Consider the following 56,825-nt stretch of genomic DNA (forward strand, 5'->3'; position numbering starts at 1 on the left):
AATCTATTAAAAATTTTAATTTTTTCTCTTTTTAGAAATTTTTGGTAGTGTCAAGAATTTTGTGTAATTCCGTGCTGGATATCCATCAGAATTTCCTGTATTATTTTTTTGCTTTAAATAGATTGAATATTCAGACAAGAATAGTTTAGTGTTAATAAAAATTGCTCATGTATTTTTAAAAAAAGTATTTGGGGGAGTTAGCCCTCATATCGTTGTTTAAACATAGTTTGTAATCAGCATTTAAATTTTGGATCGTTAGATAAACAATTTTCTCTACTGCTTTTATATCTGGAAGACTGTTCATTGGTCTTAGACGCTTACGAATATCTTTGTTTGTTCGCTCAATCCAATTTGTCGTATAAATTACACTTCGAATAGAGGTTGGGTAGTTTAGAAATGTGAGTAATACAGATAAATCGTTATCCCACGATTGAACTTCTTTTGGATATCTTTTATTCCATTTCTCTCGAAATTGCTCAAATTGGTTGAGTGCTTCTTGCATCGTGTTCGAACGATATACTGTTTTAAGATCCTCAGCAATCTCTGCTTGGTCTTTTTTACGTGCATGGTTTAGGGTATTTCTCACCTTATGAACAACGCATCTTTGCACGTCCGCTTTAGGATATACGGATTTGAAGGCTTCTTCTAAACCAGCAAGTCCATCAAATACGCCAAGAAGAATTTCTTTTAATCCGCGCTTATATAGGTCCTGGAGGATTTCTTGCCAGCCCAAAGAACTTTCGTTACCACCGACATAGAAACCAAGAACTTCCCGAAATCCGTCTTCGTTAACTCCAACAACTAGATAAATAACTTCTTTCGCAACTACGTCGCGGCGAACTTTAGTGTAAATACCATCTAGATATAAAACTGAGTACCTTTTATTCAGTGTTCGTTTTTGCCACTGTTCAATGTCTTCGAGAACGATATTCGTAATATTACTAACGGTCGTTGGTGAGTAAGAAGAACCTAGGATTTTCTCGATAAACTTACCAATTTCACGTGTGCTCATGCCACTTTGATACATCTTAATAATGGCATCTTCAAGCCATCCATCTCGGCGTTGATAGGGTTCGAAGACTTGAGTTTGAAATTCACCCATACGATCACGTGGAACTGTAAGGTTCTCAATACGACCATATCGAGTATCTAGTGATCGATGATAGTACCCATTTTTACTATCTTCAAGATCAGGTCTTTCGACCTTAAGAAAGTTGTTTATTTCTTCTTTCATGATGAGTTCAATTTTTTCTTTAATGAAGTCGCTTATAATATTTTCTAGTTGAATAGAGAGCTCGGAATTCGTTATACTAGATGACATAGTAGGGTATCTCCTCACGTTATGGAATCTCGTCAATTCCGAGGATATCCTACTTTATTTATTTCGCCAAGAGCTTACACAAAATATTTTATATCATCGCTGGAAGCACTCATTAAAGAAAATAAAAAATATAATTTTAAAGAAGATAATTATTTATTCGTAAATGTAAAAACCGGTGAAAAATATCAATTGGACGCTTTTAGGAAAGCCCTTAAAAAATATTCAGAAATAGCTGGATTAGAATCAACATTATCACCGCATATGTTTAGGCATTATTTTGCCACTTCTTACATAAAAAATGGCGGAGATATTTTTGAACTCAAGGAACTATTGAACCATAAAAATGTTCAAACAACAATCAGATATGTTACCAGTAACAAAGAGCATATAAAAAATTCCCATCTAAAATATTCACCAATAAACCAAATCACATGAGGAGCAGTCTACAGGAGATTGCTCTTTTTTGTTATTATCTTTTGATTTTATTTTAATAAAATACACCCTTTATAATTAGACCGTAAGAGGATATAATAATAAATGGGACAAATTATTACGTTAAACCGTTGGAGTACAAGGATTTTTCATTTTCTTAATAACACTAACAGTTTCCTAAACTGCAGGTCGGAGGTTCGAATCCTCTCGGGCACACCATTTGAAAATATAACTACAACAAGGGTTAAGGGTTTTCTCCTTATCCTTGTTTTTTTGTTGGTAAATGACAATTTTTTTCTTTTATCTGTTTTAACCTTTCTTCAATTAAGTCTATTTTCATCCATAATTCTAATCTTTGTTCTGAATGACAATATTCACTATTTAAAATGCGAAAAATGATCTTTATTTCTTCTTCTAATACTTTAATTTGATTTGTTGTAGCAATCCTTTTTTTAAATTCATTACTAATTTCCATCTAGCTCACACTTTCTGAAATAAATAAATACTATTGTTTTATCTTTTGAAATAGGACAATATATTTATCTAATTTAGCGCTTAGTTTATAAACTTTTGGGTGTGTGAAGCTTTTTTCCTGATCAAAGTATTTTTCCACCTTCATACCTAGATAATTTATTCTTATTAATAAGATTCTTTTAAATAGGGTTAGCAAAAAAATCTTTTTTCTCATTTGTTAAAACTCCTAAATAATTTCAAATTTTGTATAAATAATCTTTGTGGATGTCGTACAATGTAAGTTGTTCGACAAAAACAAGGAGGAAAAACAAGTAATGCTGCCTCAAAAAATCATGACACCTAAGATCAATTACATTGATCGCATCCAGGAATATTCAGATGAACAAATCATCAGCATGTTCTTAACCACAACATGCCATCGTTCTCAGTACACACGTCGGAACTACAGCCGAGCTATTGACCAGTTCCGTCAATTTATTACTTTCAAACCATTGCGTCAAGTGACATGGCGGGAAATTGAAATGTATAAGATTGCCTTAGAGCAAGGGTTTTTGAGCAAGAGTTGCAAACCTCTAGCTCCTGCCGCCGTAGCCAGTCTCATCGCTCCGTTGCGATCCCTATATAAATGGGGAAGTGATTCCAATATCGGCGTTTTTTCTCATAATCCGACCACCTCTGTACATACACCTAAAGTGCCGATTAATAGCAAAAATCACTATCTGACCAAAAGAGAGGTTACTTACCTGTTGCACCAACTAAAAAAACAAGGAGAACGTGATTATCTAATTGGTATCAGCCTTATCTTATTGGGACTGCGAGTGTCTGAACTAGTTTCTATTCAATGGGGACATTTTCATTCCGATCCGACGGAAACATCTATGTGGCTTACAGTGTTGGAGGGGAAGGGAGGAAAACAGCGTGAAGTTAAAGTGCCGCAAACATTGTGGAACATGTTGTCTCTTCACTTTCAACTACAAGGAAAATCTCAAGACCCGGATCAACGAATTTTCCCTCTCACGGTTAGACAAGTTGAGCGTATTATTCAAAAAGCTCGTGAACAAAGCAACATACAGAAAAAAGTATCTCCTCATTGGTTACGGCATACTAATGCTACGCTAGCTCTACTTCATGGAGCTTCATTGCAACAAGTTCAGGAGACCCTTGGACATGCCCAGATCACTACCACCCAACGTTATCTACATACCGTAGAACAAATGAAAAAAGCAGCGCCTGATTTCGTGGAAGACTACTTAAAAGACATCCTTTAGTTGCTAGATACAATTAAGTTATATATTTTCGTAGCCAATATTATTTTTATGGGGTATAATATGAAAAAATTATCTAATCGAGTCGTATTTTAATAAATAATGTCGAACAACTTACATTGTACGACATCATGCATATGAGTAAAATAATATATTAAGTATTTCCAAAAATTAAAAATTATTTCCCAATCAATTAAGAAAAGGTTTGTATATTCCATCACACTCCGTCATCCGTGCCCTTCTATGAATAAAGTTTAAGGAGAGAAGATCATTTCTGAAGGTCTTAGCTTATGGAATATTCAAAAAAAACGCCGAAAAAATTCGGCGTTTTGGTATAAAAAGTAACAGGATTTTTATTTTTTAAAAAAAGATTTACAATATGGAGTGAATAGAGTTTAGAAACAAAAAAAATTGGGAAAAAGCTGGTCTAGGAGCTTTCTCCCAAAAGGATGGAGTAAGTATATGTGAAGGTAAGGCGGCCTTAGTTAAGGCAAGCTAAGCAAGTTAGCTTTTAGAAGAATTATTTTCTTCTTGATCTAAGAATAAAACGAAACGAAGAAGAATACAACAATTTTGTTCATTAGTTCACAAAGTGTTCAAAAGATATTGACGAATTTTTGGCAAAGTGTATACGATTATAAAATATTATGGTTAGCCACATATAGAAAGTTAGGTGTCTATTCTATGCTTGATTCTGATATTGGATATATGAAAGAAGCTTTACTTGAAGCAAAAAAGGCTGAAGTCTTGGGAGAAGTTCCAATAGGAGCGGTGATTGTTAAAGATGGCACAATCATTGCGAAGGGACATAATTTAAGGGAAACGTTAAAAGATCCTACTGCTCATGCAGAAATCATTGCGATAAGAGAAGCAAGTAAAAGACTTGGCGGTTGGCGTTTACATGGTTGTACCTTATATGTAACGCTAGAACCTTGTCAGATGTGTGCAGGAGCATTGATTCAGTCTAGGGTTGATCGAGTCGTTTATGGAGCAAAGGATCTTAAAGCAGGGGCAGCCGGATCATTATTAAATTTGTTAAATGATGAACGATTTAACCATCAAGTTTCTATTGAATCAGGTGTTTTAGAAGAAGAATCTGCCCATCTTTTAAAAATCTTTTTCAAAAACTTAAGAAAAGGAAAAGAAGATTCTAAATCATAACCTCTTGTCCCTTATATATAAGATAAGGTATGATGAAAAAGTATTATTTGTTGGCTTGGAGGGGAATTATGGAGGAGCTTATTAGGGCGATCATACTTGGGATTATTCAGGGATTAACAGAGTTTTTACCTGTTAGTTCTACAGGCCATTTGTTACTGGCAAGGAATCTGTTTGGCTTATCTGAAGCAGGTTTATTTTTAGATACAATGTTACATTTTGGAACATTAGTTGCCGTTTTTGTTGTTTTTTGGGATGATATCATTCAATTACTAAGAAAACCATTTAGTAAATTAGCACTTTTAATTATAGTAGGGACGATTCCAACCGCAATCATAGGCTTAACCTTTGAAGATTTTTTTGAGGAAATTTCAAAAACTGGGGTTACAGTTGGCTGGGAATTTTTATTTACTGGTTTTATTTTATGGCTTGCTGAGACTGCGAAGAAAAGAGGACATAAGAAGATAGACCATATCCAATATAAAGATGCCCTTATTATCGGGACCTTGCAAGGTGCAGCGATTTTACCAGCGATTTCAAGGTCAGGATTAACCATTGCTGGAGCTTTATACCGTGGTATCGAAAAAGAAACAGCAGCTCGGTTTTCCTTTTTAATTTCTATTCCTGCTATTTTAGGTGCTGTGGTGTTACAAGGTTTAAAATTATTCAGTGGTAAAGAGATAGAGTCTCTCCATGCAATTGGGGTGATTCCCCTTATAGTTGCAACTTTATCAGCTGCTTTGTCCGGTTATTATGCCATAAAGTGGATGTTGAGGGTTATTCAAAAAGGTTCTTTAAAGGTTTTCTCTATTTACGTGTGGATTTTAGGTATAGGGATTCTAATTGCACAATTTTTTGGGAAATGGTAAATTGTTCTACCTATTGAAATTAATTTATGAAGATGCTAAAATATCAAAGTTAGTGGAGAGGTGTCCGAGTGGCTTAAGGTGACGGTCTCGAAAACCGTTGTACGGTATTAGCCGTACCGTGGGTTCAAATCCCACCCTCTCCGCCATAGTTACATATGATAACCGAAACCTCCAATTAATGAGAGGTTTTATTTGTCTCCTAAGTCATTGATTTCCACTTGAATAAAGCAGAAGGAATCGTTATAATAAAATATGCACCTTTTAAAGGTCACTAAATTTTAATAACAAGTTTGTCGTGCTAGATGGGGAGGTAGCGGTGCCCTGTAACCCGCAATCCGCTATAGCGGGGTTGAATTCCTATTAGCGGGCATCTCCATGTAAGGTCTGACTTATGCAAGTGGTGTTGACAGTTGGGTCCTACGCAACGGAAACCCATGAACCCCGTCAGGTCCGGAAGGAAGCAGCGGTAAGTGGAATTTTTCGTGTGTTGTGGGGTTGCCTAGCTTGAGCTAACTACATGAGTTCGCTTGGATGGGATGTTCAATAATAGGTGCACGGCTTTAATATATAATCAATCAATTACACCTTTTGATAGGTGTTTTTTTGTCCCCTTATATCAGAAAAGTATCACTTTGGAAAAAGAAGGATTTTAAATAGGTGAGGTCGAATTAGTAAATAAAAAGGGGGGATTGAATGAAGGATGTAAATTTCAAATTACATATGAATGGGGAGAATTTCCTCCAATATATACACGAATCTCCAATTGGCTATTTAATTATTGATGGAAATGGATTAATTAAGGCGATCAACCCAATTTTACTTCATGCTACTTACTATAGTGAAGAAGAACTTCTAAATCAACCCTTTTCTAAACTTCTTTATTTTGAAGGAACAGCAGAGGAATTCATTAAGAAGCTTTCTAAGTTCCGATCTGAAAATTCTTTAAGATTATCATGGAAGGATGTCAATGGAAAACCATGTTATAGTAAAGTTTTGGTTTGGGAAAACAAGCAGGGAACAAAAATGTATGCAATCGCCTTTTTGGATATTCACAAAGAAAGATATCCCAGCTTAGTATCCCGTTTTGCAGAAAACTTTGTATCAGATATTAATATTGGCCTTATTGTGATTGACCAATCTTTTCATATCGTAGAGATTAGTTCTTTAGCTTGTAAGTTATTAAATGTTTCAAAGAATGAAGTGGTCAATAAATCGATTGACGAGGTATTTTTTGATGTTCCTGATGAACATCGAATTGTACAACGTACATTATTAAATGGAATTACTGTAAAAAATCAGGCAATCGCTTGGTCAAGTAACCAGCAAAAGTTTGACCTTTTAGTCGATTCAAATATTATTAGGGATGAAACGGGGCATATTGTCGGAGCCTATGTTATTTTTAAAGATGTTACTAATTTAAGGTCTTTGGAACAACAGGTTAGGCAAAGTGACCGGTTGGCAACAATCGGACAAATCGCTGCCGGAACTGCGCATGAAATAAGAAATCCCCTAACGTCCATCAAAGGCTTTTTACAAATATTAAAAACAGTTTTGGTAAAAAATCAGCTTAATAATGAAATAGAATATACTGATATCATGTTATCAGAGATTGAACGAATCAATAAATTGGTAAATGAAATCCTATTATTAAGTAAGCCTAAAGATGTGATTTATCAAGCGCTTGATATCAATACAGTATTAAAACAACTTTATCCTATTATTCAAAATGAGGGTTTATTACATGGTATTGAAGTAAACTATGATTTAACGGAATCCTTACCTCTGGTTATTGCGGATTCTGAATTATTAAAACAAGTCTTTCTAAACGTCTCTAAAAATGGAATCGAGGCAATGTCAGAGGGAGGAATATTGAATATTTCTACAAAAATAGATGAGGAAAATAAAAGGGTTGAGATTGCGATTCATGATAACGGTCCAGGAATTCCCAATTATATAGCAGATAAAATATTTGAGCCATTTTTTACAACGAAGCCTACAGGTACGGGATTAGGTCTCTCTATTTGCCAAAAAATCATACATGATCTAGGTGGATCTATTCGTGTCTCAACAAAAGGGTTCGGTACAACCTTCCAAATTTCCCTTCCTTTTCATTAAAAGTATTTCCCTTGCTTAAAGCGAGGGTTTTTCTTTTGAAAAGATCGATATTTACTTGTATAATGAATGAGATAATAAAAAATTGAGGTGTAGAAGATGGCCTATTTAGCGTTATATCGTGCTTGGCGTCCTCAAACATTTGAAGACGTTATAGGTCAAGAACATATAACCCAAACCCTTCAAAATGCACTAAGAGAAAACCGATTTTCCCATGCTTACCTTTTTAGTGGCCCAAGAGGAACGGGAAAGACAAGTACAGCAAAAATTTTTGCTAAGGCAGTAAACTGTGAATTAGGGCCTAGAGAAGAACCTTGTAATCAATGTAAAACATGTATAGGTATCACAAAGGGCTTTAATATGGATGTAGTGGAGATTGATGCTGCTTCTAACCGTGGTGTTGAGGAAATCAGAGACCTTCGGGAAAAAGTAAAGTTTGCACCTACTGAGGCAAGGTACAAGGTTTATATTATTGATGAAGTTCATATGTTAACTACAGAAGCATTTAATGCTTTATTAAAAACATTGGAGGAGCCCCCTAGCCACGTTATCTTTATTTTGGCAACAACTGAACCCCATAAATTGCCTCTAACCATCATTTCAAGATGTCAACGATTCGATTTTAGAAGAGTTTCTGTCGAGGCGATGGTTAGAAGACTAAGTTATATTTCTGACGATAAAGGATATCAGATTACAAAAGAAGCCTTATCGTTGATAGCCTTGCAATCTGAGGGTGGAATGCGTGATGCTTTAAGTCTTCTTGATCAGGTTTTAGCATTTAGTGGGGATGAAATTACAGTTGAAGATGTGTTAAGGGTAACTGGCAGAGTTTCATATCAGGAATTTTCACGGTTAGCCGCAAGTATTCTTAAAAGGGAAACAACAAATGTATTACAACAAGTTTCTCAATTACTACAAGAGGGAAAAGATCCAGAAAAATTACTTGAAGATTTATTATTTTATTATCGTGACTTATTACTCTATAAATCAGCACCATCACTTGAACAAATCAAAGAAAAGCCATTGATTGATGATCAATTTCCCCAAGTGGCAAACAGTTATAGCAATGAACAGTTATTCCAAACGATTGAAACGCTAAATCAATATTTAAATGAAATGAAATGGACGAATCAATCACAAATCATTTTAGAACTAGCTTTAGTTAAGGTATCTACCTCTCATCAAAATCAAGACGGACAGTTAAATAGTAAAGAACTAGATGAATTAAAAAGCAAAATAAAAGAATTGGAAAGTAAGCTAGAGCATATTCACCAAGCAGAGGCTATTGAAACAGTAAAGGTTGATCATAGACCTATAACACCTTCGCTACATCATCCAACAAATGGGCAAGTTGTTAAACGTCTATTGCAATGGAAATCTTCTTTTTCAGAAGAACGATATCAAAAGCTATTACAAGTGTGGCCCAAAATTTTACAGACTGTAAAACAGAGGAAAATTACGGTACATGCTTGGCTCGTAGATGGGGAGCCAGTTGCGATCTCTTCTGACACTATTGTTATTTCTTTTAAAAACATGATGCATCGCGATACAACAGATAAGCCTTCACATCGTCAATTAATTGAGCAGATCATTCTAGATGTTTTAGGTCAGCCTTTTCATATTTATAATATCATGCAAAAAGATTGGCAACGTTTCCTGGAAGAAAACCAAGATGAAGGTACTCAATCCCTACAGGAAGAACAGGGAGATTCTGATGAAGATGATGAAATCGTAAAGAAAGCGATTGAGCTTTTTGGAGAGGATTTAATTGTAATCAAAGATTAGGAGGACGAAAGAAATGAAAAATATGAATCAAATGATGAAACAAGTTAAAAAAATGCAACAGCAAATGGAGAAAGCGCAAGAGGAATTGAAAAATAAAACGGTGCAATCCAGTGCTGGTGGAGGAATGGTGACAGTTGTGGCTAATGGTCACAAAGAGATTGTTAGTATTGAAATCAAACAAGAGGTAGTTGACCCTGATGATATCGAAATGCTTCAAGATTTGGTGATGACTGCGATTAATGATGCATTAAAGCAAGCTGATCAATTAATCGCACAGGATTTAGGGAAATATACCAGCGGTTTAAATATTCCAGGAATTTTCTAGGAAAAAGGAGTACTTATGCAATATTACTATCCAGAGCCTATAGCAAAATTGATTGATGGGTTTTCAAAGCTTCCAGGTATAGGCCCAAAGACAGCACAACGTTTAGCATTTTATGCGATAACCATGCAAGAACAAGATGTATTAGATTTAGCAAAAGCTTTAGTACATGTTAAAAAAGACTTACATTATTGTTCTGTTTGCCAGAATATTACAGATGTAGATCCTTGTCATATCTGCCAAGATAAAACAAGAGATCGGTCTGTCATTTGCGTTGTTCAAGATCCTAAAGATGTTATCGCGATGGAGAGGACGAGAGAATTCAATGGAATGTACCATGTTCTCAATGGGGTTATTTCTCCAATGGAAGGCATTGGGCCTGAAGAATTAAAAGTAAAAGAATTATTGGTTCGATTAGGGGATGAACAAGTAAAAGAATTAATTTTGGCTACTAACCCTAACATAGAAGGGGAGGCAACAGCAATGTATCTATCTAAGCTAGTTAAACCATTTGGCTTAAAGGTTACTCGAATTGCCCATGGATTACCTGTAGGTGGCGATCTGGAATATGCAGATGAGGTTACCTTAACAAAGGCGCTTGAGGGAAGAAGAGAGTTGTGAATCTTTTAAGTCAAAATTAAAATATAAAAAGGCAGGTTTTTCCTGTCTTTTCTTTTGTATGTAAAATAATCAGGAGGTGAGCGAGTGACAGAATTATCTATAAATCCTATGATTGACCATCGTAAAGGAAAATTAGACAAAATAGAAAACTTTTTGGCCATTTTATTGCTTTTGGGTTTTATTTTAGGGATTATTTTGCAATATTCCACTTTAGAGTTTATCCCAACTAATGATGATAACTGGCGTATAGAGATTTTAGCAGAGCAATATTACCAATCATTTCATCATATCCTATTATTGTTGTCTCTGATATTAACTATTTTACCTTCATTTTTCTTTATTCCTACCTCTCTCCGTATGCAATCCCAGTTCATGGGAAGCAGAATCTATAGAGGTAGGGATTTTTTAAGGTTTATTGGTTGGTCGCAATCCCTTCTGGGTATCTTTTATTTCGTTTCATTTTTTATACCGAGCTACATGTTAGAAAATCAAATATATTTATTATTTGAGCCTTTTATTGCCCATATATTTATGTTATTCGCATTTCTTTTGACTGTATTTCATAAAAGACAAGGGATTGGGTTGCAAACAGGCTTTTCTTGGTTTAAGGCACTTATTTTTATTATTGTTATCTATCTTTCTATTGGATTATTTATTGATCTTTTAGTTACAGAACCGATAGCTAAACTATTTGATTTGGAATTGGTATCATGGCGGGAAGAGCAAATTTCTCAAGAAATTTTAGGCGCTAGTCAAAATGGTTGGTTAGGTTCTATTTTTGAAATTTTAATGATTGGTTTATTGGTGCCGATTGCAGAAGAAATTATGTTCAGAGGTCTTATACAAACCATTATTCATCGAAAGCTGGGAAAATGGGTTGGGATGATCCTAACCGCATTATTGTTTGCTCTCATTCATGTTGATCTTTCATTATTAGCACCTTTATTTGTGATTGGGATGGTATTAAGTTGGCTAAAAGTTTATTTTAATAGTTTATGGCCTCCTATTATGTTTCATATTTTAATGAATAGCATTTCTACATTTATCTATTTAATTCAATAGCATATTCATCCTCTTTCTCATCTATATATGTAATAGGAGAAGGAGGGGCCGATATGGACATAGCTAAAAAAAACAAGGAACTGTTGGATGAAATACAAGAAGCAAAAGATGAATGGAAACGAGCACTCATGCAATTTGAATACGCAGAACATCCAGATGCAATTGATTTTTCAGCATTTTATATCCAAGCAGCCGAAAGAAGATATATGTACCTTTTAAACAAATATAAACAATGGATGAGTGAAAATGGTTTATAGGTTAGAAAAAGGGAAGCAGAGGAGGGGTCAAATATGGTTGGCTTAGGTTTAGGCTGGTGGTTTTTAATCCTAATTGTTGGCCTTACGATTGTCGTATTTTTTGGACAAACTTTGTTAAGATTACTCAAATGGGGATGGTTTGCCCTTATTCGGGTTGCGATTGGCGCTTTATTAATCTTTCTTTTTAATTTAATCGGACAACTTATAGCTTTTCAAATCCCATTAAATCCAATCACGGCGGTCATAAGTGGGGTGTTAGGAATACCAGGCGTATTAGCTTTGGCAATCATCAAATGGCTTATCATTCTCTGATAAACAAACTTAAGGAGCTAACCCTTTGGTTAGCTCCTCACTGCTCTTACTTCTTTTATTTCTGATTCAATTTTTTTTTTTGTTCAATTATGAGATAATTCCTTTCATTCGGCTTTATTGTATTCAATCTGTTTTATATACGGAGATCCCAAAAGGCTCATACTTGATAAGGATATTACTATTTTTAAGTAGAGTTACTTTAATGAAAAGAAATAAGCGAAATATAAATAAGGATAATACAAAAATAATTGAAAATAATATAGAAAAACTAGGAAACCAAAGAATAAACCATATGGAAGAAAAGCAACCTATAAAAAGATAACTTAATTCAAATTGATAGTATTCATGTAACGTTAACATCTTAGCAGGGGTTAAGCCAAACCAAGGAAGATAAGGGAACCTTAATTTGATCCCTTTTTTAAAAAAATGTAGATACCATATACCCCAAAAAAGGTAGAGAAGATAGTAGATCATCAGCAAAAGAAACATCTCTGCCCATGCGATGTAGGTTACCATCAGAATTGTTGTCAGTAATCCTTCAAATAACATGGTTAAGTATAAGGTTAACCATATGGGTTTTCTACGAAAACGAAAGAGGAGCTGATAATTGAAAACAATTCGATCGTCCATTAACAATCTCCTTATCCTTTTTACTCTTTTTTATATTTTATCTTAAATTGAGTGGTTCGTTCACTCATTTTTTTTAAAGACACGATACAATATTTTCTTGACATCATAGAAAGGAGAAAAGAAGTTTCACCATGAATCAAGTCAAAGTGCCAATCGCAAACATGAAAAACGGTAAGGAAAAGCTATCGATAGGTATATTAGTTAAAGATGAAGACCATATCAATTTAGATGAAATGCTAAAGAATGATATTTTATCTCATTTGCAAATCAACCTGTTTAATATGAAGTATCAAAATACAGAAATAGTCAATCAAGAACTCCTTACACTTTTTTTAAAAGAATCTTCCATTTTAATGCTACATCTAACGGAGAAACAACAGCTTCTTTCCTATATAAAGAAATGGAGTGATCATCATACAAATGGTTTGCTTATTTTAAGTTCTCCTATAGAGATTGGGATGGCAAACCATATTTATCATTGGTTACAGAGGAAGGGGAAAAAAATTGAAGTGGCTGTATTGCCAATGCTCTCTTTTTTTTTCCAAAGCAATCAGAAACAACCCAATTTTTTCCTATTAGGGGGAAAATCCAATGGTTCGATGACGAGAAAATTTAGAAGGGAAATAGCTAAATTAAACATCCCCTTTTTGTTTACAAGTTGCAAGGAGACGGAGCTTATTTCTATTGCTTTAGATTTTTATTATGCATTCAGAAAAGCGTTTATCTTAGATTTAGAGCAGATAGCCGTAGAGCAAAAGGTAGATGTTGAAGTACTTAAAAAAGGTTTAAAAATGATCCCTGAATATGATTACTTTCCACCTTATCATGAAGAACAGACAAAAAAGTTGATCCAAACTTTAATCTTATTACAAAGAATAGAAAAAAAACCAAACTTGTTTGTACGTTTAATATATAAAAAGATAAAAGAGGATTTCATGTGGCCTATTCAACAAATTGTAGAATTAAAAAGAGTACATTCTATCAATAGGGTTACTGTATATGGATACAATGAGGATATATTAGTTAGGTTAACTCACTTGCCTTTTCAGCAGATTATGGTCTTTACTCCCATCTCTCATAAAATTCATAAGAGAATTGTATCTCCTAAAATTGAATACATCAGTGACCTTTATCAAGCTGCTCAACAAACAGATTTGATCTTATTTTTAAGTAGCTTAAATGTAATCTCCACCATTTCATTGCAACGTTTGGGAAACTATGTTTCTAAAAAAATAATCATTGACCCTTTGAACCTTTTCGAGATCGATGAAATGAAGGCGTTAAAATGGACGTATATTTCAAAAGGAAGGGTGAAATATGTATAATCTAAGATTTCATGGAAATAATTGTGCAAAAGAGAGTAGAGGAGGCATGCACTATTGGATACAAAAGTTAAAACAAGTACTTATATATGTATCATGTGTGGGCGAAGAAAAAAGAAAGGAATTAAGATTCATAGTGGATTTATTTGTAGTCATTGTGAAGAAGAGATTGTTCATACAGATGTAAGTGATGAGAAATATCCCTTTTTTATCCAACAAATGAAAAAAGTCTGGATAAATAATGGGTGATAGGCGGAGACTTGGTAATCAGTTTCTGCCTTTTTTATGATAAAATAATGACAAGAATAGATATTCACATTGATATCAAAGGAGTTAATATGAGCAAAGTAAAGGCTCCATTATTTGAAAAGTTGTTATCTCACTATCAGAGTAATCCGGTATCTTTTCATGTACCAGGTCATAAAACGGGGCAAGGATTTCCTTCTTTTGGGAAAAAAGTTTTCCAAGACCTGTTAAAAATCGATATGACTGAAATTTCAGGGTTAGACGATCTGCACCAACCTAATGGGGTCATTTTAGAAGCAGAGAAAAAAGCAGCCTCATTATTTAAAGCAGATCAAACGTTTTTTCTCGTCAACGGAAGTACAGCTGGAAATCTAGCCATGATCCTTGCGACTTGCCAGCCGGGGGACAAAATCATTGTTCAAAGAAATGTTCATAAATCTGTTATTCATGGAATGATATTAGCAAGAGCAGTACCTGTTTATATTGACAGCGAAATGATTCCCTCATTAGGTATACCAGGAAGCATCTCACTTCATACTTTGAAAGAAGTTCTTAAGAACCATTCAGATGCAAAAGCGATCTTTTTAATGAATCCAAATTATTATGGGATTGGTATTGATTTGACAGAAATTATTAATCTAGCTCATCTTTATCAGATACCTGTTTTAGTTGATGAAGCTCATGGGGCACATTTTGGTTTTCATCCTGATTTCCCCAAGTCTGCTATACAAATGGGGGCAGATGTTGTTGTACAATCGACACATAAAATGTTGTCTGCGATGACAATGGGTTCTATGCTCCATGTTAAAGGGACATTGATAGAGATTGACCGTTTAAAATTTTTCCTTTCCATGGTTCAAAGTTCTAGTCCATCTTATCCAATTATGGCCTCTTTAGATTTGGCAAGACAAGGGATAGAAGAACATGGAGAAACATTATGGAAAGAAATTTTACAAGGATTAGATTGGTTTTTAGAACAGACTCATTCCTTTCAATCTATTAGGTTACATCATCGAATCGCTAGTTACTACTATCAGGATCCATTGAAATTGATTATCCATGGCATAATAGGGAATATATCAGGCTTTGTTATTCAAGAATTGCTAGAGGAAAAGGGGATTTATCCAGAACTATCTGACTTATTCAATACATTGTTAATTACTAGTTATGGAACAACAATAGATGATTTAAAACGTTTATTGATCGTATTAAAAGAGATTGAACAACAACTCCCATTATTATCCAAAAAAAGCAACGAGAAGGATTTTACAAAGACTTTCACTGATTATCCCAAAAATAAGTTTAATGAAAGTAAGGTTTCTTTAGAACAAATATTATATGGTAGATCTACCACTGTACCTTTAGAACAAGCTGCTGGGAAAATTGCTGCGGAAATGGTTATCCCTTACCCTCCTGGAATTCCAGTGGTACAATTAGGTGAAGAAATGACTCAAGAAATGATAAATTACCTGATTGCATTAAAAAATCAAGGGGCAAAATTTCAAGGTGTTTTAGACCATCAATTGAAAAATATCAAAGTATTAGAAGGAAAATGATTTGGAGGAAACCAATTTGAAAGGTATTTTCGTAAGCTTTGAAGGTCCTGATGGAGCAGGAAAAACGACCCAACTTCATCTTTTAGCTGATTATCTAATAAGTAAGGGTTATGATGTGGTGACAACGAGAGAGCCTGGTGGGACTTTTATCAGTGATCAGATTAGACATATTATTCTTCATCCTGAACATAAAGAATTAAAAGATCAGACAGAAGTATTACTGTATGCTGCGTCAAGAGCGCAATTAGTACAAGAAAAGATCATTCCAGCTTTGAACGAGGGGAAGATCGTTCTATGTGATCGGTATATCGATGCTAGTATTGCATATCAAGCATATGGCTTAGGAATTGAGCGTCAAACCGTTCAACTTATCAATCTTTTTGCTACCTCACATTTGTGGCCTGACCGGACTTATCTTTTAGATATTAAACCAGAGGTTTCAAAAAGTAGGTTAATGAACAGAGGAGTAGGGGAATTTGGAAATGGCTTAGATCGAATTGAACAGAAGCAACTTGAATATCATAGGCGTGTCTATCATGGGTTTTTAACATTGGCAGATGAAGATCCAAAACGTATATTAAAAGTAGAAGCAGATCAAGCAAAAGAAGGAATATTTCAGGTGATTAAAGAAGATTTTATAAAAATACTTAAAAAGAAGGAGGAATAGAAATGAAATTGGTTATTGCGATTGTGCAGGATAAGGATAGCCACCGATTATCTAATGCGTTAGTAAAAGAAAATTTTAGAGCGACCAAATTAGCCAGTACAGGAGGGTTTTTAAAGGCAGGTAATACTACTTTTTTTATCGGTGTAGAAAATGAAAAGGTTGACCATGTATTAAAAATTATCAAAGAAAATTGTAAATCAAGGGAACAATTGGTTTCTCCGGTATCTCCATTAGGAGGGAATGCTGATTCCTATGTACCTTATCCTGTAGAAGTGCAAGTAGGTGGAGCTACAGTATTCGTCTTACCAATTGAAACATTCCATCAGTTTTAAAGGGAAAAGTCTATGAAAATCGATAAGGGGATACAAAAATCGACCACCTATAGAGCGAGTAACCGTCTAAATGTAGATGCGCAAGCCATGCAACAGAGTTTTTCTGATTTGATGCACTCACAAAATAAGCAATATTCTAAAGAAATGTTAACCAAATTGCTAGTGGAAATTGATGAAACAGGGAAAAAGATTGCCTTATCAAGAAATTTAAAAGATATAAAAGCATACAAACAATTAATTAAACGGTTTATGGATGAAATCATACATTCAGCTATTCATTTAGATGAACAATTAAGTTATGATTACCACGGGAGAAGTAGAAGATATAAAATCATTAGAGAGATCGACAAAAAATTATTAGAACTTACCAAAATAGCATTAGATAAAGAGGAAAAACAAATTGATATCTTAGATAAAATTGGTGATATTAAAGGATTATTAATTAACTTGTATTATTAAGGTGAAAGATTAAAAAGTTAGGATGAAGGAAATGTCCTTGTATGATGTATTAGGTCAAAACAGGATTGCTGAATTACTAAGCAATAGTATTAAAAAACAACGAGTTTCTCATGCTTATATTTTTACAGGGATAAAAGGTGTAGGGAAAAAAAAGATGGCCATAGAATTTGCCAAAGCATTGAATTGTACAGTTAATTCTTCAGATGCTTGCGGCCATTGTTCAAATTGTATTCGTATCGAACATGATAATCATCCTGATGTTGTAAGGATTAGTCCAGAAGGCCAATCAATCAAAATAGAGCAAATTCGTCAATTACAAAAAGAATATCATTATAAATCAATGGAATCAAAAGTTAAAGTTTACATGATCGAACAAGCAGAACAAATGACACCTCAGGCTGCGAATCGTTTATTGAAATTCTTAGAAGAACCTAATTCACCAACAGTAGCGATACTCATAACGGAAAATATCCACCAACTGCTATCAACGATTCGTTCAAGATGCCAGATCGTTCAGTTTGCACAACTTGATCCAAATAGCATTGTCAAAATTCTAGAGCAAGAGGGATTTAGAAAAAGTGAAATCATACTTTCTACCCACCTTACTCAAAATTTAGATGAGGTAAGAACTCTTTTAAGCACAGAAGAGTTTGCGCAAATGAGAAATCTAGTGATACAATGGAGCGAGGATATGACTTCTAGGAAATATCAAGTATTACTATCAATCAATGACAAAATCATGCAAAGTGACTATATAAAAGAACATTTACCACAATTTCTTGATTTACTAATACTATGGTATCGCGATATCTTAAATATAAGACTTAAACGCAAGGATTTAATTATATACAGAGATTATTATGACCAGCTTAGGATGCAGGCATTACATGGTTCAGAAGATCAAATCATAGAGCACATTGAATTGATCTTAGCAACAAAAAGAACTCTGTCTTCACATGTAAACCCGCAACTTGCTTTAGAAAAGATGGTCTTGTCTTTATAGGAGGGATTTATTTTTGTATTCTGTAGTAGGTGTTCGATTTAAAAAGGCGGGAAAAATCTATTACTTTGATCCTGAGGATTTGTCAGTAGAAAAAGACCAGTTTGTGATTGTAGAAACTGCGCGGGGAATTGAATATGGTCAGGTTGTAATAGGAAGAAAAACCGTTGGAGACGAGGATGTTGTTCTACCCCTTAAGAAAGTGATGCGAATTGCTAATACCGAGGACGCACTACAAGTAGAGCAAAATAAAATAGATGCCAAAGAGGCTTTTCAAGTCTGTTATGATAAAATTGTAAAACATGAACTAGAGATGAAATTAGTCGATGTAGAATATACATTTGATCGGAATAAAATCATTTTTTATTTTACAGCTGACGGAAGAATAGATTTCCGAGAATTGGTCAAAGATTTAGCCGCTGTTTTCAGAACCCGAATTGAGTTAAGACAAATTGGAGTTAGGGATGAGGCTAAAATGCTAGGGGGAATTGGTCCATGTGGTCGAATTCTCTGTTGCTCATCTTTTTTGGGAGACTTTGAACCAGTATCTATAAAAATGGCCAAGGATCAAAACCTATCATTAAATCCGACTAAAATATCTGGATTATGTGGCCGATTGATGTGTTGTCTTAAGTATGAGAATGATAACTATGAGAGTGGCAAAGAAGAACTTCCTGATATAGGAAGTAAAGTAATGACCCCGCTAGGGCTAGGTCGAGTAGTTGGGCTTAATATTTTAGAACGCAAAGTACAAGTAGAGATTAGTGCAACACAGAATGTAGAAGTAATGGCTTTAGACGATGTTGTAGTGGGGGAATTTGAATTTTAAATTATTTGGGGTTGATATTGTGGAAAAAAAAGAGATTTTTTCACAGGTAGCTGAGATTGAAGAAAAAGTCGGGGAATTATACCAAGAATTGGGACTTTTAAAACAAAAAATTGTCACCCTTTTAGAAGAAAATCATCATTTACACATCGAGAATGAGCAATTACGTCAGAGGCTGGAGGAAAAATATCCATCATCTGATCCATCAGAAAAGACTGTGAAAGAAAAGACTAGGATTGGCGAGGGATATGACAATTTAGCTCGTTTATATCATGAGGGGTTTCATGTCTGTAACCTTCATTATGGAAGCCTGAGAACTGAAGGAGATTGCCTCTTTTGCTTATCATTTTTAAGTAAATCTTAACGACTCTCATCATTAGAGAGTCTTTTTTGTAGGTGAAGGAAATGGAAAGGCTAGATGATTTGTTAAATAATGATTTAAAGATTATCCAAAGTAAAGATATATTTGCTTTCTCAATGGATGCAGTCCTATTAGCTCATTTTACAACGATCCCAAAGAAAGGGAAGATCATTGATCTTTGCACTGGGACAGGTGTTATTCCTTTATTGATGTCTACAAAAACCAAAACAGAGATATATGGAGTGGAAATTCAAGAAAAGTTAGTCGATATGGCCAATAGGAGCGTGCAAATCAATCATTTAGAGGGACAGATAAGAATACACCATGGAGATTTAAAAGAAGCTCCTAGGTATTTTGGAAAAGAAACCTTTGATTTAGTAACAGTCAATCCTCCTTATATGCCTATAAATGGACAGGATCATAATATAAATGAACATTTTGCGATCGCACGTCATGAAATTACTACGAATTTAAAAGCAGTGATAAATACAAGTGCTCAGTTATTAAAAACAGGGGGAAGGCTTGCGATGGTTCATCGACCATCAAGATTAGGAGATATTATCACAACATTGCGAGAAGAAAAATTAGAACCAAAAAGGATACGATTTGTTCACCCTTCTTTGCAGAAAGAGGCTAATATGGTATTAGTTGAAGCAACAAAGTTCGGGGGAAAAGAATTGCACATTTTACCACCACTGATTGTTTATGCTGAAGATGGAAAATATGAAAAAGAAATTCAGCAGATTTATTTCGGTGATGGGAAATGAATGTGAAAAAGGATCATTATGTTTATATTCTTCAGTGTGGCGATCATAGTTTTTATACTGGCTATACGACTGACATTAAACGGAGATTAGCGAAGCATCAAGAAGGAAAAGCATCAAAATATACAAGGAGTCGGCTTCCTGTGCGTTTGATATACTATGAAAAAGGAGATAGTAAATCTTGGGGTTTAAAACGCGAATTAGAAATAAAAAAATTAAATCGAAAGCAAAAAGAAATGTTAATTAAAGAAGGGTTAATCAATGAATATCCAGAAAAGCTATAAGGTTGAACCTCAAAAGGGATGTCTCTATTTAGTAGGAACACCGATAGGTAATCTGCAAGATATGACCTATCGTGCTATTCAGATCTTATCCGAGGTAGACTTAATCGCTGCAGAAGATACAAGGCAAACGATAAAACTATTAAATCACTTTCAGATTCAAAAAAAGCTGTATAGTTATCATGAACATAATAAGGAATCCAGTGGTGCTGAACTTCTTCAATTATTGGAAAAGGGAAGAAATATTGCTTTAGTTAGTGATGCAGGTATGCCAGCTATTTCAGATCCAGGCTATGAGTTAGTTAGATCTAGTGTAGAAAGAGGGATACCGGTGATCCCGATTCCAGGGGCTAATGCAGCATTAACGGGGCTAATCGCCTCTGGGTTACCTACGCAGCGATTTGTTTTTTTAGGTTTCCTATCTAAAGAAAAAAAGGTTTTATCCCAGCAGCTTGAACAAATAAAATCTTACCAGGAAACTTTGATTATCTATGAAGCACCACACCGAATTGAGAAGACCTTAAAAATGATTCTTGCGGGTTTAGGTGATCGAAATCTAGTACTTATTCGAGAATTAACAAAAAAGCACGAAGAATTTATAAGAGGAACTGTTTTCGAAGTGATGCAATATGTAGAAGAACATCCTCCAAAAGGAGAATTGACCCTTATTATTCAAGGTTCTAGTGGAAAGGAAATAGAGAGGGAAACTAATCAATGGTGGCAATCCTTATCCATTCTTGAGCATGTGGAACATTACATAAAACAAGATAAACAACCAAAGGAGGCGATCAAATTAACCGCAAAAGATCGTAATCTTAACAAGAGGGAAGTATACCAACAATACCATAAACTATAAAACATAAGCTAAAAAAAACAAAAGCTTCTTTTATGGTCGAAGCTTTTGTTTTCGCCTTCATTTAATTTTGTGCGTTTGGCATTTCGCTTAAGCATTCACTACATACAATTTTGTTTTTAAAATGGAATACATTCTCTGCATTTCCACAGAAGATGCAAGCTGGTTCGTATTTTTTTAGAATAATGCGTTCGCCATCTACGTAGATTTCTAAAGCGTCCTTTTCACTAATTCCTAATGTTCTACGTAATTCAATTGGAATAACTACACGACCTAACTCGTCTACCTTGCGGACAATACCTGTAGATTTTAACATTTTGTTACCCTCCTTTATCAATTTTTTAAATTAAGGATAATATCGTCATATTTCGACAAAATTTCTATAAACATAGAATACCAAGGATTGCCAAAACAGTCAATACATTTTTGCATTTTTTGTAAAATTTTTTGTTATTTTCTTAATCATGAATAAAGAGGTGATGGATTTGAGGATGGATGAAGAAAAAGTATTTAAAGATCCAGTCCACCAGTACATCTATGTTCAAGATCGTTTAATATGGAATTTAATTGATACAAAGGAATTTCAAAGATTACGTCGGATTCGCCAACTAGGGACTACTTACTTTACTTTTCATGGAGCTGAACATAGCCGGTTTTCGCATTCGTTAGGTGTCTACGAAATCACTCGGAAAATTATTTCTCGTTTTGAACGAAACCAATATATAGAGTGGCCAAAAGAGGAGAGACTTATTTCTTTAGTAGCGGCACTACTCCATGATGTAGGCCACGGTCCTTTTTCCCATTCAATAGAAAAGGTATTAAACACGAATCATGAGGAATGGTCCAAAAGTTTAATTTTAGGTGAAACTGAAATTAATTCTTTTCTTCGCCAAATTGATTCAACATTTCCCTTTCGTGTAGTTGATGTCATTAACAAAAAATACGAGAAACCTATTGTGATGGATTTAATCTCGAGTCAATTGGATGCGGATCGAATGGATTATTTATTAAGGGATGCCTATTATACAGGAGTTAATTACGGGTTTTATGATTTGGAGAGAATCTTAAGGGTACTTAGGCCATATCAAGGAAGACTTGTAGTAAAAGAAAGCGGAATGCATAGTGTTGAAGATTATTTGATGTCTAGATATCAGATGTACTGGCAAGTTTATTTTCATCCGGTAACGAGAAGCGGGGAAATTCTACTAAGAAAAATTTTCCTTAGGGCAAAAAACCTTTTTGAAGAGGGATATACCTTTTCAACTCTCTTTCCTCCCATCGTACGATTATTCCAAGGACAGCTTCATGTTGATGATTATCTTATTCTAGATGAACCTATGTTTTTTACTCTGTTTTATTTTTGGAGTCAAGAAAAGGATCAGATTCTAGCGGACTTGACAGAACGGTTTTTACATCGAAGATTATTTCAATACATAGATTTTAACCCTAATGATCAATCTAAACTAGAAGCTATCCTTGAATTTTTTCATAAAAATAACATTGATCCTACCTACTATTTAGAACTTGATTCACCATCTGACTTATCATATGACATTTATCGACCTGGCGATAAAAAAGAAATGTCGCCAATATATCTTTTAAATCGACAAGGAGAGACCATTGAGATTTCGACAAAATCAGATATTATTGCCGTCATTACAGGGAAAAGGAAAACAGAACATAAAATTTTTTTCCCGGAAGATTTGTTAAAAGAGAAGTCGATTTTATCCCAATTTCAACTATTGACACGATGAATGGAATTATGTATATTTTGGGAAAGAAAATGATATAATGAGCGATAATAACAAAAAAATAAGGAAAATCAATGAAGGGATGAGTAATTCATCACCACTTTCACAGAGAGCTGGGAAGGCTGAGAACCAGTATGTTGGGATGAATGAAGATGGTCCTGGAGAAATGATACTATGTCGAATGACACTTAAAAGAGCCTATGCTTAATGCATAGGAATTTGGGTGGTACCGCGTGAGTATAAACTCCCGTCCCAAGCTGGATAGGAGTTTTTTTATTTAAAGCAGTTTTTTCAAAAAAGGGGTTGAAGGACTTTGAGTAAAAAAACATTTTATATTACGACACCGATTTATTATCCAAGTAATAAATTACACATCGGTAATGCTTATACAACGATTGCTGCTGATGCGATGGCTAGATATAAAAGGCTCCGTGGCTATGATGTGTATTATTTAACTGGAACAGATGAACATGGGCAAAAATTACAAAAAAGAGCCGAGGAAGAAGGCTTAAAGCCAATTGAGTTTATCAATCCAATTGTAGAATGGATTCAAGATTTATGGCAAAAACTTGATATCTCATATGATGATTTTATTAGGACAACGGAAGAACGTCATGAAAAAGTGGTACAAAGGATTTTCAAAAAGCTTTTAGAAAATGGAGACATCTATCTTGGAGAATATGAAGGATATTATTGTGTACCTGATGAGGCATATTGGACTGAAAGGCAACTAGTTAAAACAGACGAAGGCTATTTATGCCCTGATTGTCATCGACCTGTGCAACTAGTGAAGGAGAAAAGTTATTTCTTTAAAATGTCAAAATATCAAGATCGGCTATTGCAATATATTGAAGAGCATCCAGAGTTTATTCAACCGGAATCACGGAAAAACGAAATGATTAACAATTTCCTAAAACCGGGTTTAGAGGACTTGTCGATATCTAGGACAACGTTTGATTGGGGAATAAAGGTACCGGACAATCCGGAACATGTGATCTATGTTTGGATTGATGCCTTAACCAACTATATTACTGCTATCGGCTATTTATCCGATGATCCGGAAGAACGAAAGACATTTGAACGCTACTGGCCAGCAGATGTTCATTTAATTGGGAAAGACATTCTACGATTCCACACCATTTATTGGCCAATTATTTTAATGGCATTAGACTTACCATTACCTAAAAAAGTATTTGGACATGGATGGATTTTAATGCCAGATGGGAAAATGTCAAAGTCAAAAGGGAATGTGATCGATCCAAAATTCCTAATTGACCGTTATGGTTCAGATAGTATTCGTTATTTTCTTTTACGAGAAATTGCTTTCGGTAGTGATGGAGTATTTACGCCAGAAATTTTCATTCAGCGTTTAAATGTGGATTTAGCTAATGATTTAGGTAACTTAGTCAGTAGGACAGTAGCGATGATAGAGAAATACTTTGATGGGTTTGTCCCAACTCCAGAAGCATTAACCTCTCTGGATGAAGATCTAAAACAAGCTGCGATGGAAACCTCACAAAAGGTAGAGGAATCATTAGATCAGATGCTCTTTAGCCAGGCTTTACAGCAGATATGGCAACTCATCAATCGGACGAACAAATATATAGATGAAACTTTGCCTTGGTCACTTGCAAAGGATGAGGCTAATAAAGGGCGGCTAGGGACGGTTTTATATCAACTGGTAGAAAGTATTCGTATTACTTCTATCTTGATTCAGCCTTTTATGACGAAAACGCCTCAAAAAATATGGGAGCAACTAGGTTTGGATGTTGTGTCAACCAATTGGGATTTAACTAAATCTTGGGGTATCGTTCATCCAGGAGCAAAAGTAGAGAAAAAAGAAGCGTTATTTCCACGCCTTGATATGGAAGAAGAAATCAAAGCAATTGATGAAACAACGGCTGCTGCACGAAAGCAAGCAGAAGAGAATGCAAAAAAATTAAACCAATCAGCGAACACAAATGGAGAAGATACCAAGATGGAAAATACGACAATAGATCAAATTACAATTGATGATTTCTCTAAAGTTGAATTACGAGTAGCAGAAGTGATTGAAGCAGAAAAAATACCAAATGCAGATAAATTGCTTAAAATTCAATTAGATCTTGGTTATGAAAAACGTCAAGTGGTGTCTGGTATCGCTAAGTATTACCAACCTGAAGATTTGGTTGGAAAGAAAGTTATCTGTGTAACCAACTTAAAGCCAGTAAAATTAAGAGGTGAAGAATCCAAAGGAATGATTTTGGCAGCATCGCAAGGGGATCAGTTGGTGCTTGCTACTGTTTCCGATGATATTCCAAATGGAGCCAAAGTCAAATAACGGTTAGGTGATTCTTATGTTAGTGGATACACATGCACATTTAAATGATGAAAAATTTAATGAAGATCGAGCTGAAGTGATCAAACGGGCGAAAGAAGTAGGTGTTGAAACGATTATTAACATCGGTTATAACCGAGAAACGATTCTTTCAACGATTGAATTAGTTGAACAATATGATTTTATTTTTGGAGCTGTTGGTTGGCATCCTAACGATGCACATGAAATGAAAGAAGAAGATTTTGACTGGTTAAAGGAAATCACCCAACATCCAAAAATATTAGCGATTGGTGAAATTGGTCTAGATTATTATTGGGATTTTGCTCCTAAAGAAGTGCAACAAGAAATTTTTCGAAAACAGATTCAATTAGCAAAACAAGTGAACTTACCGATTATTATTCATGACCGTGATGCTCATCAAGACATTTGTTCAATCCTTAGAGAAGAAGGTGCTAAGGATGTGGGAGGGATCATACATTCTTTCTCTGGTAGTATGGAAATGGCAAAGGAATGCATTGATTTAGGCTTTTATATTTCCTTTAGCGGACCAGTCACTTTTAAAAACGCAAAAAAACCTAAGGAAGTAGCAACCCATATACCTATTGACCGGATACTGCTTGAAACCGATTCTCCCTATTTAACCCCTGAACCATATCGTGGGAAAAGAAATGAGTCGGCATATGTCAAATTTGTTGCAACAAAAATCGCCGAATTACGAGGAATGGATGTCGAAGAAATTGCACAAATTACGACAAGAAATGCTAAACAGATTTTGAAATTCTAATGGATTTAAGGGATGGAAAATATTGGTTTGACATTTTAGCTATCATTGAATAAAATGTTGAACTGCTAAAGGGGGAGATGTAATGGGAAAACTGTCTTTAAAAGCAGGCAACCATTCTTCTTCTGTCATTCCTTCTTTTCCTAATACAAAATATAAAAAGACACTCTTTATCATTGTTTTTTTGGCTATTTTAGCATTCAGTTTCGTAACTTTTTACCAGTTGATGCAAAAAGAAGTTATTCTCGTTGTAAATGGAAAAGAAAAAGAAGTTTCTACTTTCAAAGGAACAGTGAAAGAATTGTTAGATCAGCAGCAAATAAAAATAGGCGCTCATGATCAACTTTCTGTTCCTCTTCAGTCACCGTTAAAGGATGGGCAGAAGGTAATTGTAAATACTGCTAAATTAGTAATTGTACAGGTAGATGGTAAACAAATTGATCATTGGACTACTGCAAAAACGATTGATCAGGTGATAAATCAACTAGGCATTCAACTTGGTCCATTAGATAAAGTTTACCCAAGCCTTAACACAATAGTTCAATCAGAAATGGATATTAAAATTTCAAGAATCACAAAGAAAATCGTAACACAAGAAGAGAATATTAAATATGGATTAGTTAAAAAGGCTGACCTGTCTTTAGAAAAGAACCAAGAGAAAGTATTGGTTAAAGGCCAAGATGGAAAAATTGCTAAGGTTTATGAAATTACCTATGAAGATGGAAAAGAAGTAAAGAGAGAACTGCTAAAACAGGATATTGTCAAAGAAAAGAAAGATCAAATCATTGCTTATGGAACAGCTTCTGCTACTGTTTCTAGAGGTGGTTATATTCTCAGGCCAATTAAAGTTCTTAAAAACATAAAAATGACCCATTATGGTTCCGGAGTTTATACCTATACAGGAACAACAGCAACTGTTGGGAGAACGATTGCTGTTGATCCAAAGATTATTCCACTAGGTTGGTGGGTTTGGATTGATGGAGTTGGATTAAGAAAAGCAGAAGATATAGGCAGTGCGATTAAAGGAAATAAAATTGACCTTTATGTAGGTAATGATCAAAAAGCAAGTCAGCTTGGGGTAAAAACTGGTGTAACCGTGTATGTTTTAGGACCGGAAAAGCCAACAAAATAGTGAACAACTAACAGGGGGAGTTTTCCCCTGTTTGTTTGTATGAGGAGCTATAGGAGGGAACAATGAAGATTAAGGAAGTAATCGTAGTTGAAGGAAGAGACGATACGGTAGCGATACAAAGAGCGGTTCAGGCCGATACCATTGAAACAGGAGGATCTGCAATATCTCCTCAAATCATTGACCAAATCAAAAAAGCCCATCAGAAGAGGGGAGTTATTGTTCTGACAGATCCAGACTATCCTGGAGAAAGAATAAGGAAAATCATCAGTCGGCAAGTTCCGGGAGTAAAACATGCATTTATAATAAGGGAAGAGGCCACTAAAAAAGGAGATATTGGGGTCGAGAATGCCTCTCCAAATGTGATTCGCAAAGCATTAAATGATGTAAAATCTGAATGGATAGATGCAAAAGAAACAATCCCATGGAATCGATTAGTTGCAGAAGGATTAGTGGGTAATGACCTAGCAAAACAGAAAAGAATCGAACTAGGAAAAGTATTAGGAATTGGTTATGCAAATGCAAAACAGCTTCACAAACGACTAAATATGTTTCAAATCTCAGAAATTGAGTTCTCTAACGCATTAAAAATGATAAAAATGAAGGAATGAATCAATGATGGCGGTCAATATATCTAACCCAGCAGAAACGATGAATATTTTAAAAAAGTATGGTTTTACCTTAAAAAAAAGTTTAGGGCAAAACTTCCTCATTGAACCTAACATCTTAACAAAAATTGTTGAAAAGGCAGAAATTGACCTAAACACCGGAGTGATCGAAATTGGCCCGGGAATCGGAGCTTTAACGCAAAAAATTGCAGAGAAGGCTGGAAAGGTAGTTGCAATTGAAATTGACCAACGATTAATTCCGATTTTAAAGGAGACTTTATCTCTCTATGATCATATAAAGCTCATTCATGCTGATGTATTAAAAACTAATTTAAATCAACTTATTATAGAGGAATTGAAAGAATACTCTTCAAAAAAAATAGTGGCCAATTTACCCTATTATGTCACAACACCCATTTTAATTAAATTGTTAGAGGATAGATTAGGAATCGATTCGATTACGGTAATGGTACAAAAGGAGGTTGCAGAAAGAATCAATGCAAAACCTGGGGGTAAAGAGTATGGTAGTTTAACATTATTAATTGAATACTATGCTCAAGCAAGTATTGCCTTTTATGTTCCAAGCTCAGTCTTTATTCCTAAACCCAACGTTGATTCAGCCATTTTACATTTAAAAATGAGAAAAGAACCGCCAATTAAAGTAAAGGACGAAGATTTTCTCTTTAAATTGATACGAGCTAGCTTTTCCCAAAGAAGGAAGACACTATTTAACAATCTAATCCATAATCTTTTTGGGAAAGAAAGGAAAGCAGAAGTAGAGGAAATCTTAAATTCAGTAGGGATCGACCCAGTAAGAAGGGCAGAAACGTTAACTTTATCCGAGTTTGCTAAATTAAGCGATGAAATATATTTTCGAGAAATATATTGACAACATATTTGTCCCACTGCTATAATAATTTGTTTATTTGACATACTATTCTATATGTGTTATAATTCACATATAGAGAGGTGGTAGAACAAATGGCGAATAATACCTTAAATGCCATCAAACGTAGTTTAGATGATTACGTTGGCGAAAAAATTATGCTAAAAGCTAATGGAGGACGTAGAAAGACCATTGAGCGAACTGGCATTTTAGAAGAGACCTACCCTTCAGTTTTTATTATAAAATTAGATGAAGAACAACATTCCTTTAAAAGGGTATCATACAGTTATGCGGATATTCTTACCGAATCTATTGAATTAACTGTATGTAAAGATGATGGAGAAGTAAAGATTACTTATAGTCAAAGATAACAAAGTAGGGCACGAAGGTGTTCCTACTTTTAATTTTGATTAATTTACATATACTAAAAGTGTCCACAAACTAAAGGAGGTTATATGATGGGCCGAAGAAATCGCGGTGTGATGTCTGAACAGTTTAAAGAGGAACTCGCAAAAGAGCTTGGTTTTTATGACACTGTGCAAAGAAATGGTTGGGGTGGAATCACGACTCGTGATGCAGGAAATATGGTGAAAAGAGCCATAGAAATTGCTGAGCGTAGTTTAGCGGAGCAAGGTCGATCATAAAATGTGGATAAGGCTAGGGAAAGTTTTCCCTAGCTTTTTCTTTATACTCTTCATTGTAAATGTTACAATGGATTGATGAACAGGCTTAGATAAAGTAGGTGATGGTATGAAGATATGGGAGAAAGCTCCTGCAAAAATAAATTTAACCCTTGATGTATTAGGAAAAAGAGATGATGGTTATCATGAAGTTGAAATGATTATGACTATGGTTGATTTATCCGATAGAATTCTATTAGAAGATCTTGAAGATGATCAGATTATCTTAGAGACTAACTCAGGAATTATACCTAATGATGAACGGAACCTAATATATAAAGCAGCCCATTTATTAAAAAGCACCTATCAAATAAAAAAAGGAGTGCGAGTCTTTCTAGAAAAGAATATTCCTGTTGCCGCAGGTTTGGCAGGTGGAAGTAGTGATGCTGCTGCCACATTAAGAGGTTTAAACCGCTTATGGAATTTACATTTAACTTCTAATGAATTGATGGAACTGGGTGGAAAGATCGGTTCAGATGTACCTTTTTGTGTTGTTGGTGGTACGGCTCTTGTAAAGGGGAGAGGGGAAAAAGTCACCCCTATTGTTTCGCCTCCTCCTGGTTGGGCTATTTTAGCAAAATTACCAATTAGTGTATCGACCGCCGATATTTATGGAGCTCTAAATTGGCAAGATATTAAAGAACATCCAAATACAGATCAGATGATTATAGCATTAAAAGACCATAATTTTGATGGAATCACAAAAAACCTTTTTAATGTATTAGAAGAGGTTACTTTTCGACTTTACCCTTCTGTAAAGTATTTAAAAGAACAAATAGAAGGATTTGGGGCGGATGGCGTTTTAATGTCTGGGAGTGGACCAACTGTTTTTGCTTTAGTTAATAAGGAATCAAGGTTAAATCGGATCTATAATGGATTGAGGGGTTTTTGTAAAGAAGTGTATGTCGTTCGTTTACTAAGGTAAAAATAACTTGATGAATACCGTACAATAATATTATAATCTTCCTAAATTATTCGTTTTTTGGAGGTCTTTATGAAAAAACTAAGGCGAAGCGCTAGAATTGTTGACCTAACTCAACAGTTTTTACATCAACCTAACACCCTTATTTCCTTATCATACTTTGCTGAAAGATATCATTCAGCTAAATCTTCAATCAGTGAGGATATTGATATTATTGACGAAATATTTCAAGAGGAAGGCATTGGTCAACTCCTTACTTTAGCAGGGGCAGCAGGTGGGGTAAAGTTTATTCCGTCTATACCTAAGGAAGAAGCAAAGACGGAAATGCTAAGAATCTGCCAAGCATTATCTAGTGTGGAAAGACTTCTTCCGGGTGGTTATTTATATATGTCAGATATTTTAGGGAATCCGAAATTATTAAAACAATTGGGGAGGATGTTTGCTTCTGCATTCTCTAATCAAGAAATTGATACGATCATTACTGTCGAAACAAAGGGAATCCCCTTGGCCCATGCAACAGCTAGTTATTTAAATGTTCCTGTGGTTATTGTACGCAGGGACAGCAGGGTAACAGAGGGGTCGGTTGTAACCATCAATTACGTGTCAGGCTCTACTAAAAGAATTCAAACCATGTCATTGGCTAGAAGGGCTTTAAAAGAAGGATCTAATGTCCTTGTAATCGACGATTTTATGAAAGCTGGCGGGACAATTAAAGGTATGATTGGACTTTTGCAAGAGTTTAATGCCCATTTAAAAGGAATTGGTGTTTTTGTAGAATCAGGAGAAACGGAAGAAAGATTAATTAAAGATTATATATCATTGGCTAGATTAACAGAAGTGAATGAAAGAGAGAAACTAGTAAATGTTGAGCTAGGCAATTTTTTCTAGAATAAATGATAAAAATTTTTCCTCTTTTTTGTCATTTTCTAGAAGGAATTTTATAATAGATAGCGAAATAATTATCAAGCTCGTTATTTATGGAAAAAGGTGGTGAAAAGACATGGAGGTTACTGACGTAAGACTTCGCCGCGTCAACACGGAAGGGCGTATGAGAGCGATTGCATCAATTACGATTGACAATGAATTTGTTGTTCATGATATTCGAGTGATTGATGGGAATAATGGAATGTTTGTAGCCATGCCAAGCAAAAGAACCCCGGATGGTGAGTTTCGTGATATCGCTCATCCAATCTCTTCTGCTACAAGAGAAAAAATTCAATCCGCCGTACTTGCTGAGTATGAACGTATTGGTGAAGAACAGGAAATGGTTGCCGGGGCATAATTTAATAATGAATGAAAAGAGTTCTTTTTTAAGAGCTCTTTTTTTTGGTTAAAAATTCAATCTTGTATTTTCCTTGAATTCAATCATCAATTAAGATATAGTCATAGTGGAATAATTGTGCGTAAATGGGGGATAACCATGTCTGATTTGTATGCAGTGGTATTGGCCGCAGGCCAAGGCACAAGAATGAAATCAAATCTACCTAAAGTATTACATCAAGTCAGTGGTAAACCAATGGTTGGTCATGTTGTTGACCAGTTAAAAGAAATGGGTATTAAAGAAATTGTTGTAGTAATTGGACACAAATCAGAACAAGTAAAAACTTACTTGGGAGATCAGGTTCAATATGCGATTCAAGAGCAACAACTTGGAACAGCTCATGCAATTATGCAGGCAAGTTCTATACTCAATGGTAAAAAAGGAACAACCTTAGTTATTATGGGGGACACTCCTTTAATCACCCAAGATACCTTAAAGACGCTTTACTCAGAACACGAAACGACTAATGCTGCAGCAACCATTTTAACTACCGAAATTGATCCACCAACTGGATATGGTCGGATTATCCGAGATCAAGAGGGTCATGTATTAAGAATTGTTGAAGAAAAAGATACCTCTATAGAAGAAAAGGCCATAAAAGAAATCAATACAGGAACTTATGTCTTTGATAATGTAAAATTATTTAATGCCCTCTTAAAAGTGAACAATGATAATAAACAGGGGGAATATTATTTAACGGATGTTATTGAAATTTTACAATCAGAAGGAATGATTGTTTCTGCCTATAAAACGGATAATTCAGATGAAACGATCGGTATTAATGATCGTATCGCATTAGCAAAAGCAGAAAAAATATTAAGAAATCGAATTATCGAACACCATATGCGTGAGGGTGTAACTGTTATTGATCCTGATCGAACCTATATTGAAAAAGATGTAATGATTGATCCAGACACAATCATTTATCCTGATACGTATCTAAAAGGTAAAACGACGATAAAGGGAAATTGTATCATCGGGCCTGGTGCAGATTTGACAGATGTCATGGTTAGCCAAGATGTTGTCATTACCCATTCCGTTATTTTCTCATCAACGATAGAGGAAAAAGCTAAAATTGGGCCTTTTGCTTATATTCGCCCTGGTTCCCATATTGGGATTGGGGTGAAAGTAGGCGATTTTGTGGAAATAAAGAACTCCAAACTAGGTAAAGGGACAAAGGTGTCTCACCTTTCTTATATTGGCGATGCAACTTTGGGAGAAGATGTAAATATTGGCTGTGGAACGATAACGGTTAACTATGATGGATTTAAAAAGCATCGCACTGAAATAGGGGATCATTCATTTATTGGTTGTAATACGAACCTTGTTGCTCCTGTTTCTGTAGGTCATGATGCTTATGTAGCAGCTGGATCTACAATTACTGATCATGTACCAGACTTTTCATTAGCGATAGCGAGGGAAAGACAAACGAATAAAGAAGGATATGTTAAAAAAATAAGAGAAAAAAATCAGCAGGATACGAAATAGAACATTCTTGGGGGTATAAAAATGCCATATAGTGATTCTACATTAAAAGTGTTTACGTGTAACGCAAATCCGGATTTAGCACGTGAGATTGTTGAACATATTGGAATTCCATTAGGGGATGCTGAAGTTTTACGTTTTAGTGATGGAGAGATACGCGTTAAATTAAATGAAAGTGTTCGAGGTGCTGATGTATTTGTGATCCAGTCTACATCCTCTCCAGTGAATGAACATCTTATGGAACTTTTAATTATGGTAGATGCTTTAAAAAGAGCATCAGCTAAAAGCATTAACGTGGTAATCCCTTATTATGGATATGCAAGACAAGATCGAAAGGCAAGAGCAAGGGATCCAATTACAGCTAAGTTAGTTGCTAATTTGATTGAAACAGCAGGGGCTCACCGAATGATTTCAATGGATTTACATGCTACTCAAATTCAAGGATTCTTTGATATTCCTGTAGATCATTTATTAGGGGTGCCTATTTTAGCTGATTTCTTTGCCAAGAAAAATTTAAAAGATATTGTTGTAGTCTCCCCAGATCATGGGGGAGTAACGCGTGCAAGAAAAATGGCTGAACGATTAGGGGCGCCGATTGCAATTATAGATAAGCGTAGACCAGAACCAAATGTAGCAGAAATTATGAATATTGTTGGTAATGTAGATGGAAAAGTAGCCATTTTAATTGATGATATTATTGATACGGCCGGGACTATTGCTCTTGCAGCAAATGCTTTAAAAGAAGCCGGTGCAAAAGAAGTTTATGCTTCCTGTACACACCCTGTCCTATCAGGTCCAGCAATTGAGAGGATTCAAAATTCACAAATAAAAGAATTGGTGGTTACGAATACGATTCCTTTATCAACGGAGAAAAAGAACGATAAAATTAAAACATTATCTGTCGCCCCTTTAATTGGTGAAGCTATTGTTCGGGTCCATGAAGAGTTATCCGTAAGCAAATTATTTGACTAAAAATGGTTTAGTTCCCTCTTGATTAGGAAATAATAGAAATTAGTTTATAAAAGTTTAGGAGGGGGAACATGGAACCAATCAATTTAGAAGTGATTGTAAGGGAAATAGGGGCAGATTCAATCTTGCACCATTTAAGAGAAAATGGCTATATACCAGGTGTTTTATATGGTAATGGTTTTTCAAATCAACCCATTCAAATTGAGGAAAGTACACTTAAAATACAATTAAAAGAACATGGAAAAAGTGGCATTTTCCATATTTTAATGGGAAATGAGCAAATTCCTGTCAAAATCAATGAAATCCAAAGAGATCCTATTGACCAAAAAGTCATTCATGTTGATTTACAGCGTGTCCAAATGAATAAGCTGATTAGTACTTCTGTACCATTACATTTCTTCGGCAAATCAATGGGTGAAAAGAATGGTGGAATTGTCCAACAGCAGATAAGAGATATTGAGGTAAAAGCCTTACCTGCTTATATTCCAGAATTTATCCAAGTGAACATCTCTGACCTAGACATTGGTGATGCCTTATATGTTAGGGATTTAATGGTACCCGATGGTGTTGAAATTCAACATGATCCTGATTCGGTTCTTTTAACCATCATTCCACCAAAAATGATTGAAGAGGATTTATTGGAAGAAAGGCCTGTTCATGAACCAAAGATTGTAGATCCTAAGGATGGTCGAGGAATAGACGCCGCAAAATAGATGAGAATGTCTATGATTCTTATAAACGTAGCCTATAATGGGGTTACGTTTTTTCTTTATTGCAAATAAGTTTTCCAAGTAAATCTGTTTTGTTAAAATGGGCTTAGGTCTAAAAATAGGAGGACATAAAATGAAGTTAGTTGTTGGTTTGGGAAATCCAGGAAGACAATATGAAAATACTCGGCATAATATTGGATTTATGGTAATTGATGATTTGTTAGAAACTACTGATTTAATATCTACAACAACAAAATTTAATGCAAACATTACTGATGCTAGATTGGATGGAGAGAAAGTTCTTTTTGTAAAACCACTTACTTATATGAACCTTTCAGGAGAGGCTGTCCGCCCCATTCTAGATTGGTATAAGATTGATATAAAGGATATGGTTGTTATTTATGATGATTTAGATCTACCATTAGGTAAATTAAGGTTTAGAGAAAAGGGAAGTGCTGGAGGACACAATGGCATTAAGTCGATGATTCAAAACCTAGAGACAGAAGAATTTAAGAGAATTCGAATTGGAATTGATCGACCAGAGTATGCTTCAATTATTGATCATGTCTTGACTAAATTTTCAAGTGAGGAAAAAGAGGTCATAAATGAGAGTATTCAGAAAGCTGCACTTGCAATTAAAGACTGGATTAGTGGGATAGAATTTAAAATGTTAATGAATAAATACCATTAAATTTTGAATCATTGTATGGACTTTATCCTCTCAGGGGAATAATAGAATTAAAAATGACTAAATGATTAGGATTTGGAGGCCATACACTGATGATTCAATATGTATGTAAGCATTGTGGGCAACATCTTGGAAGTATAGATGATAGAATGTTTAGTGAAGAAGAATTAGGATTGCATTCCTTGACCCCTTCTGAGAGGGAAGGTATAATAACCTATGAACAAAATGGCGATAAGACCGTTCAGGTTATTTGTGAATATTGCCAAGAGGCACTAGAATTACATCCTGAATTATTGCTTATTTCAAATCCATTGCAATAACTAAAGTTAGTATAAAGCCTTCGCTTTCTAGCTAAGGCTTATTTTTCATGATAAAGAAGAGGTCATATTATTTTATGAATTTAAGGAAAGGGGGAACAGTATGGAAATTATCTTACAAAAGTTTGCTAGAAGTAAGGAATTTCAGTCCATTCTTTCAGGTTTAAACGCTGGCATGAAAGAGCAACTGATTACGGGGTTGAGTGGATCAACAAAACAAGCAATGATTGCTTCACTTTTTCAAGAAGTAAATAAGACGCTGATTGTAGTCACTCATAATTTACTTCAAGCTCAAAAAGTTTATGATGACTTATTAGAATTAGTAACAGAAAAACAACTGTATTTATACCCAGCAAATGAATTAACTTTAATTGATATTGATGCTCAGAGTCCAGAGACACTAGCCCAAAGAATTCATGTTTTACAGAGTTTAGCTGAAGGAAAAAAGGGAATCTATATCATTCCTTATATTGGGCTAAGTAAGTTTCTTCCACCTAAAAGTAGCTTTGTTGACTCCATGATCTCAATAGAAATAGGAAAAATTATCGATTTAAACCGTCTATTAAATAACCTCATTTTTTTAGGTTATAAAAGAACTGACATTGTTGAAAAACAAGGAGAATTTAGCGTTAGAGGCGGAATCATAGATATTTATCCACTTACATTAGAAAACCCAGTACGAATTGAATTGTTTGATGTAGAGATTGATTCAATCCGTACTTTTGATATTGGAACGCAAAGGTCTATTGAAAAGTTGAAAAATGTTGACATTCCTCCGGCAAGGGAATGGATCGCAACGAAAGAAGAATTCATGAAGGCTGCAACTCGAGCAGAAGAATACCTTAGCGAGCAGTTGAATCGTATAAAAGATTCAGTGATAAAGGAAAAGTTAATTGCAAACGTATCTTGGGAGATAGAGCAATTAAAAGAAAATCAATATTTTAATGGCTTTTACAAATATGCTTCGGTTTTATATTCCCAAAAATATACTCTGTTAGATTATTTTGAAAAAGATAGTCTAATAGTTTTTGATGAAGCAAATCGAATGATAGAAGTTGCAAAACAGACTGAGAAAGAGGTAAATGAGTGGAAAACAGCCTTATTACAGCAAGGGGAATTTTTACCCCAATTAGAAGTATATCAATCCTATCTTGATATAATCGTTGGACATCGTAAACAGGCTTTATACTTATCTTTATTTTTGAGACAGATTCCACATGCGAATCCTGAAAATATTATCAATTTTGTAAGTAGAAATATGCAAAACTTCCATGGACAGATGCATTTACTTAAAGGTGAACTTGAAAGATGGAGGAAATCTAATACTAGTGTCATCTTTTTAGCCTCAGATGCAGAAAGGGTTAAGCGCTTACAGCGTGTGCTGGATGACTATGGCATGGAAGTAGATATTGTTCCTAATACCATCCGTGAAATATCACTTAGGCCGATTATTTTACAAGGGAATTTACAGTCAGGTTTTGAAATGGCTGAAATTCGTTTGGCAGTGATTACAGAAGGAGAAATCTTTTCTCAAAAGCAAAGAAAAGCAAAGAAGGTCTCCCAAACGGCCAATGCTGAACGTATCAAGAATTATACTGACCTACGGGTAGGGGATTATGTTGTCCATGTGAATCATGGAATAGGGCGGTATATTGGAATTGAGACTTTAGATATTAACGGTATTCATAAGGATTACCTTCATATTAAATATGCCGGTAATGATAAACTTTATGTGCCGATTGATCAAATTGATTTGGTTCAAAAGTATGTAGGTGGGGAAGAAAAGGAGCCGAAAATTTATTCTTTAGGTGGAACAGAATGGACCAAAGTTAAAAATAAGGTGAAATCCTCTGTTCAGGATATTGCTGAGGACTTGATCAAATTATATGCAAAAAGACAAGCAACTAAAGGCTTTTCTTTTCCTAAAGATAATGAATTTCAACATGAATTTGAGGCTTTATTCCCATATGATGAAACACCTGACCAGCTAAGAAGCATCGAAGAAATTAAACAAGATATGGAAAACGAGAGACCGATGGATCGACTTCTTTGTGGTGATGTAGGATATGGTAAAACAGAAGTAGCGATTCGTGCTGCTTTTAAAGCAGCAATGGCTGGGAAGCAAGTTGCGGTATTAGTTCCTACAACGATCTTAGCACAACAGCATTTTGAGACATTTAAGGAACGCTTCTTGGAATATCCGATAAAGATTGAAGTGATAAGCCGATTTCGTACGAAAAAACAGCAAACAGAAGTAATTAAAGGAATTAAAGATGGAACTGTCGACATCGTTATAGGTACTCATCGGTTATTATCTAAAGATGTCCAATTTAAAGATCTTGGTCTGCTTATTGTAGACGAGGAACAACGGTTTGGAGTAAAGCATAAAGAAAAATTAAAGGAATTAAAAACAAATGTTGATGTACTTACCCTTACCGCAACCCCGATTCCTCGTACATTACACATGTCGATGTTAGGCGTAAGAGATCTATCAGTCATTGAAACACCCCCTGAAAATCGTTTCCCTGTTCAGACATATGTGGTAGAATATAGTGCAGCAATGGTCCGTGAAGCAATAGAAAGGGAACTTGCTCGTGGAGGACAAGTTTATTTTCTTTATAACCAAGTAAAATCCATTCAACAAATGGCAGATCAAATTAGTATGTTAGTTCCCGATGCAAAAGTGGCAGTGGCGCATGGGCAAATGTCTGAATCTGAATTGGAACGTGTGATGTTAGACTTTTTGGAAGAAGAATATGATGTTCTTGTTAGTACAACAATTATTGAGACGGGTGTAGATATTCCAAATGTAAATACCTTAATCATCTATGATGCGGATAAAATGGGGTTATCCCAACTATATCAGCTAAGAGGAAGGGTGGGTAGATCCAATAGGATTGCTTATGCCTATTTTACTTATCAAAGGGATAAGGTATTATCGGAAGTTGCAGAAAAAAGATTACAAGCGATTAAAGAATTTACTGAACTTGGTTCAGGGTTCAAAATAGCGATGAGGGATTTAGCGATAAGAGGGGCAGGGAACCTTTTAGGAGCAGAACAACATGGTTTTATTGCTTCAGTTGGTTTTGATCTATATAGTCAAATGTTGAAAGAAGCCATTGATGACTTGAAAGGGGAAGTTAAGAAAGAGGAGAAAATTGAGCCGCAAATTGAATTGGAAGTCGATGCATATCTACCGACTGATTATATAACAGACTCGATGCAAAAAATTGAGATGTATAAAAGGTTTGCAAATATCAGGAAATTAGAAGAGGCTCAAGATCTAGAAGATGAACTATTAGACCGTTTTGGTGATATCCCTCAACCTGTACAAAACTTATTAGCTGTTACTAGAATTAAGACTTATACTTATCTATACCGAATAGAAAATATCATCCAAAAGGGCAAAGAAGTCACGATGCAAGTACACCCTGACCAAAATCAAATCATAGATGGTTATAAATTATTCAAAATAGCAAACGAATTTGACCATCGCATTAAACTTTCTTCAGGACATCACATTGGCATTAAGGTTAACTTGAAAAATTTAACCTCTGAACAAGGAATTCAATTAATTGAACAATTCCTTGCTCGTTATCGAGAAGCGTTCAAACAGGAAGGAGTTCTTTATACACATGAATAAGAAAAAAGGTTTGATTCTCTTATTAGCGGTTGTTTTTATCTTCAGCATTGTAGGTTGTAGTAATCAAGCGCCTGATACAGGAAAGGTTAAACAAGATGTAGTGGCAGAATATGATGGAGGAACAGTAACAAAAGATGAATTTAATACTTTCCTTCAAGTAACTACCTTTTTTAATCCTCAATTAGAAGGGACGATTAACCAACCTGAATCGCAAAGACAAGCATTAGAACAATATATAGGTCAAAAATATCTTGCATCAAAAGCAAAGAATCAAAAAGCTGACGATAAGGAAATAGAAGATTTACTAAAGGCAATCAAAGGAACAATGGGTTCTGAAGAAAATTATAATAAAAAATTAGCGGAATTAAAGATCACTGAAAATGACCTTGTCGATTATGTAAATCGATACCAAGCGATTCAAAATTACATGGAAGAGAAGTCAGCGAAAACATTTAATGAGGAAAAGGAAAAATTAGAAAAACAATATAAAGAAAATAAAGAAGAATATACGATTGCAACAATAAGCCATATTTTAATTGCCACAAAGGATCGATCGGAGGAAGAAGCAAAAAAAAGGGCAGAAGAAGTATTGGCTAAATTAAAAAAAGGAGAAGATTTCGCGAAATTAGCCAAGGAATATTCGGATGACCCTGGTAGTAAGGATAATGGGGGAGTGTATGAAAATGCCCCAGTATCTTCTTGGGTTCCTGAATTTAAAAAAGCAGCATTAACATTACCTGTTGGACAATTAAGCGACTTGGTAAAAACAGAATTTGGCTATCACATTATAAAAGTGATCAATCGCCAAGTACCAACTTTAGAACAACTTTCTGATCAACTAAAAGGGCAAGTTATTGCTCAAGAATATAATCAGTTTATGACGAACGAATTACAAAAGATCATTAAGAAAATCAACTTACCCGAAAAGTAAAAAAACTTTTATCGAAGTTTAACTTTCCAATGCGGTAGAAAGCTTAGAACCTTTACTTGTATAATAATTTGGTAACAGAAGAATACTATGGACAAGAACGGAAGAAAAAAATTATAGATATTCAATAATTGTTCAACTTTGTTACTATATACAAGAAAGTGAGGCATCAAGAATGAAAGCAACAGGTATTGTTCGACGAATTGATGACTTAGGAAGGGTTGTTATCCCAAAGGAAATTAGAAGAACCCTAAGAATCCGTGAAGGGGATCCATTAGAAATTTTTGTTGATCGAGATGGAGAAGTGATATTAAAGAAATATTCGCCAATTGGCGAACTTGGGGACTTTGCAAAGGAACTTGCTGATTCCTTATACGAAAATTTAAACCACGTTGTCTTAATTTCAGATCGGGATACGATCATTGCAGTAGCCGGTGTTAGCAAAAAAGATTATATGGAGAAATCTATTGGGAAAATTGTGGAAGAAAGTATGGAGCAACGCAAAACTTTAGTGGAAACGAACTCTGGAGAAGTTAGTATAGTAAAGGATTCCCTCGAAAGCTATACTTCTTATGTCATAGCACCTATTGTCGCTAGTGGTGACCCGATAGGAGCAGTCATTTTGATTGCTAAAGATGACACTAAAATGGGTACATTGGAAATCAAAATGGTGGAAACAGCTGCATCATTTTTAGCAAAACAGATGGAACAATGATCAAATATGAAGTAGGTATTGAAGCAGGCATCGCCTGCTTCTTCAATTTTAATGGGTGAATAAAACAGCTTGTGTTATAATAATTTAGACATTTTGTAATTTATGAGGAGAGAGAAAGATGCATTCTAAGGGGCAATCATTTATCAAAGGGGCTGCCATATTAGGCATAGCTGCACTTATATCCAAACTATTAGGTGCAGTTTATCGAATCCCTTATCAAAATATTACTGGAGATGTAGGATTAGCAGTTTATAATAAAGTTTATCCGATCTATAGTATGTTATTGATTATTGCAACGGCTGGTTTTCCTATTGCCATCTCAAAAATGGTTTCTGAACGTTTAGCGTTAGGGGACAAGCGAGGAGCAAAACGTATTTTTAGGATTTCAGCATATATTCTTAGTATGACTGGTATTCTCTTTTTTATTATTCTTTATTTCGGATCCGACTTATTAGCTGTCTTAATGGGAAATCAACAGCTTTCTATTGCGATAAAAAGTGTCTCCTTTGCCCTTTTAATTGTTCCTTTAATGGCAGCCATTAGAGGCTATTATCAGGGTCATCAATATATGGTACCTACTGCTTATTCACAAATTGTTGAACAAATCGTTCGAGTGATCACAATCTTAGTCTTATCCTATTGGTTTATAAAGAATGACTATGGGGTCTATTATGCAGGTGCAGGGGCTGTTTTTGGAGCATTTTCTGGAGCCATCTTTGCCTTTGCTGTTCTATTATTATTTTGGAAAAAGACGAATCGTATGACGGACGAGATCTTTTTATCTCATGGGCAAGTTGAAATCCAGCAATTTAGCCAACAACCAGTAGTTGGAATTATAAAAAAGATATTATATTATTCCATTCCTATCGCTTTAGGATCATTAATCTTGCCTTTATTTGGTGTCGTTGATTCCTTTTCTGTTTCTAACTTACTTCAAGCATTAGGATTTGAAAAAACCCAATCAGAATATTGGTTTGGGATCTATACAAGAGGTCAACCCTTGGTCCAGTTTACAGCGTTTTTTGCAACATCTTTATCTTTAGCATTGGTTCCTTCTATATCTGAAGCGTCAGCAAGAAAGAATCATCAATTGATTCAAGAACGTACCGATTTGGCTTTAAGACTAACCTTACTTATTGGTCTTCCTGCTTCTGTTGGACTTGCCGTGATTGCTGAACCGGCAAATATTTTACTTTATGAAAACAATGTAGGGACCAAAACATTAGCTATTTTAGCCTTCACATCCATGTTTTCAACCTTAGGAATTACTTCTTCAGGTATATTACAAGGAATTGGGCAAGTGATCTTACCAGCAAGAAATCTTTTTATTGGTGTAATCATTAAATTAGTGCTTAACCTCATTCTCATTCGTACCTTTGGTATCGACGGCGCAGCTTTGGCCACTGTTAGTGCATATGCGGTTGCGACGTTTTTAAATCTAATTGCTGTAAATCAATATACAGGTATCAAAATTGGTTTCTTGAATTTCTTTGTAAAACCAACCATAGCAACTTTGATGATGGGGGCAATCGTATGGATAGCAAAGGAATTTTTAGAGTTAGCGATATCTCCTTTTATCCCCAAAGAACGGTTGTTGATGGCGGTCGTTTCTATCGTTTCTGTAAGTTTAGGTATCATTGTCTTTGCCTTTAGCCTCTTTATTTTTGGGGCGATTACTAAAAAGGATTTAATCAACACTCCTAAGGTAGGAAAGAAACTAATTACTTTTACGGAGCGGTTGAGAATATTAAAAGATTAAAGGAGTCTCTTTTATGAATGAGAAAATAATCATTATAGGACTGGGTTCTGGGAATGAAGAACAGTTGTCTCTAGGGGCCTACAAATTATTAAAGAGTAGTGATCATCTTTACTTAAGGACGAAAATTCATCCAGTCGTTTCTTTTCTGGATCAAGAGGGAATTAATTATAAAACGTTTGACGATCTTTATGATACAAATCAGGAATATGACCAGGTTTATCAAAAAATAGCAACACATTTATTAGAAGAGGTAAAAAGGGTGGATTCGATTGTTTATGCTGTTCCTGGACATCCAATGGTTGCAGAGAAAAGTGTACAATATTTATTAGAACTAGGAAAGGCAAAGGGAATCGAAATTGAAGTAAAGGGGGGAGAAAGTTTTTTAGACACCCTATTTTCAAGTTTACATATTGACCCAATAGATGGTTTTATCTTTTTAAACGGCGAAACCATCACTAGAAATGATTTAGATCCCTCTAAAAATATTGTGATTGGCCAAGTTTATAACCAATTTGTTGCATCCGATGTAAAATTAACTTTATTGGAACTTTATCCTGAGGAGATGACAATCTGGATTGTTAGCAATCTAGGAATGGGTAGTAAAGAGATTATCAAACCAATTTCCCTCTACGAATTGGATCACAAACCAGAAGATTTTCATCATCTAAGTTCAGTTTTTGTTCCAATGACAGAGGATGAACAGGTTCAACAAAAAACATTTTCTAGGTTAGTTGAGATTGTCCAAACGTTAAGGGGGCCAAATGGCTGTCCTTGGGATAAAGAACAGACACATCAATCGATTAGGAAGTATCTCATTGAAGAGGCTTATGAACTTTTAGAGACGATTGATGAATTAGATATGGATCATATGATTGAAGAATTAGGAGATGTTCTATTGCAGGTGATGCTTCACGCACAAATAGGGGATGATGAAGGATATTTTAATATCTATGATGTGATTATGCAATTAAATCAGAAGCTTGTAAGAAGACATCCTCACGTATTTGGAGATGAGAAAGCAGAAAAGGCAGAAGAGGTTTTTAAACGTTGGAATAAGATAAAGGAGCAGGAAAAGGAAAAACAGGGTGTGATCCATTCCTCTATCTTACAGGGTATTCCAAAAGATTTACCGGCAATCTTACGTGCCTACAAGTTACAAAAAAAGGCGGCTAGTGTTGGCTTCGATTGGCCAACGATTGAACAAGTTTATCAAAAAATTGCTGAAGAAATTGATGAACTTAAAGAGGCAAATGGTGAATCGGCAAAGGATGAATTAGGGGATGTAATGTTTGCGGTTGTTAATCTAGCTAGATTTATGAAGATAGATCCAGAAGAAGCGCTAGAAAAAACAAATCGAAAATTCATGAAAAGATTTTTCTATATCGAACAAAAATTAAAAGAAAAAGGAATTCCGATCGAACATGCTGCATTAGAAATCATGGATCAATATTGGGAAGAAGCTAAAAAAGTATAGTTAGAGAGGTTGATTAAATGAGATTAGATAAATTTCTAAAAGTTTCAAGGTTGATTAAACGTAGGACAATCGCTAAGGAAGTCTCTGATCAAGGTCGTATTGAAATTAATGGACAGGTTGCTAAAGCTAGCTCAAATGTGAATGAGGGAGATCTGCTCTCTATTCGATTTGGCCAAAAGAAGTTAACAGTTCAGGTAAACAAATGTGTGGAGACCTCAAAGAAGGAAGAAGCTTTAGAGATGTATACAGTGATAAAAGAAGAAAAGATTACAGAACAAGAAGGTTTATAATCAGCCTTCTTTTTTTGTTCTAAAAATTTTGCCAAGCCATAAGATGTAGTAAAAGGGGGTTGATAAAATGGAGGATAGATCAAGAAAAGGGCTTAAACATGAAGTGATGGTTGTAGATAGAGAAGTCATGCAAGTTACAGGTGTAAAGGATGTAGAGAGCTTCGATAGTGAAGAGTTTTTATTAAATACGGAATTCGGATACTTGCATATTCGTGGGCAAAATTTACATATTAAAAATCTAAATTTAGAACAGGGATTTGTTGCAATTGAAGGTTTAGTCTATGAGATGGGATATTTAAACGATGGATACTCTTCGGAGAAGGCTAAAGGATTCTTTGGCAAGTTGTTTAAGTGACACTAAACGAGCAATTTATCACAACAATTTTAATGATAGGTAGTGGATTTTTTGTTGGAATGATCTTTGATAGCTATCGGGTGCTAAAAAAGGAAATAGATCTACCTCAGTGGATCGTCTTTATTTTTGATGTAAGTTTTGGTGTTTTTTCTGCTCTTTTCATCTTTCGTTTGTTATTATGGAGTAATGATGGACAACTTCGTTTATCAATATTATTAACATTTATAATCGGTTTATGGTTCTATTATATTACAATAAGTAAGATCATTTTAAAATTTTGGAGTAAGTTGTATCATCTAATCAAAACCATATGGGTCTTGGTGATTCATGCAATCAATATTCTTGTGATTAAACCAGTCATTTTAATTTATAAGTTGTTTATTTCAATACTTACCTTTCTTTTTGCAATGTTTATACCTATCTTGAAGTTTATACAAAAGTTTTCAACTAGAGTTAAGCAAAAAGCAGGATTTTCCTCCTTTTTGAAGAAACTATTTACGCGTAAGAAGAATTAGCCTAATTTTTAATGGAGGATAACTGTCATGTCAAAAAAAAATCAAATCAATCATGCGAGTAGAAAAAGAATACATGCAATTATTCTTCTTTTAATGACTTTTATAGTTTGGGCGGGGTTTACCGGCTACAATCAGTGGATAGATATTAAAGAAAAAAAAGCTAAACTAGTGGAATTGCAGAAACAAGAGCAACAAGTGGCTGAAACCAAAAGGGAATTAGAAAAGAAAGTAATGCTTTTGCAAAACAAGGAATATATAGCAGAGATGGCACGAAAATATTACTTTTTATCTAAGCCTGGAGAGTTTATTATTATTACCCCTGAGGAATAGATTGGTAAACGATCATTATTGACATGTTTTCTGAGCATCAGTTATAATCTCATTAGTCTATTCTTTATTCTTTAAGGAGGAAGTTTTAATACATGTCAATTGAAATAGGCAGCAAAGTTAAAGGGAAAGTAACAGGAATTACCCATTTCGGTGCGTTTATTGAGCTGCCAAGTGGTGAAACCGGTTTAATTCATATTTCCGAAATTGCTGATAGTTATGTAAAGGATGTAAATGAATTTTTAAAAGTAAATGACATGATTACGGTTAAGGTGATTAATGTCGAAAAGGATGGAAAGATCGGCCTTTCTTTAAAGAAAGCACAGGAAAAACCAGTAGAACATACACCGAAAGAAAGACCACAAAAATCTACACGTCGTCAATCAAATGAAAGTTTTGATGACAAGTTGAACAAGTTCTTAAAAGATAGTGAAGAACGACTTTCTACATTACGCAAAAGCACCGATTCTAAACGAGGGGGTCGTGGCGCCCGTCGCGGTTAAATCATATATGTGGTATTATACTTTGTGGCTATTTGGTCACAAAGTATAATTATTTCCTGCCAGTGATAATGATTCCCTTCATAAAAAAGTATGTTTTTGAAAAAGACAGTTGACTTCCTTTTCAAAGTTATTATATAATAAATATTGTGACTGACGCGGGGTGGAGCAGTTGGTAGCTCGTCGGGCTCATAACCCGAAGGTCGCAGGTTCAAGTCCTGTCCCCGCAACCAATTAAACCATTTGTACTACGTCGATTGGCATCCTTGATCAAATGAAATCGGAGTGCCTGTGGTACAACCAATTAAACCATTTGTACTACGTTGATCCATAATAGGATCATTTATTATATATGGCGGTGTAGCTCAGCTGGCTAGAGCGTACGGTTCATACCCGTGAGGTCGGGGGTTCGATTCCCTCCGCCGCTACCATACTGGCCCGTTGGTCAAGTGGTTAAGACACCGCCCTTTCACGGCGGTAACAGGGGTTCGAATCCCCTACGGGTCACCACAAAAAGAAGACAGAGGTAAGAGATCAGAAGTCAGAGAGAAAGAAAGGACTTCGAAGAAAAACATTCAATCTGACATCCGACTTCCGGCATCTGAAATCTGTATTTGGACGATTAGCTCAGCTGGGAGAGCACCTGCCTTACAAGCAGGGGGTCGGCGGTTCGATCCCGTCATCGTCCACCATTTTAATACTTACATAAAACACGCTTAGGCGTGTTTTTTTTTTAAAGATTAAGAAAGTATAACTTTCTTCCATTTCCATCTTATGCTTTTATGAAAAAATATTTTAGGAAGTTTTGTCGGAAATGGTACCTATTCTAAGTAAATCGACAGATATTTGCGGGAGCATTTGTTCTTAAACCCCTTAAGTTTGTATAAACCCTTGTCGGTTAGGTAGATTTTGTCGTAATTTTTTTAAAAGCTGTCTCCTTGTTTTGACAAATTTTGTTTACCTTTCTGTTTATAATAAATGACACAATAGGAAATCGGGTGGTGTCATTTATGTTTAAAAAATTTATTTTAAAGAATGGTTTATTGGTTCAATCAGGGACAGTTTCTACGTATTTAAATCAAATAGGCGATCTGTTGCACCAAAAAGTAATGGGTTTTTTTTATCTCCTTTTTAAAAGATGGGAATTCGGTTATTTGGTAATGGGTTTTTTATTAGGTAGAGCGGTTATTCTGAATGATATGTCTCCCTTTGCCATTCCTTTCTTCGCTTTAATGTATCATTTGAAAAAAGAGAAGTTATTATATATTAGTTTAGCCATCTTATTTGGTACAAATCTTACAGATAGCCGTCATTCAGCTATTATCTTTTCGGGTATGGTGATCTATTTCTTTGTTCAAAAATGGTTAGTTACAAAAAACAAAGCAGACTTATCCTATGCTCCATTTCTCGTTTCGCTCTCTATGGCCATTCCCCAAGGGACAAACCTTTTTTATCAACAAGTTAATGAAATCTATCCTTGGGTAATGGCTGGGATCGAAACAGCCTTAGGGTTTATCTTAACCTTAATCTTCGCCCAATCTTTGCCTATTCTTATCTACCAAAAGGATCAAGTCTCTTTAAATCAAGAAGAGATTATTGGGTTAATTATTCTTTTAGCTTCGACGATGACTGGAACTGTAGGTTGGACTATTCAGGATTATTCCATTGAGCATATCATCTCTCGCTATCTGATTTTAATATTTGCTTTTGTTGGTGGTGGTGCGATTGGTTCATCTGTTGGTGTTGTTACCGGATTGATCTTAAGTTTGTCTAACACAAATGCTGTTTATCAAATTAGTTTGTTAGCTTTCTCAGGACTTTTAGCAGGTTTATTAAAACAAGCAAATAAATTAGGTGTTGCATTCGGTTTAGTGATCGGTACAACGATTTTATCCATTTATTTAGGAGACCAAAACGAGATTTGGATTTCTTTTGCTGAATCAATGATTGCTTTAGTTTTCTTTGTTTTAACCCCTAAGTCATTGATCAAGCAAATCGCCACATTTATTCCTGGTACAAGTGAATACCATCTTCATTATCAAGAGTATGTTTCAAAAATAAGATCAGTTACTTCAGGGAAGATCGATCAGTTTGCAAATATGTTTACCCAATTAGCAAATAGTTTTAAAGAAATCTCAGCCCCTACGAGGATTGATCAAAGTGAACAAATTGACCACTTTATGAGCCAGGTGGCGGAAAAACATTGTCAAACTTGTTGGAAAAGAAATAAATGTTGGAATGAGGAATTTTTTAAAACTTATCGAATCATGACGGAATTGATGACAATCATCGAAACGAAAGGAAAAATAACGAAAAAGAATATTCCCAGTGAGTGGGCCGACCATTGTGTAAAATCGGATCAAACCTCTTTTCATTTAATGGATGTTTATGACAGTTATAGTGACCATTTATATTGGAAAAATCAATTAGAAGAAAGTAGACAATTAGTCGCCCATCAATTATACGGTGTCTCCCAAGTGATGAAAGATTTAGCTCAAGAAATACAAAAAGACGGTAAAGATTTGGGTATACAGGAACAACAAATCCATCAAGCCTTAGAAAGGTTAGGTCTGTCTGTACGCCAAGTAAATATTATTCGACTAGAGGAGGGTAATGTCGAAATAGAAGTGACTCAACCAAATTGTAATGGAAGGGATGAGTGTATCAAGATTGTTGCTCCATTAATTTCAGAGGTGCTCAATGAAAATATCATCGTAAATAACAAGGAATGTCAATTCAAGAAAGACGGCTCATGTAAAATGTGTTTACGATCTGCAAAAACCTATGAAGTAGATACAGGATATGCAGGAGCGGCAAAAGGAGGAAAATGGTTATCTGGTGATAGTTTTAGTACAATCGAGGTTAGCAACGGGAAATATGCTGTTGCTTTAAGTGATGGCATGGGAAATGGTGAGCGTGCTCGAACAGAAAGTAAAGCGACTTTGGAGTTGTTAAAACAGTTATTACAATCAGGAATTGAAGAAACGATTGCAATAAAGACGATTAACTCTGTATTACTATTACGTTCTCAAGAGGAAATTTTCTCGACTGTTGACTTGGCAATTGTGGACTTATTTAATGCAAAAACCAAGTTTCTTAAGGTCGGATCGACGCCTAGTTTTATTAAACGCGGTGATGAGGTCATCATGATATCTGCTAATAATTTACCAGTAGGCATTATCCAAGACATTGACATTGAGAGTATCGAAGTAGCACTTCAACCTGGGGATTTATTGATTATGATGACAGACGGCATCTATGACTCACCAAAACGGACGGCAAATAAGGAGTTATGGATGAAAAGAATGATACAGGAAATTGAATCCGATCTTCCGCAGGAATTTGCCGACTTATTGTTAGAAAAGGTAGTTCGATATTTGCAAGGGGAAATTAGAGATGATATGACTGTGGTTGTTTCCAAAATTGACAAGTATCAACCAGAATGGGCAACAATAAAAATTCCTGGACTGTCCAAAATTGAAAGGGAAAGAATAGTTAATTAGAAAACATTGTGTTTTAAGGGATTACGTATAACTGCTCCCCTTTGTGGAAATGAATGGTATTAAACAGGGGGGAGCAAAATGAATGAAACTTTAGTTTTCAATCAAATTACTTTAATTACAGATGGTTGTTCGAACCAAGGCTATTCACCGATTGAAGCTGCCAGACAAGCTTATCAAAAGGGAATTATTATAAATGTGATAGGGATCACTGATGGAGGTCAAATTGGAAAACAAGGTATTCTTGAAATTGAAGGGATTGCAAAGGCCGGAGGCGGACTGAGCCAGATCGTTCCTGTAGAAAGGGTAAAGAAAACAGTTCAATTTGTTACTAGACAAGCAATGAACAAAACAATTACCCAAGTTGTTAACGCACAACTCGTACAAATTTTAGGGGAGAAAGATTTAGTTGAAATCTCCCCTAATCAAAGGTTAAAGGTTGCAAATATGATGGATGAAATGGCAGAACATAGTCATCTTAAGGTTTTATTATTAATTGACCAAAGTGCAAGTATGCTAAAAAAAATGGAAAAGGTACAAGAAGCAATCGTTGACTTCCAATTAAGTTTATTGTCTAGAGCTGGGGAGAGCTCAATTTCGATTGTTATCTTTCCAGGCAATCCTGATCTCCTTGATATTAAAATTCCTTGGACGAAAGATATTAAGAAGGTAGATACCATATTACATCAAATGGTACCACAGGGAAATACACCTACTGGATCAGCTATTTTAAAAAGCATTGATCTATTTTATCAATCAAAACATAAACAAGGGTTGCTTGATGAATATGTTGTTTAATCGTTCCCATAAAGAAACTTTTCGTTCAGGTAAGGTGATTAAGGGTAAATGGAATGGTAGACAGTATATTGTGAGGCGGTCACTTGGCTCAGGGGAAAATGGCACGGTTTATTTGGTTCAATCATCTGGAAAACTATATGCTTTAAAAATAAGTCCTATCTCAATTGATCTCGGTTATGAAATTACAGTGATACAGCGTCTTAGTGAAACCCAAGGTCCAAGCCTTGGGTTTTCCGTATTTGACATTGATGATTTTATTGATGATGATGAACATTATTCTTTTTATGTAATGCCTTATGTACAGGGTATTTCTATTAAATATTTCTTTTATGGAAAAAGTGAGAAGGATTATTTAAAAATATTTATAAAAATGCTTAAATTATTAGAAGTGATTCATAAAGAAGGGTGGGCATTTGGCGATTTAAAACCTGAGCATTTTTTAATTGATCCTGACTTAGGAAAACTCTCAATGATTGACTTTGGAGGTGTAACAAAGTTTGGTGAAGGAATTAGGCAGTACACAGAAATATATGATAGGGGAAGCTGGGGGGCAGGGACTAGAAAGGCTGACCCACATTACGATTTATTTTCTATCGTCATGATTTTATTACAACTTACTTTAGGTGAACAGAAATTTTATCAAATTTATCGATCACATCGTAGTTTTCATGAACTTTATGATATAATACCTAATATTCATGATTTGAAAAATTTGTCACCTATTTTAATAAAAATTCTAAATGGAACTTATACATCAGCAGGTTTAGCAATTGAAGAATGTTCAAAATTCTTAGGAGGCTCTAAGAATACCACTACTAAGAAACCATGGAATTGGATTGAATGGCTATTTACTTCATCGATCATCTTTTTTATTCTTATGTTTGGACGATTGATTTACTTGTGGTAAGGGGGAAGCCCTTTTGTGAAAGAAAATGTAGCTGATATTATGGAAGTCTGTTTATTAGCCGGAAAAATTATGTTATCAAGTGGTGCGGAAACTTATCGTGTTGAGGATACGATGAATCGCATTGCAAAAGCTTACTCTGTTTATGAAACAAATAGTTATGTGACGCCTACGGGTATATTTCTAACCATTCAAGGTAGAAATAAAGAAGATGTCCAAACTAAATTTATGCGTATTTCTGAACGTTTAATTGATTTAAATAAAGTTGCTTTGGTCAATGATATTTCACGTAAGATCAGCTCAGGAATCATGTCGATTGACTTAGCATACGAAAAATTGTTAGAAGTTGAAAAGGAGGAGCCACTTTATCCATTATGGCTTCAAATATTGGCCGCTTCAGTTGCGAGTGCTTTTTTTTCGTTAATGTTTGGAGGAGGTTGGCAAGATGTAACTCCAGCATTATTTGCAGGCGGTATTGGTTTCATCCTTTTTATTTATATTCATCGTATAGTACAAGTTAAATTTTTTGCAGAGATCTTAGCTGCTTTCATCATTGGGGCAATCACTTATCTTTTTTATTATTTTGGGATGGATATTCATTTAGATAAAGTGATTATCGGATCGATTATGCCATTAGTACCAGGAGTACTTATAACAAACGCAGTTAGAGATCTTATGGCTGGCGATTTAGTATCTGGTTTGGCGCGCGGGGCAGAGGCCTTTTTTACAGCCTTTGCGATCGGAGCTGGAATTGCAGTATTTATTGCAATGATTTAGTGGATTAGGGTATGGTGTGAACATGAATTTTGAAACATTTTATACAAGTTTTTTTGCAACGATGGCCTTTGGTATTATTTTTAACGTTCCTAAGAGGTCAATGATTAGTGGTGGAATCATTGGAATGTTAGGATGGGCTCTTTATATTTGGCTAACAGGACAATATCATTTTGATATGGTTTTTGCTACCTTGATCGCTGCATTTTTTGTTGCTACAGTAAGTCAATTATTGGCAAGGTATCACAAGATGCCAGTAACTGTGTTTAGTGTTTCGGGAATTATTCCTTTAGTACCAGGTGGATTAGCTTATGATACTATGCGCCATTTTGTAGAAAATGATTATTCAATCGCAATTAAATATGCAACAAAGACATTGTTGATATCGGGAGCAATTGCCTTTGGACTTATTTTTTCAGGGGTTATTTCTCAAATCTTAAGAAGGAATGACAATGCAAATGTTAAGGAAGATTAAACAAACAATTGAGGCTTATCAAATGATAGAAAGTGAGAAACCTATCATTATCGGTTTATCTGGAGGACCAGATTCTATGGTTCTATTAGATGCCCTCTCTAAAATCACTTCTAATCCTTTGGTTGCAGTTCATCTTAATCATCAATTAAGGGGAAAGGAATCTGATGATGATGCTCAATTTGTTTTGGAACAGTGCAAGAAAAGAAACATTCCTATTGAAATAAGCACAGTGAATATCGCTGATTATATGAAAGAAACGGGTTTGGGAACTGAAGAAGCTGGTAGAGAAAAAAGATATCAATTCTATTATGAAGTAGCACAAAAACGGAACGCAGATATGATTGCCTTAGGGCATCACTTGAATGATCAAGCGGAAACAGTATTGATGAGAATCATTAGAGGGACAGGCGTTCACGGGCTTGGAGGAATTCCTTATGTTCGTGTATGGAAAGGCTTAAAGATTATACGGCCACTATTAGATATAACAAGGCAAGAAATTGAAGATTATAGTTATACTTTTGCTATTCCCTATAGAACAGATAAGAGTAATTTTTCTACAAATTATTTTCGGAATCAAATCAGACTAGAAATCATTCCTTACTTAAAAAAATATAATCAACAAATCAATAATCATTTACATCATTTAGGGAAAATTACTCAAGATGAAGATAAATATGTACAAAAGTTAGCAGAAGAAGTTTTGGAAAAATGTGTCATTGAGAAGAATACTCATTCATATACTTTAAATACTATTTTATTACAAAAATTGGAGATTGCTTTACAAAGAAGATTGATTCATCTAATATTAAGTTATCTGATTTTATCAGAAGAATTTGGTTATAAGCATATTGAAGATATTCTTTATCTCATTAGACAGAAAGAACCTTCCAAGTCTTTAGATTTGCCTGGGATACGCGTTTATCGAAACTATGATCAGATCGTTTTCACCACCCAAATGGTAAAAACAGACACTCCATCTTTTTATATCGAGATGGAAGTTCCAGGGGAGGCTACATTATCTTTCATTGGAAAGCGTTTTAAAACGATTCTTTCTGATCGGTTTTTAGAGCTTGAAGGAATATGGGCAGTATTTGATTATGAAAAATTAAATAGCAAAGAACCTATCATCATTCGTTCTCGGATGCCTGGGGATCGAATGACGGTATTTGGAATGCAAGGAACAAAAAAAGTAAAGGATCTTTTTATTGATGAAAAGATCCCAAAATCTAGTCGTGATTTACAACCAATTATAGAAATTGATCGCGAGATCATTTGGATTCCCGGTGTAAAACGTTCTAATATCGCTTTAATTTCTGAACAAACAAAGAAGTTTTTATATATCATCATGACAACATGACTGATTATATATACATAATATAAACAATGTTAAATACCATAAGGTATTATAAATGATCACCAAATTTTTATAGGAGGATGGATATGGAAAATGACATCAAAGAAATACTAATCACAAAAGAAGAAATTGAGCAAAAGGTCAGTGAATTAGGATCTATTTTAAGTAAAGAATATGAAGGAAAGACCCCATTGATGGTTTGTGTGCTCAAAGGGGCGACGCTTTTTATGTCGGATCTAGTCAGACATATGAATATTCATGTAGAAATGGATTTTATGGCTGTCTCAAGTTATGGAGCTTCTACTGAATCTTCTGGTGTGGTACGTATTTTGAAGGATTTGGATACAACAATTGAAGGAAGAGATATTATTATCGTTGAAGATATCATTGATAGTGGTCTTACATTAAGTTATTTGGTTGATCTTTTTAACAGAAGAAACATCAACTCAATAAAAATCGTTACTTTATTAGATAAACCGCATAGAAGAAAGGTCTCATTAACCCCGGATTTAAGTGGGTTTGTTATCCCTGATGAATTTGTGGTAGGTTATGGTTTAGATTATAATGAAAGGTACCGTAATTTTCCATATATTGGCGTACTTAAACCAGAAGTGTACTCCCGTTAAGTATGTCTATTGTGGGGACTTTTTCTTTTATGATAAAATAATGAAAGTGTTCATGAGAGGAGGTAAGAGATGAACCGCTTTGTAAGAAATACCGGATTTTATTTACTAATTTTCTTACTGACAGTTGGAATTGTTAGTTTTTTTACAAAACCTGGTACAACAACAGAGCAAATCAGTTATACCCAATTTAAAACTGAATTAGCTGAAGGCAAATATAGCGAGATTACTGCTCGTCCAGATGGAATCACTTACCGAATAGAAGGTGTGTATAAAGCCGGTGCAGATAGTAAAAAGCAGTTTTATACAAATGCACCCTTTAGTGAAGGATTTTTAGCAGATCTTACCAATGCCCCTGTTGATAAATTGACCTTTTTAGAGCCTAAAAGAGATTCGATTTGGATTACTTTTCTAACATCGATTATTCCTTTAGTTCTTATCTTTCTTCTTTTCTTTTTCTTACTAAATCAGGTGCAAGGCGGCGGTAGCAAAGTTATGAACTTTGGTAAAAGCCGAGCCCGTTTATACAATGAAGAGAAGAAAAAAGTTACCTTTAAAGATGTAGCTGGCGCTGATGAGGAAAAACAAGAACTTGTTGAAGTGGTTGAGTTTTTGCAAGATCCGCGTAAATTTGCTTCATTAGGCGCAAGAATTCCAAAAGGAGTTTTACTTGTTGGGCCACCAGGAACAGGGAAGACGCTATTAGCCAGGGCTGTAGCAGGTGAAGCAGGTGTACCTTTCTTTAGTATTAGTGGTTCTGACTTTGTGGAAATGTTCGTCGGTGTAGGTGCATCTCGTGTACGTGACTTATTCGAGAATGCAAAGAAAAACTCTCCATGTATTATTTTTATTGACGAAATTGATGCCGTTGGTCGTCAACGTGGTGCTGGTTTAGGCGGTGGGCATGATGAAAGGGAACAAACATTAAACCAGTTGCTTGTAGAAATGGATGGATTTGGGGCTAATGAGGGAATTATAATCGTCGCGGCAACAAACCGACCAGATATATTGGATCCTGCCTTATTAAGACCAGGGCGTTTTGATAGACAAATTACTGTTGATCGACCTGATGTTAAAGGTCGCGAGGAAATATTAAAAGTTCATGCTAGGAATAAACCATTAGCTGATGATATTAAGTTAGATGTGATTGCTCGAAGAACTCCAGGGTTTACAGGTGCTGATTTAGAAAACCTTCTTAATGAAGCAGCTCTATTAGCAGCTAGGAAAAATCTTAAAGCAATTACAATGCTTGAAATAGATGAGGCCATTGACCGCGTAATCGCTGGTCCGGAGAAAAAGAGCAGATTGATTAGTGAAAAAGAGAAGAAAATCGTTGCTTACCATGAGGCTGGTCATACCATTGTTGGATATCATCTTGAGCACGCTGATCAGGTACACAAAGTAACTGTGGTACCAAGAGGAAGTGCTGGGGGATATACGGTGATGTTACCTAAAGAAGATCGTTATTTCATGACCAAACCTGAACTACTTGATAAAATTACCGGGTTGTTAGGGGGTCGAGTAGCTGAGGAGATTGTGCTTGGAGAAGTAAGTACCGGAGCTCATAATGACTTTGAACGGGCAACAAGTATTGCACGTAGAATGGTAACAGAATTTGGTATGAGTGAAAAGTTAGGCCCGATGCAGTTTGGGCATGGCCAAGGTCAAGTATTTCTAGGCAGAGATTTTAATCGCGAGCAGAATTATAGTGATAAAGTGGCATATGAAATCGATCTTGAAATTAGAAGATTTATTGAGGAAAGTTATCAACGTTGTAAACAAGTTCTTGAAGAGCATAGAGATGAACTTGAACTAGTTGCGCAGACATTGATGGTGAAAGAAACCCTAGATGCTGATCAAATTAAACAATTAATTGAAAACGGAAAGCTTGATGATGAAAATATAGATCATCAAGTAAAGGTTCAAATTCAGCACAAAGAAAACCGTTCTGATCAAGAACTAAACTTTAAAGACGAAATGACGATCGATCAAGATAAAAAAGAAGAATAAAGTTTAACTATAAAAAGGAGCCATTTTGCT

At 35.1% G+C, this 56,825-nt stretch carries 61 protein-coding genes, 5 tRNA genes, 1 other RNA gene, 1 pseudogene and 1 other annotated feature; of the genes and pseudogenes, 63 read left to right on the forward strand and 5 right to left on the reverse strand.

Going from position 1 to position 56,825, the window contains the following annotated elements; translation table 11 throughout:
- Positions 1 to 197 precede the first annotated feature (197 nt).
- Positions 198 to 1,321, reverse strand: a pseudogene (locus TEPIDINF_RS12025) (IS256 family transposase).
- A gap of 21 nt (positions 1,322 to 1,342) precedes the next feature.
- Between TEPIDINF_RS12025 and TEPIDINF_RS12030 the strand changes: the two are divergent.
- On the forward strand, positions 1,343 to 1,756 hold the full coding sequence (locus tag TEPIDINF_RS12030; RefSeq protein ID WP_421692088.1) for a tyrosine-type recombinase/integrase: 414 nt from the start codon (positions 1,343 to 1,345) through the stop codon (positions 1,754 to 1,756).
- A 256-nt stretch (positions 1,757 to 2,012) separates the two neighbouring features.
- On the opposite strand, the gene TEPIDINF_RS12035 is transcribed toward TEPIDINF_RS12030, so the two are convergent.
- Both TEPIDINF_RS12035 and TEPIDINF_RS12040 read right to left on the reverse strand, forming a co-directional pair.
- Positions 2,013 to 2,228 carry a hypothetical protein gene (locus tag TEPIDINF_RS12035; protein ID WP_069797869.1) on the reverse strand — a complete coding sequence of 72 codons (216 nt, stop codon included), beginning with the start codon at positions 2,226 to 2,228 and terminating at the stop codon, positions 2,013 to 2,015.
- Positions 2,229 to 2,258: 30 nt separating this feature from the next.
- Entirely contained in the window at positions 2,259 to 2,441 is a 183-nt protein-coding gene (locus TEPIDINF_RS12040; protein ID WP_421692089.1) for an aspartyl-phosphate phosphatase Spo0E family protein, read from the reverse strand.
- A gap of 100 nt (positions 2,442 to 2,541) precedes the next feature.
- On the opposite strand from TEPIDINF_RS12040, the gene TEPIDINF_RS12045 reads away from it, so the two are divergent.
- From TEPIDINF_RS12045 to TEPIDINF_RS12100, 12 genes are all read left to right on the forward strand, one after another.
- A complete protein-coding gene (locus tag TEPIDINF_RS12045) occupies positions 2,542 to 3,495 on the forward strand; it encodes a tyrosine-type recombinase/integrase (protein ID WP_421692090.1) in 954 nt (317 codons plus the stop codon).
- Between the two features lie 681 nt (positions 3,496 to 4,176).
- Positions 4,177 to 4,653, forward strand: coding sequence for a tRNA adenosine(34) deaminase TadA (gene tadA / locus TEPIDINF_RS12050; RefSeq protein ID WP_068726987.1), 477 nt, complete (start codon positions 4,177 to 4,179; stop codon positions 4,651 to 4,653).
- 68 nt (positions 4,654 to 4,721) lie between these two features.
- Positions 4,722 to 5,519, forward strand: coding sequence for an undecaprenyl-diphosphate phosphatase (locus TEPIDINF_RS12055; protein ID WP_421692091.1), 798 nt, complete (start codon positions 4,722 to 4,724; stop codon positions 5,517 to 5,519).
- Positions 5,520 to 5,573: 54 nt separating this feature from the next.
- Positions 5,574 to 5,665 (forward strand) — tRNA-Ser (locus TEPIDINF_RS12060).
- 147 nt (positions 5,666 to 5,812) lie between these two features.
- Positions 5,813 to 6,077: signal recognition particle sRNA large type (gene ffs / locus TEPIDINF_RS12065), an RNA gene on the forward strand.
- Positions 6,078 to 6,212: 135 nt separating this feature from the next.
- Positions 6,213 to 7,634, forward strand: a complete 1,422-nt coding sequence (locus tag TEPIDINF_RS12070) for an ATP-binding protein (protein WP_082732539.1) — start codon at positions 6,213 to 6,215, stop codon at positions 7,632 to 7,634.
- Positions 7,635 to 7,730: 96 nt separating this feature from the next.
- Positions 7,731 to 9,416 (forward strand): DNA polymerase III subunit gamma/tau, encoded by a 1,686-nt coding sequence (gene dnaX / locus TEPIDINF_RS12075; RefSeq protein ID WP_421692092.1) that lies wholly within the window; start codon positions 7,731 to 7,733, stop codon positions 9,414 to 9,416.
- Positions 9,417 to 9,429: 13 nt separating this feature from the next.
- Positions 9,430 to 9,741: a YbaB/EbfC family nucleoid-associated protein gene (locus tag TEPIDINF_RS12080; protein WP_421692093.1), complete on the forward strand. Its 312-nt coding sequence runs from the start codon at positions 9,430 to 9,432 to the stop codon at positions 9,739 to 9,741.
- 15 nt (positions 9,742 to 9,756) lie between these two features.
- Positions 9,757 to 10,359 (forward strand): recombination mediator RecR, encoded by a 603-nt coding sequence (gene recR / locus TEPIDINF_RS12085; RefSeq protein ID WP_068726996.1) that lies wholly within the window; start codon positions 9,757 to 9,759, stop codon positions 10,357 to 10,359.
- Positions 10,360 to 10,443: 84 nt separating this feature from the next.
- Positions 10,444 to 11,421 carry a CPBP family intramembrane glutamic endopeptidase gene (locus TEPIDINF_RS12090; protein WP_421692094.1) on the forward strand — a complete coding sequence of 326 codons (978 nt, stop codon included), beginning with the start codon at positions 10,444 to 10,446 and terminating at the stop codon, positions 11,419 to 11,421.
- A 53-nt stretch (positions 11,422 to 11,474) separates the two neighbouring features.
- Positions 11,475 to 11,678 (forward strand): DUF2508 family protein, encoded by a 204-nt coding sequence (locus TEPIDINF_RS12095; protein ID WP_069797879.1) that lies wholly within the window; start codon positions 11,475 to 11,477, stop codon positions 11,676 to 11,678.
- A 33-nt stretch (positions 11,679 to 11,711) separates the two neighbouring features.
- Positions 11,712 to 11,990, forward strand: a complete 279-nt coding sequence (locus tag TEPIDINF_RS12100) for a pro-sigmaK processing inhibitor BofA family protein (RefSeq protein WP_068727000.1) — start codon at positions 11,712 to 11,714, stop codon at positions 11,988 to 11,990.
- Between the two features lie 123 nt (positions 11,991 to 12,113).
- On the opposite strand, the gene TEPIDINF_RS12105 is transcribed toward TEPIDINF_RS12100, so the two are convergent.
- On the reverse strand, positions 12,114 to 12,620 hold the full coding sequence (locus tag TEPIDINF_RS12105; RefSeq protein WP_421692095.1) for a hypothetical protein: 507 nt from the start codon (positions 12,618 to 12,620) through the stop codon (positions 12,114 to 12,116).
- A 131-nt stretch (positions 12,621 to 12,751) separates the two neighbouring features.
- On the opposite strand from TEPIDINF_RS12105, the gene TEPIDINF_RS12110 reads away from it, so the two are divergent.
- The 12 genes from TEPIDINF_RS12110 to rsmI all read left to right on the forward strand — a co-directional run bounded on the left by TEPIDINF_RS12110 (position 12,752) and on the right by rsmI (position 21,290).
- Positions 12,752 to 13,945: a hypothetical protein gene (locus TEPIDINF_RS12110; RefSeq protein WP_421692096.1), complete on the forward strand. Its 1,194-nt coding sequence runs from the start codon at positions 12,752 to 12,754 to the stop codon at positions 13,943 to 13,945.
- A gap of 54 nt (positions 13,946 to 13,999) precedes the next feature.
- Positions 14,000 to 14,191 carry a sigma factor G inhibitor Gin gene (locus TEPIDINF_RS12115; protein ID WP_308789529.1) on the forward strand — a complete coding sequence of 64 codons (192 nt, stop codon included), beginning with the start codon at positions 14,000 to 14,002 and terminating at the stop codon, positions 14,189 to 14,191.
- Between the two features lie 89 nt (positions 14,192 to 14,280).
- On the forward strand, positions 14,281 to 15,744 hold the full coding sequence (locus TEPIDINF_RS12120; protein WP_068727010.1) for an aminotransferase class I/II-fold pyridoxal phosphate-dependent enzyme: 1,464 nt from the start codon (positions 14,281 to 14,283) through the stop codon (positions 15,742 to 15,744).
- A 16-nt stretch (positions 15,745 to 15,760) separates the two neighbouring features.
- Complete coding sequence (gene tmk / locus TEPIDINF_RS12125; protein WP_068727702.1) at positions 15,761 to 16,411, forward strand: dTMP kinase; 651 nt, start codon at positions 15,761 to 15,763, stop codon at positions 16,409 to 16,411.
- Positions 16,412 to 16,413: 2 nt separating this feature from the next.
- A complete protein-coding gene (locus TEPIDINF_RS12130) occupies positions 16,414 to 16,743 on the forward strand; it encodes a cyclic-di-AMP receptor (protein ID WP_068727013.1) in 330 nt (109 codons plus the stop codon).
- Between the two features lie 12 nt (positions 16,744 to 16,755).
- Positions 16,756 to 17,202: a YaaR family protein gene (locus TEPIDINF_RS12135; protein WP_421692097.1), complete on the forward strand. Its 447-nt coding sequence runs from the start codon at positions 16,756 to 16,758 to the stop codon at positions 17,200 to 17,202.
- Positions 17,203 to 17,233: 31 nt separating this feature from the next.
- Positions 17,234 to 18,205 carry a DNA polymerase III subunit delta' gene (gene holB / locus TEPIDINF_RS12140; RefSeq protein WP_068727017.1) on the forward strand — a complete coding sequence of 324 codons (972 nt, stop codon included), beginning with the start codon at positions 17,234 to 17,236 and terminating at the stop codon, positions 18,203 to 18,205.
- Between the two features lie 13 nt (positions 18,206 to 18,218).
- On the forward strand, positions 18,219 to 19,031 hold the full coding sequence (locus tag TEPIDINF_RS12145; RefSeq protein WP_069797889.1) for a PSP1 domain-containing protein: 813 nt from the start codon (positions 18,219 to 18,221) through the stop codon (positions 19,029 to 19,031).
- A 19-nt stretch (positions 19,032 to 19,050) separates the two neighbouring features.
- Positions 19,051 to 19,392: a DNA replication initiation control protein YabA gene (yabA, locus tag TEPIDINF_RS12150; protein ID WP_068727704.1), complete on the forward strand. Its 342-nt coding sequence runs from the start codon at positions 19,051 to 19,053 to the stop codon at positions 19,390 to 19,392.
- 41 nt (positions 19,393 to 19,433) lie between these two features.
- A complete protein-coding gene (locus TEPIDINF_RS12155; protein ID WP_421692098.1) occupies positions 19,434 to 20,156 on the forward strand; it encodes a tRNA1(Val) (adenine(37)-N6)-methyltransferase in 723 nt (240 codons plus the stop codon).
- Positions 20,153 to 20,437 carry a GIY-YIG nuclease family protein gene (locus TEPIDINF_RS12160; RefSeq protein ID WP_068727024.1) on the forward strand — a complete coding sequence of 95 codons (285 nt, stop codon included), beginning with the start codon at positions 20,153 to 20,155 and terminating at the stop codon, positions 20,435 to 20,437. The genes TEPIDINF_RS12155 and TEPIDINF_RS12160 overlap by 4 nt, the downstream gene beginning before the upstream one ends.
- The gene (rsmI, locus tag TEPIDINF_RS12165) at positions 20,415 to 21,290 is read left to right on the forward strand and encodes a 16S rRNA (cytidine(1402)-2'-O)-methyltransferase (RefSeq protein WP_421692099.1); all 876 of its coding nucleotides are present in this window, start codon (positions 20,415 to 20,417) and stop codon (positions 21,288 to 21,290) included. Before TEPIDINF_RS12160 ends, rsmI begins: the two co-directional genes overlap by 23 nt.
- Before the next feature lie 61 nt (positions 21,291 to 21,351).
- Here the strand turns inward: rsmI and TEPIDINF_RS12170 are convergent, their stop codons facing one another.
- Positions 21,352 to 21,603, reverse strand: coding sequence for an AbrB/MazE/SpoVT family DNA-binding domain-containing protein (locus tag TEPIDINF_RS12170; RefSeq protein ID WP_068727028.1), 252 nt, complete (start codon positions 21,601 to 21,603; stop codon positions 21,352 to 21,354).
- 163 nt (positions 21,604 to 21,766) lie between these two features.
- Between TEPIDINF_RS12170 and TEPIDINF_RS12175 the strand changes: the two genes are divergently transcribed.
- The 38 genes from TEPIDINF_RS12175 to ftsH all read left to right on the forward strand — a co-directional run bounded on the left by TEPIDINF_RS12175 (position 21,767) and on the right by ftsH (position 56,795).
- A complete protein-coding gene (locus TEPIDINF_RS12175; RefSeq protein ID WP_421692100.1) occupies positions 21,767 to 23,041 on the forward strand; it encodes an HD domain-containing protein in 1,275 nt (424 codons plus the stop codon).
- Between the two features lie 62 nt (positions 23,042 to 23,103).
- Positions 23,104 to 23,296: a binding site (T-box leader), on the forward strand.
- Between the two features lie 55 nt (positions 23,297 to 23,351).
- On the forward strand, positions 23,352 to 25,358 hold the full coding sequence (metG, locus tag TEPIDINF_RS12180) for a methionine--tRNA ligase (RefSeq protein WP_421692101.1): 2,007 nt from the start codon (positions 23,352 to 23,354) through the stop codon (positions 25,356 to 25,358).
- A 16-nt stretch (positions 25,359 to 25,374) separates the two neighbouring features.
- Positions 25,375 to 26,139 (forward strand): TatD family hydrolase, encoded by a 765-nt coding sequence (locus TEPIDINF_RS12185; protein WP_421692102.1) that lies wholly within the window; start codon positions 25,375 to 25,377, stop codon positions 26,137 to 26,139.
- A gap of 82 nt (positions 26,140 to 26,221) precedes the next feature.
- On the forward strand, positions 26,222 to 27,268 hold the full coding sequence (locus TEPIDINF_RS12190; RefSeq protein WP_421692103.1) for a ubiquitin-like domain-containing protein: 1,047 nt from the start codon (positions 26,222 to 26,224) through the stop codon (positions 27,266 to 27,268).
- A gap of 62 nt (positions 27,269 to 27,330) precedes the next feature.
- On the forward strand, positions 27,331 to 27,876 hold the full coding sequence (rnmV, locus tag TEPIDINF_RS12195) for a ribonuclease M5 (protein ID WP_068727039.1): 546 nt from the start codon (positions 27,331 to 27,333) through the stop codon (positions 27,874 to 27,876).
- A gap of 7 nt (positions 27,877 to 27,883) precedes the next feature.
- Entirely contained in the window at positions 27,884 to 28,762 is an 879-nt protein-coding gene (rsmA, locus tag TEPIDINF_RS12200; RefSeq protein WP_421692171.1) for a 16S rRNA (adenine(1518)-N(6)/adenine(1519)-N(6))-dimethyltransferase RsmA, read from the forward strand.
- 92 nt (positions 28,763 to 28,854) lie between these two features.
- A complete protein-coding gene (gene veg / locus TEPIDINF_RS12205; protein WP_068727041.1) occupies positions 28,855 to 29,130 on the forward strand; it encodes a biofilm formation stimulator Veg in 276 nt (91 codons plus the stop codon).
- Between the two features lie 87 nt (positions 29,131 to 29,217).
- Positions 29,218 to 29,403: a small, acid-soluble spore protein, alpha/beta type gene (locus tag TEPIDINF_RS12210; protein WP_069797903.1), complete on the forward strand. Its 186-nt coding sequence runs from the start codon at positions 29,218 to 29,220 to the stop codon at positions 29,401 to 29,403.
- Between the two features lie 106 nt (positions 29,404 to 29,509).
- Positions 29,510 to 30,364, forward strand: coding sequence for a 4-(cytidine 5'-diphospho)-2-C-methyl-D-erythritol kinase (gene ispE / locus TEPIDINF_RS12215; protein WP_069797905.1), 855 nt, complete (start codon positions 29,510 to 29,512; stop codon positions 30,362 to 30,364).
- A gap of 69 nt (positions 30,365 to 30,433) precedes the next feature.
- Entirely contained in the window at positions 30,434 to 31,249 is an 816-nt protein-coding gene (gene purR, locus TEPIDINF_RS12220; protein WP_068727048.1) for a pur operon repressor, read from the forward strand.
- Positions 31,250 to 31,361: 112 nt separating this feature from the next.
- Positions 31,362 to 31,643, forward strand: coding sequence for a septation regulator SpoVG (gene spoVG / locus TEPIDINF_RS12225; RefSeq protein WP_068727050.1), 282 nt, complete (start codon positions 31,362 to 31,364; stop codon positions 31,641 to 31,643).
- A gap of 138 nt (positions 31,644 to 31,781) precedes the next feature.
- On the forward strand, positions 31,782 to 33,170 hold the full coding sequence (glmU, locus tag TEPIDINF_RS12230) for a bifunctional UDP-N-acetylglucosamine diphosphorylase/glucosamine-1-phosphate N-acetyltransferase GlmU (protein WP_421692104.1): 1,389 nt from the start codon (positions 31,782 to 31,784) through the stop codon (positions 33,168 to 33,170).
- A gap of 21 nt (positions 33,171 to 33,191) precedes the next feature.
- Entirely contained in the window at positions 33,192 to 34,139 is a 948-nt protein-coding gene (locus TEPIDINF_RS12235; protein ID WP_068727054.1) for a ribose-phosphate diphosphokinase, read from the forward strand.
- A gap of 68 nt (positions 34,140 to 34,207) precedes the next feature.
- The gene (locus TEPIDINF_RS12240; RefSeq protein ID WP_068727057.1) at positions 34,208 to 34,849 is read left to right on the forward strand and encodes a 50S ribosomal protein L25; all 642 of its coding nucleotides are present in this window, start codon (positions 34,208 to 34,210) and stop codon (positions 34,847 to 34,849) included.
- Between the two features lie 130 nt (positions 34,850 to 34,979).
- Positions 34,980 to 35,537, forward strand: a complete 558-nt coding sequence (gene pth / locus TEPIDINF_RS12245; RefSeq protein WP_421692105.1) for an aminoacyl-tRNA hydrolase — start codon at positions 34,980 to 34,982, stop codon at positions 35,535 to 35,537.
- An 89-nt stretch (positions 35,538 to 35,626) separates the two neighbouring features.
- Complete coding sequence (locus TEPIDINF_RS12250; RefSeq protein ID WP_399168139.1) at positions 35,627 to 35,854, forward strand: anti-sigma-F factor Fin; 228 nt, start codon at positions 35,627 to 35,629, stop codon at positions 35,852 to 35,854.
- A gap of 100 nt (positions 35,855 to 35,954) precedes the next feature.
- On the forward strand, positions 35,955 to 39,494 hold the full coding sequence (gene mfd / locus TEPIDINF_RS12255) for a transcription-repair coupling factor (protein WP_421692106.1): 3,540 nt from the start codon (positions 35,955 to 35,957) through the stop codon (positions 39,492 to 39,494).
- The gene (locus tag TEPIDINF_RS12260; RefSeq protein WP_421692107.1) at positions 39,487 to 40,425 is read left to right on the forward strand and encodes a peptidylprolyl isomerase; all 939 of its coding nucleotides are present in this window, start codon (positions 39,487 to 39,489) and stop codon (positions 40,423 to 40,425) included. The genes mfd and TEPIDINF_RS12260 overlap by 8 nt, the downstream gene beginning before the upstream one ends.
- Positions 40,426 to 40,597: 172 nt before the next feature.
- Positions 40,598 to 41,137 (forward strand): stage V sporulation protein T, encoded by a 540-nt coding sequence (gene spoVT, locus TEPIDINF_RS12265; protein ID WP_068727070.1) that lies wholly within the window; start codon positions 40,598 to 40,600, stop codon positions 41,135 to 41,137.
- Between the two features lie 118 nt (positions 41,138 to 41,255).
- Positions 41,256 to 42,896, forward strand: coding sequence for a putative polysaccharide biosynthesis protein (locus TEPIDINF_RS12270; protein ID WP_421692108.1), 1,641 nt, complete (start codon positions 41,256 to 41,258; stop codon positions 42,894 to 42,896).
- A gap of 13 nt (positions 42,897 to 42,909) precedes the next feature.
- Positions 42,910 to 44,370: a bifunctional methyltransferase/pyrophosphohydrolase YabN gene (gene yabN, locus TEPIDINF_RS12275; protein ID WP_421692109.1), complete on the forward strand. Its 1,461-nt coding sequence runs from the start codon at positions 42,910 to 42,912 to the stop codon at positions 44,368 to 44,370.
- Between the two features lie 17 nt (positions 44,371 to 44,387).
- Positions 44,388 to 44,660 (forward strand): RNA-binding S4 domain-containing protein, encoded by a 273-nt coding sequence (locus TEPIDINF_RS12280; protein ID WP_068727075.1) that lies wholly within the window; start codon positions 44,388 to 44,390, stop codon positions 44,658 to 44,660.
- Positions 44,661 to 44,727: 67 nt separating this feature from the next.
- A complete protein-coding gene (gene yabP / locus TEPIDINF_RS12285; RefSeq protein WP_068727079.1) occupies positions 44,728 to 45,015 on the forward strand; it encodes a sporulation protein YabP in 288 nt (95 codons plus the stop codon).
- The gene (gene yabQ / locus TEPIDINF_RS12290; RefSeq protein ID WP_421692110.1) at positions 45,012 to 45,530 is read left to right on the forward strand and encodes a spore cortex biosynthesis protein YabQ; all 519 of its coding nucleotides are present in this window, start codon (positions 45,012 to 45,014) and stop codon (positions 45,528 to 45,530) included. Before yabP ends, yabQ begins: the two co-directional genes overlap by 4 nt.
- Positions 45,531 to 45,557: 27 nt before the next feature.
- Complete coding sequence (locus tag TEPIDINF_RS12295; protein ID WP_069797921.1) at positions 45,558 to 45,860, forward strand: FtsB family cell division protein; 303 nt, start codon at positions 45,558 to 45,560, stop codon at positions 45,858 to 45,860.
- A 92-nt stretch (positions 45,861 to 45,952) separates the two neighbouring features.
- Complete coding sequence (locus tag TEPIDINF_RS12300; protein ID WP_068727085.1) at positions 45,953 to 46,360, forward strand: S1 domain-containing RNA-binding protein; 408 nt, start codon at positions 45,953 to 45,955, stop codon at positions 46,358 to 46,360.
- A gap of 154 nt (positions 46,361 to 46,514) precedes the next feature.
- Positions 46,515 to 46,590, forward strand: a tRNA-Met gene (locus tag TEPIDINF_RS12305).
- A 121-nt stretch (positions 46,591 to 46,711) separates the two neighbouring features.
- Positions 46,712 to 46,788 (forward strand) — tRNA-Met (locus tag TEPIDINF_RS12310).
- A gap of 4 nt (positions 46,789 to 46,792) precedes the next feature.
- Positions 46,793 to 46,867: transfer RNA gene (locus TEPIDINF_RS12315), tRNA-Glu, on the forward strand.
- 106 nt (positions 46,868 to 46,973) lie between these two features.
- Positions 46,974 to 47,049 (forward strand) — tRNA-Val (locus TEPIDINF_RS12320).
- Positions 47,050 to 47,367: 318 nt separating this feature from the next.
- Positions 47,368 to 49,860, forward strand: a complete 2,493-nt coding sequence (spoIIE, locus tag TEPIDINF_RS12325) for a stage II sporulation protein E (RefSeq protein WP_421692111.1) — start codon at positions 47,368 to 47,370, stop codon at positions 49,858 to 49,860.
- Positions 49,861 to 49,938: 78 nt separating this feature from the next.
- Positions 49,939 to 50,655, forward strand: coding sequence for a vWA domain-containing protein (locus TEPIDINF_RS12330; protein WP_421692112.1), 717 nt, complete (start codon positions 49,939 to 49,941; stop codon positions 50,653 to 50,655).
- Positions 50,639 to 51,562, forward strand: a complete 924-nt coding sequence (locus TEPIDINF_RS12335; protein ID WP_421692113.1) for a protein kinase domain-containing protein — start codon at positions 50,639 to 50,641, stop codon at positions 51,560 to 51,562. Before TEPIDINF_RS12330 ends, TEPIDINF_RS12335 begins: the two co-directional genes overlap by 17 nt.
- A 39-nt stretch (positions 51,563 to 51,601) precedes the next feature.
- Entirely contained in the window at positions 51,602 to 52,336 is a 735-nt protein-coding gene (locus TEPIDINF_RS12340) for a threonine/serine exporter family protein (protein WP_421692172.1), read from the forward strand.
- A 22-nt stretch (positions 52,337 to 52,358) separates the two neighbouring features.
- Positions 52,359 to 52,808, forward strand: coding sequence for a threonine/serine exporter family protein (locus tag TEPIDINF_RS12345; protein WP_068727097.1), 450 nt, complete (start codon positions 52,359 to 52,361; stop codon positions 52,806 to 52,808).
- Complete coding sequence (tilS, locus tag TEPIDINF_RS12350; RefSeq protein WP_421692114.1) at positions 52,786 to 54,165, forward strand: tRNA lysidine(34) synthetase TilS; 1,380 nt, start codon at positions 52,786 to 52,788, stop codon at positions 54,163 to 54,165. Before TEPIDINF_RS12345 ends, tilS begins: the two co-directional genes overlap by 23 nt.
- A gap of 83 nt (positions 54,166 to 54,248) precedes the next feature.
- Complete coding sequence (gene hpt / locus TEPIDINF_RS12355; RefSeq protein ID WP_068727102.1) at positions 54,249 to 54,788, forward strand: hypoxanthine phosphoribosyltransferase; 540 nt, start codon at positions 54,249 to 54,251, stop codon at positions 54,786 to 54,788.
- A gap of 69 nt (positions 54,789 to 54,857) precedes the next feature.
- The gene (gene ftsH, locus TEPIDINF_RS12360) at positions 54,858 to 56,795 is read left to right on the forward strand and encodes an ATP-dependent zinc metalloprotease FtsH (RefSeq protein WP_068727104.1); all 1,938 of its coding nucleotides are present in this window, start codon (positions 54,858 to 54,860) and stop codon (positions 56,793 to 56,795) included.
- The last annotated feature ends 30 nt before the right edge of the window (positions 56,796 to 56,825 follow it).

Source organism: Tepidibacillus infernus (assembly GCF_048898065.1).
GTDB classification, from domain to species: domain Bacteria; phylum Bacillota; class Bacilli; order Tepidibacillales; family Tepidibacillaceae; genus Tepidibacillus_B; species Tepidibacillus_B infernus.

Excerpts from the sequence above, each read along its gene's own strand:
- TEPIDINF_RS12030 (WP_421692088.1), top strand. The coding sequence starts at position 1,343 with ATGGAATCTCGTCAATTCCGAGGATATCCTACTTTATTTATTTCGCCA.
- TEPIDINF_RS12035 (WP_069797869.1), bottom strand. The coding sequence starts at position 2,228 with ATGGAAATTAGTAATGAATTTAAAAAAAGGATTGCTACAACAAATCAA.
- TEPIDINF_RS12040 (WP_421692089.1), bottom strand. The coding sequence starts at position 2,441 with ATGAGAAAAAAGATTTTTTTGCTAACCCTATTTAAAAGAATCTTATTA.
- TEPIDINF_RS12045 (WP_421692090.1), top strand. The coding sequence starts at position 2,542 with ATGCTGCCTCAAAAAATCATGACACCTAAGATCAATTACATTGATCGC.
- tadA (WP_068726987.1), top strand. The coding sequence starts at position 4,177 with ATGCTTGATTCTGATATTGGATATATGAAAGAAGCTTTACTTGAAGCA.
- TEPIDINF_RS12055 (WP_421692091.1), top strand. The coding sequence starts at position 4,722 with ATGGAGGAGCTTATTAGGGCGATCATACTTGGGATTATTCAGGGATTA.
- TEPIDINF_RS12070 (WP_082732539.1), top strand. The coding sequence starts at position 6,213 with ATGAAGGATGTAAATTTCAAATTACATATGAATGGGGAGAATTTCCTC.
- dnaX (WP_421692092.1), top strand. The coding sequence starts at position 7,731 with ATGGCCTATTTAGCGTTATATCGTGCTTGGCGTCCTCAAACATTTGAA.
- TEPIDINF_RS12080 (WP_421692093.1), top strand. The coding sequence starts at position 9,430 with ATGAAAAATATGAATCAAATGATGAAACAAGTTAAAAAAATGCAACAG.
- recR (WP_068726996.1), top strand. The coding sequence starts at position 9,757 with ATGCAATATTACTATCCAGAGCCTATAGCAAAATTGATTGATGGGTTT.
- TEPIDINF_RS12095 (WP_069797879.1), top strand. The coding sequence starts at position 11,475 with ATGGACATAGCTAAAAAAAACAAGGAACTGTTGGATGAAATACAAGAA.
- TEPIDINF_RS12100 (WP_068727000.1), top strand. The coding sequence starts at position 11,712 with ATGGTTGGCTTAGGTTTAGGCTGGTGGTTTTTAATCCTAATTGTTGGC.
- TEPIDINF_RS12105 (WP_421692095.1), bottom strand. The coding sequence starts at position 12,620 with ATGGACGATCGAATTGTTTTCAATTATCAGCTCCTCTTTCGTTTTCGT.
- TEPIDINF_RS12110 (WP_421692096.1), top strand. The coding sequence starts at position 12,752 with ATGAATCAAGTCAAAGTGCCAATCGCAAACATGAAAAACGGTAAGGAA.
- TEPIDINF_RS12120 (WP_068727010.1), top strand. The coding sequence starts at position 14,281 with ATGAGCAAAGTAAAGGCTCCATTATTTGAAAAGTTGTTATCTCACTAT.
- TEPIDINF_RS12130 (WP_068727013.1), top strand. The coding sequence starts at position 16,414 with ATGAAATTGGTTATTGCGATTGTGCAGGATAAGGATAGCCACCGATTA.
- TEPIDINF_RS12135 (WP_421692097.1), top strand. The coding sequence starts at position 16,756 with ATGAAAATCGATAAGGGGATACAAAAATCGACCACCTATAGAGCGAGT.
- holB (WP_068727017.1), top strand. The coding sequence starts at position 17,234 with ATGTCCTTGTATGATGTATTAGGTCAAAACAGGATTGCTGAATTACTA.
- TEPIDINF_RS12155 (WP_421692098.1), top strand. The coding sequence starts at position 19,434 with ATGGAAAGGCTAGATGATTTGTTAAATAATGATTTAAAGATTATCCAA.
- TEPIDINF_RS12160 (WP_068727024.1), top strand. The coding sequence starts at position 20,153 with ATGAATGTGAAAAAGGATCATTATGTTTATATTCTTCAGTGTGGCGAT.
- rsmI (WP_421692099.1), top strand. The coding sequence starts at position 20,415 with ATGAATATCCAGAAAAGCTATAAGGTTGAACCTCAAAAGGGATGTCTC.
- TEPIDINF_RS12170 (WP_068727028.1), bottom strand. The coding sequence starts at position 21,603 with ATGTTAAAATCTACAGGTATTGTCCGCAAGGTAGACGAGTTAGGTCGT.
- TEPIDINF_RS12175 (WP_421692100.1), top strand. The coding sequence starts at position 21,767 with ATGGATTTGAGGATGGATGAAGAAAAAGTATTTAAAGATCCAGTCCAC.
- TEPIDINF_RS12185 (WP_421692102.1), top strand. The coding sequence starts at position 25,375 with ATGTTAGTGGATACACATGCACATTTAAATGATGAAAAATTTAATGAA.
- TEPIDINF_RS12190 (WP_421692103.1), top strand. The coding sequence starts at position 26,222 with ATGGGAAAACTGTCTTTAAAAGCAGGCAACCATTCTTCTTCTGTCATT.
- rnmV (WP_068727039.1), top strand. The coding sequence starts at position 27,331 with ATGAAGATTAAGGAAGTAATCGTAGTTGAAGGAAGAGACGATACGGTA.
- rsmA (WP_421692171.1), top strand. The coding sequence starts at position 27,884 with ATGGCGGTCAATATATCTAACCCAGCAGAAACGATGAATATTTTAAAA.
- veg (WP_068727041.1), top strand. The coding sequence starts at position 28,855 with ATGGCGAATAATACCTTAAATGCCATCAAACGTAGTTTAGATGATTAC.
- TEPIDINF_RS12210 (WP_069797903.1), top strand. The coding sequence starts at position 29,218 with ATGGGCCGAAGAAATCGCGGTGTGATGTCTGAACAGTTTAAAGAGGAA.
- ispE (WP_069797905.1), top strand. The coding sequence starts at position 29,510 with ATGAAGATATGGGAGAAAGCTCCTGCAAAAATAAATTTAACCCTTGAT.
- purR (WP_068727048.1), top strand. The coding sequence starts at position 30,434 with ATGAAAAAACTAAGGCGAAGCGCTAGAATTGTTGACCTAACTCAACAG.
- spoVG (WP_068727050.1), top strand. The coding sequence starts at position 31,362 with ATGGAGGTTACTGACGTAAGACTTCGCCGCGTCAACACGGAAGGGCGT.
- glmU (WP_421692104.1), top strand. The coding sequence starts at position 31,782 with ATGTCTGATTTGTATGCAGTGGTATTGGCCGCAGGCCAAGGCACAAGA.
- TEPIDINF_RS12235 (WP_068727054.1), top strand. The coding sequence starts at position 33,192 with ATGCCATATAGTGATTCTACATTAAAAGTGTTTACGTGTAACGCAAAT.
- TEPIDINF_RS12240 (WP_068727057.1), top strand. The coding sequence starts at position 34,208 with ATGGAACCAATCAATTTAGAAGTGATTGTAAGGGAAATAGGGGCAGAT.
- pth (WP_421692105.1), top strand. The coding sequence starts at position 34,980 with ATGAAGTTAGTTGTTGGTTTGGGAAATCCAGGAAGACAATATGAAAAT.
- TEPIDINF_RS12250 (WP_399168139.1), top strand. The coding sequence starts at position 35,627 with ATGATTCAATATGTATGTAAGCATTGTGGGCAACATCTTGGAAGTATA.
- mfd (WP_421692106.1), top strand. The coding sequence starts at position 35,955 with ATGGAAATTATCTTACAAAAGTTTGCTAGAAGTAAGGAATTTCAGTCC.
- TEPIDINF_RS12260 (WP_421692107.1), top strand. The coding sequence starts at position 39,487 with ATGAATAAGAAAAAAGGTTTGATTCTCTTATTAGCGGTTGTTTTTATC.
- spoVT (WP_068727070.1), top strand. The coding sequence starts at position 40,598 with ATGAAAGCAACAGGTATTGTTCGACGAATTGATGACTTAGGAAGGGTT.
- TEPIDINF_RS12270 (WP_421692108.1), top strand. The coding sequence starts at position 41,256 with ATGCATTCTAAGGGGCAATCATTTATCAAAGGGGCTGCCATATTAGGC.
- yabN (WP_421692109.1), top strand. The coding sequence starts at position 42,910 with ATGAATGAGAAAATAATCATTATAGGACTGGGTTCTGGGAATGAAGAA.
- TEPIDINF_RS12280 (WP_068727075.1), top strand. The coding sequence starts at position 44,388 with ATGAGATTAGATAAATTTCTAAAAGTTTCAAGGTTGATTAAACGTAGG.
- yabP (WP_068727079.1), top strand. The coding sequence starts at position 44,728 with ATGGAGGATAGATCAAGAAAAGGGCTTAAACATGAAGTGATGGTTGTA.
- TEPIDINF_RS12295 (WP_069797921.1), top strand. The coding sequence starts at position 45,558 with ATGTCAAAAAAAAATCAAATCAATCATGCGAGTAGAAAAAGAATACAT.
- TEPIDINF_RS12300 (WP_068727085.1), top strand. The coding sequence starts at position 45,953 with ATGTCAATTGAAATAGGCAGCAAAGTTAAAGGGAAAGTAACAGGAATT.
- spoIIE (WP_421692111.1), top strand. The coding sequence starts at position 47,368 with ATGTTTAAAAAATTTATTTTAAAGAATGGTTTATTGGTTCAATCAGGG.
- TEPIDINF_RS12330 (WP_421692112.1), top strand. The coding sequence starts at position 49,939 with ATGAATGAAACTTTAGTTTTCAATCAAATTACTTTAATTACAGATGGT.
- TEPIDINF_RS12335 (WP_421692113.1), top strand. The coding sequence starts at position 50,639 with ATGAATATGTTGTTTAATCGTTCCCATAAAGAAACTTTTCGTTCAGGT.
- TEPIDINF_RS12340 (WP_421692172.1), top strand. The coding sequence starts at position 51,602 with ATGGAAGTCTGTTTATTAGCCGGAAAAATTATGTTATCAAGTGGTGCG.
- TEPIDINF_RS12345 (WP_068727097.1), top strand. The coding sequence starts at position 52,359 with ATGAATTTTGAAACATTTTATACAAGTTTTTTTGCAACGATGGCCTTT.
- tilS (WP_421692114.1), top strand. The coding sequence starts at position 52,786 with ATGCAAATGTTAAGGAAGATTAAACAAACAATTGAGGCTTATCAAATG.
- hpt (WP_068727102.1), top strand. The coding sequence starts at position 54,249 with ATGGAAAATGACATCAAAGAAATACTAATCACAAAAGAAGAAATTGAG.
- ftsH (WP_068727104.1), top strand. The coding sequence starts at position 54,858 with ATGAACCGCTTTGTAAGAAATACCGGATTTTATTTACTAATTTTCTTA.